The following is a 57,671-nucleotide window of genomic DNA, read 5'->3' on the forward strand; positions in this document are numbered from 1 at the left end:
TCCCCAGCGCTCTTTGAGCAGCTATATTATCAGCGGGTGGCTTAACTTAGTGACGTCTACTTTCTTGACAGAAGAGCATTCATACAGTTATTATTGCGACTTTTGGCCAATTGGTAGGAATTCAGCAAAATTAGCTACATATAATCCATCTAATACGAATTAAAGGCTAGATACTGCTAAATTAACACCAGAAAATCCATCTAATTTGTTTAAGGTCCGCCGTCTAGCTCAATCAATGGGGGATTGTTGGGTTGGGTGCGCTATCGTTTTGACATTTGTATTCGCTTTGATTACAAGGAGGTCGTTTATGAACGTATCGAAAAAAAGAATTAAACTCGGGAGCAAGCGATCGTCCTTGTGAAACGAAGCTTTGACGCGTTTAAGTAAGCGCTGCTTCGCCTGCGTACCAGAACAAAGCCAGCTCCGTCATAACCGAGGCACAGCCCATTTGGCGGAGCATGGTGGTGATATTTCCACGATGATACGTCGCATGATTTACGACCTGCAGCACCATCTCAGCGAGACTTGTCTAAATACCTCTATTGGTAACTCTTTCAACCGATTTATCAAGGTTTGGTCCCCCTGCCAGTTATACCCTTATTGTAAAGCAAATACCCCGACAACAGGGTGTCAGGGTATTTCGATTTCGCTTATTATTTAGTAAAACTGGCGGAGTGCCACAAGTTCACGTTGATAACGTTCTTCTTCGGTTTCACGCTTCTCTCGCGTTACTTGATACCATGACCAGACGCATACGACAACAATGCCAGCAAAAAGTAGACAACCTAGCACTTTCCACCATACACTGTCTGCTACCGAAGGGTTAGCTCCCATGATCAGGATGAGAACTGGGATAAACCAAATCATATTTCCCACATAAATTCGAATTGCTTTTCGTTTTAACAAGCTGCTCTATCCCCTATTTATATATGAAATGGTTTCACACTCCGTATAGCTTTCGCATCACTATTTGGCTTTAGGACCGTCTAATCCATCTCAGGAATCTTCCAATTTGTGGAAGTCGTCAAGCTACCCTCATACGGTTGTATTCGGCGTATCGACGATGTCAGGATCAACGGTATTCGTGCTGCCGTTAATGACACTTTGTAGACTTCCAAAGCTATCGCCCGGTGAAAAAGAGTTAGCTCCCGCAAAGATTTTGGAAGAGCTGGTTAGGTTGATTGCGAAGGTGTCGCCAATCTGGACGTTGGAGCCCTGTGCGACATTGAGGATTTTGATTCCACCATTGATAATTGCAGGCATGGCCCTGACACTCCCTTCCAACTCTAACCATTGTATGTACTCCTGTGCCTATTGGTCACTTGATGAATGGCGGTGTCAGAGGGAACGCAAAGAGGCATGCAGACTAAGCTGCATACCTCGGGTGAAAGATGAACTTAATTCGTCGCCTGCGTGATCGACCAGTGCTGGTTGGTTGCGTTTAAATCGGTCCATTGCAGGAGCTGCGCACTATTCGCCGTAGAAGCACCATTCACATCTATGATTTGCAGGCTATTCACATTCACAATACCAAAGTGGCCGCTGCCAACAAGCTGAAGTGTCCACAATTGGGAGTTGCTTGAGCTGCTCGCTTGTTGAATAATATTCAACCCAGGCGTGAGCGTTCCACCGCTGACATCTAAATACAAGCCGCTGTTGCGATTTTTAATTTTGTAATACCCATTCGATTGCAGAACAAATTGCCATTCCTGATTGTAGCCATTATTTAACGTGTACTGTTTAATAAGTGCCCCTGCAGCGGTCGAACTGCTGGTGACATCCATCACCTTTCCACTGTTCACGTTACTTATATAGTACCAATTGGACGTGTTAGGCACCTCGGTGGAAGGGACGAAGAACGTGCCAGCTGCCGCATCTATTTTCCATGAAGCGAAACTGTCATAAGACATGGTCGTTCCACTGATAACCATCGGCATCCAGATGTACGTGGACGTACTTAAGCTACTGGAATTCCAACGATCAGCCATATAGAGATAGGTAGTGCCTGCGCTTCCTTGGATTGGCATGATAAATGTTGTTTGTGAGCTGTAGTTCGTGCTGCCGCCGATATTCGTCCAGCTGCTCCAGCCGCTGCTCAGCGATGTGGAGGTCGTATATTGCTGTTGGGCCGGGCTCCAACCATTCTGCTTAGAGGTTAGCAAGAAATACACACCATTTTGCTTAACCATCGCTGGCGCTTCATAGTGAACACTGCTCCATGTCTGAACAAGGCTAGCTGCACTCAGATAGTCAGCGGAAAGCTTAAAGATCGATAAATTGAGATTACCATCCACCGAGCTAATCAGATACGCTGACCCGTCTGTGTCTTGATAAACCCCCATATCACGGCTATCATGACCGAGCGGTTGATAGCTTCCTTGATACGTATATGGTCCTGTAACGGTAGAGCTTGTGGCCACGCCAACGTGGGCATAAGCATAGGAAGAGTCATCCAGATGGAAATACATGACATACTTCTGCGTGGAGCTGTTATACATCACTTTCGGTCTTTCCACCACACTGGCTGAAGTTAAATCACCGCTCGATAAAGGTACCAAAGCATGTGCTTGGAACGTCCAAGTGGCCAAATCCGTCGACGAATACACATCAACGTCCGGTGCATTAGCTCCTTTGCTCTCACCGAACCAATAATAGGTGCTCCCTACTTTAATCATCCCGCCGCCATGTGCCTGTATGGAATTCCCCGATGTATCGTTCCACGTTGTTCCTGAAGTAATCGTGACACTCGTGGCAAAGGCAGATGCGGCAAAACCCAAACTAACAAACAGCATACACAGGATCATCATCAGATATTTTGGCGTTTTATTCGTTCGCCACATAACAATCGCCTCCTCATGGGATCGTACAACAAACAGGACATGTAAACGGATTCACTACTACCTTCCCTTACAAAGCCACCCCCACGCCTCAAGATATTTCCATCTTATCTCGTCTCCCCTAGAGGCAGTACTGCACTTTTACAACATTCCTTCAATTTATGGATCCGATCGACTGGAAATTCAAGCTATACATCAACTTTTGATCAAGATAAGCTTATACATAACAAAAGAGACGGATTCGCACTCCGCCTCCTAGACAATTTTCTATGATGGGGATCCCTCTCATCTGATGAAACGGACCAAATAACCCACTCCTTCGCGATCAACTCAGAGGTGGGTTATTTTCTTTTTTCTATTTTATTCGAAATCGTAACGTTCCTCAGCCCATGGATTGCCGTACATATGGTAGCCATTCCGCTCCCAAAATCCCGGCTTATCCTTTGCCATAAACTCGATACCCCGCAGCCATTTGGCGCTTTTCCAGAAATAGAGATGCGGCACAACCATCCGCACTGGCGCCCCATGATCAGGCGTAAGTAGCACGCCATTATGCCGGATGCCCAGAAATGATGTCTCCAGCAGGAAATCTTCCAACGGAAGATTCGTAGTCCACCCATGCTCTGCGTGCAGCATCACATGAGTCGCTTCTGGTTTCAGCTTCACCTTCTGCATAAGCTCAGACACCGCAATGCCTTCCCACACGTTGTCCAGCTTGGACCAAGTGGTGACGCAGTGAATGTCGTTCGCAAACTCCTTGCGTGGCAGCGCCATAAATTCCTTATACGAGATGGTGAACTCATCTTCTACCAGTCCGAACAAGCGCAAATTCCATTTGCTCATGTCGTTATAATAGGGCACGGACCCATAGTGCAGCACAGGCCAGCCTTGTGTCAGCGTCTGTCCAGGAGGAACACGATCGTTCGGCTCCTGCGGCAGCTTTTGCCCAAATTGCATGGAATAACCTCCATCCGTTCTACCCTCGAACAACCCTAGTCGTTACCGATATACGATCCGTATTCCGCAGCACTTAATAAGCCTTCCAAGGCTTCTGGTCCTGAGATTTCAACCTCAACCATCCATCCCTCACCAAAAGAGGCACTGTTCACAAGCTCCGGTGAGCCTTCCAATGTGCTATTCACAGCCGTCACCTTGCCGGAAACCGGGCAGAAAATATCCGAAACCGTTTTGACCGATTCCACACTGCCAATGCTCTCATTCGCTGTTACAGAGGCGCCGACCTTTGGCAGCTCCACGAATACAATATCTCCCAATTGATCTTGTGCAAAATCGGTAATTCCTATACGAACCACCGTATCCGATAGCTTCTCTACCCACTCATGTTCCTTGGTGTATAACAAATTGGCTTGTACATTACTCATTCGTCCACGCCTCGCTTACTTACAAATTTTGCTTTTAGCTTAATCTACTGTGAACATCAAGTCAAGAAGGACGTCCTCGAAGATGAAAATCCTGTTTCCGAAGAAAAAGCACTTCCTCATGCCCAAAAGTAACTGTTGACAATAGACACTGATTTAGGCGCATAATGAATATAATAAGCTAATTAAATATTGGCGAATGAGGATACAGGGAGAGACTGCCGAGCACGTTGGCAGCGCCGAAGGAGTAAGCCCACAGTGGTGAATCTCTCAGGCAAAAGGACCTGTATCGGACGCGACTCTGGAGAGCTTCGAGACTCGTTCACACGGGAGTTCGAACACCCAAGGGGAAACTAAACGGCAGATCGTATATTTCTTACCGTTATAGGCAACTCTCAGGTACAAGGGACAGGGGCAAAAGGTATGTTTGTGTTGCATACCTTTTGCTCTTTTTTGCATGTTCGGAATATGACCAACGGATAATAAAAGAATGGAAAGTGAGGTTACACACATGCTGAAACGAACACCGCTCTTCCCTATTTACGCGGAGCATGGGGCGCGCATCATTGATTTTGGCGGCTGGGAACTGCCTGTGCAGTTCACGGGCATTCAAAAAGAGCATGATGCCGTCAGGGGGCAGGCAGGGCTTTTTGATGTATCGCATATGGGCGAGGTACGTGTCCAAGGGGCAGGCGCTTTTGCATGTTTACAACGTCTTACTACGAATGATGTCGCCAAGCTGGCGCCAGGTCAATGCCAGTACAGCCTCTTGTGCTATCCACATGGCGGCGTCGTTGATGATCTGCTCGTTTACAAGCTGACTGATCAGGATTATATGCTAGTCATCAATGCTTCTAACATAGACAAAGACATCGCTTGGCTGCAGCAGCACCTTACGGGTGAGGTTCAACTCACCAATATTTCCGATGACACTGCCCTATTGGCGCTGCAAGGCCCACGGGCGGTGGATATTTTAGCTAAATTGACAGATGCACCGATTCAGACGTTGAAAACATTCCACTTTCTCCCTGAGGCGAACATCGCTGGCGTAACAACCTTGCTTTCCCGCACGGGCTACACGGGTGAAGATGGCTTCGAGCTTTACGTTAATAATAAGGATGCAATCGCTCTATGGCAAAAGCTGCTAGAAGCAGGCGAGGAGCATGGACTCATTCCCACGGGACTTGGTGCGCGGGATACGCTGCGTTTTGAGGCTAGACTCCCGCTGTATGGGCAGGAGCTATCCGCTGAGATAACGCCGCTTGAGGCGGGTTTAACGTATTTTGTGAAGCTCGATAAAGGTGATTTCATTGGGCGGGATGCCCTTTTGGAGCAAAAGGCAAACGGTGTACCGCGCAAGCTCGTCGGCATTGAAATGCAAGAGCGCGGCATTCCTCGTCCGCATTACGCCGTATACGTTGAGGGGAAAAAGATCGGTGAAATTACAACAGGCACGCAGTCTCCCACGTACAAAACGAATGTAGGCTTGGCTTTGATCGATACTGCCTACAGTGCTTTGGGCACGGATGTGTATGTTGAAATCAGAGGCGCTCAAGTGAAAGCATCGGTCGTTGCTACCCCTTTTCATAAAAGAAAGAGCTAGTTCAACCTTTCAAAATGAGTGCGAACATAAGAAATCAACCCCTATCCGGGTCGGAAGGAGCCTCCCTTGTTATGAAACATCGTTATTTACCAATTACGGAGCAGGATCAAAAGGAAATGCTGGAAACGATCGGTATCTCCTCCATGGAAGAGATGTTTAGTGATATCCCGCAGAAGGTGCGGTTTCAGGGGGAACTGAACGTAGGGCATGCGCTCAGTGAGCAAGGGTTATTGAGATATATGCGCGAACTAGCGGGACGCAATACGGACTTTCAGCGCTACGCTAGTTTCCTCGGCGCTGGCATCTATGATCATCACCTTCCGGTGGTGATCAATCATGTCATCTCGCGGTCCGAATTCTACACTGCGTACACGCCTTATCAACCGGAAATTAGCCAAGGGGAATTGCAGGCGATTTTTGAATTTCAGTCGTACATCTGTGAGCTTACCGGCATGGCCGTAGCGAACGCCTCGATGTACGACGGGGCAACGGCGCTGGCCGAAGCCGGCGCCTTGGCGAGCGGTGCGACGAAGCGCAGCCGTCTGCTCGTTTCCCGCGCGGTGCACCCGGAGGCGCGCGCTGTCCTTCGTACGTCCGCCCGCGGGCTGAACTTGGAGGTCATCGAGATCGCAGTTACACCCGAAGGTGTAACTGATTTTGATGATCTCGCGTCCAAGCTCGAAGGCGACGCGGCCGCCGTCATCCTCCAATCGCCGAACTTCTTCGGCTGCTTGGAGGATATCCCGGCCGTGGAGCCGCTCGCGCACGGCGCGGGCGCACTGCTCGTCGTGAGCGCGAATCCGCTCACGCTCGGGCTGCTCGAAGCGCCGGGCAAGCTCGGCGCTGACATCGTCGTCGGCGATTGCCAGCCGCTCGGCATCCCAGCTGCGCTGGGCGGGCCGAGCTGCGGCTACTTCGCCGTCGCGGAGAGCTGGATGCGCCGCATGCCGGGGCGCATCGTGGGTCAGACCGTAGACCGCGATGGCAAGCGCGGTTTCGTGCTTACGCTGCAAGCGCGGGAGCAGCACATACGACGTGAGAAAGCCACGTCGAACATCTGCTCCAACCAAGCGCTTCTCGCGCTTTGCGCATCCGTGTACTTGTCCACGATGGGCAAGCAAGGCATTCAGGACGTGGGCACGCTGAACGTCCGCAAAGCCCACTACGCGGCGAATCGCCTCGCCGCGTCATCCAAGCTCGCGCTGCCATTCACCGGCAGCTACTTCAATGAATTTGCCGTCAAGCTGCCGGACGGCACCGACATTGCGGAGCTGAATCGTCAGCTCCTACAGCAAGGCATCATCGGCGGCTACGATCTCGGCCGCGACTATCCCGAGCTTTCCGGCCATATGCTGATCGCCGTTACCGAGCAACGAACACGCGAAGATATCGACAGCTTCGCAGCTGCATTGGAGGAACTTGTATGAGCAATGATAAAGCACTCATTTTCGAAATGAGCCATCCCGGCCGTGTCGCCTATTCTTTGCCAGAATCCGACGTTCCCGAAGTGAACCTAGATGAGCTTCTGCCCGCCAAATTCCGCCGTCAAACCGAGCCGGATCTGCCCGAAGTGTATGAAGTCGATGTCATCCGCCACTATACTGCACTTTCTCGCCGTAACTTTGGCGTGGATAATGGCTTCTATCCGCTCGGATCTTGCACCATGAAATATAATCCCAAAATCAACGAAGACGTCGCCCGCTTCCCTGGCTTCGCCCATATTCATCCGTATCAACCGGAAGAATCGATACAAGGCGCGATGGAGCTGCTGTACAATCTCCAGCATGACCTCGAAGCGATCACAGGGATGGACCGCGTCACCTTACAACCTGCGGCTGGTGCCCACGGGGAGTGGACCGGACTCATGATGATCCGCGCCTATCACGAAAGCCGCGGCGAGCACCGGACCAAGGTCATTTGCCCGGATTCAGCGCATGGCACTAACCCAGCCAGTGCAACCGTTGCCGGTTTCCAAACCGTTACGATCAAATCCGATGAACGCGGCCTTGTGAACCTCGATGAGCTGCGCCGTGCTGTCGGTTCCGATACTGCTGCGCTCATGCTCACGAACCCAAACACCCTCGGCTTGTTCGAAGAACAAATCGTCGAGATTGCCGAGATCGTCCATGCCGCAGGCGGACTTCTCTATTATGACGGCGCGAACGCGAATGCCATTATGGGCATCACGCGACCAGGCGATATGGGCTTCGATGTAGTTCATCTCAACCTGCACAAAACAATGAGCACCCCGCACGGCGGCGGCGGCCCTGGCGCAGGTCCCGTCGGCGTCAAAGAGCGGCTGATTCCGTTCCTGCCGACGCCACTCGTGGCTAAACGGGCGGATAACAGCTTCTATTTCGACTATAATTATCCAAGGTCTATTGGCCGCGTCAAAGGCTACTACGGCAACTTTGGCATTCTCGTTCGCGCCTACACGTACATCCGTACACTTGGGCCGGAAGGCTTGCGCAAGGTATCCGAGTATGCCGTACTGAATGCCAACTATATGCTTGCTCGGCTAACCCCCTATTTCGACGTGCCGCATCCCCGCTTCTGTAAGCATGAGTTCGTGCTCTCTGGTAATCGCCAGAAGAAACTGGGTGTTCGTACGCTCGATATTGCCAAAAGATTGCTCGACTTCGGCTATCATCCGCCTACCATTTATTTCCCGCTCAGCGTGGAAGAGTGCATCATGATCGAGCCGACCGAAACGGAGAGCAAGCAGACGCTCGACAGCTTCATCGACACGATGATTGCGATCGCGAAGGAAGCGGAAGAGAATCCCGAGTTGGTTAAAAATGCGCCCTACACGACGGTCGTCAGTCGTATGGATGAAGCGTTGGCCGCGAGGAAACCGGTTTTGAATTGTACCTGCGGGTAACACGTCCCACCTAACTAGTGCGGATCTAGGGCGCATGGCGGCGATCCCACAAAAGAAAAGGCTGATCCCTGAAGTAGCGTGCTACTTGGAGATCAGCCTTTCTTTCACTGTAACGTCCTACCTGTATGAACTCTCTGTTCCGAGCATTCAAAACTGCCCGTTCCTAACGGAACGAGGATCCGCTATTTCTTGAATTTCTCACATTTTGACCGAGTTGCGGAACGTGAGTGCGCTATTCTTTGCTTTCGGGTGATTTTGCGATGAAAAAGCTAAAATAACGTCCCTACGTTCCGTAACATGCCGATATCAGGCAAATTTGGCCAAATAGCGCACTGAGGTTCCCTTTCGTATGGCCGAGGCCAGGAAGGGGCTAGTTTGCTATGCCAGTGTTGGTGTTGGTGCCAATCTCAGTACCGGTACAGATGCGGTCGGCTCGAGTTCGAGTTCAGATCTCGATCCCCGATCCCCTCTCACCTTACACCGACAGCTTCTCCACCAACTGATGCGAAGCCAACACCAAATCCCCCCGAATGCCGCAGGCATTCGGATCATCCAGCGAGTTCAAGAAATGCTGAACGACTCCGGCGAAGCCGCGACGCTCCAGCACCGTGTCCCAGCTGCCGAAGGTGCGCAGGCGCGGGGCGGCATTTTTATCATAGAAGACAGCCGACTCCAAATTCGTCACCTCGACGGATCTTCCGCTGCCATGCAGCTCCACTTTTTCCAAATCTACGCCAGCTTGTCTCACCATACTGTATGAGCCCATCGCTGAACCAAATCCCAGCATCCCTGAGGCATGGAGCAGTTTGCCGTTGGCATCCACTTGTTGATGGGACGTCTGCACTTCATAAGGACCCTCGCCCAACCACAGCAGTGTGTCCAGCATGTGGATCAAATCGTCATACAGTGTTTCCTTAGCGCTATGCCCTTGCAGTTTTGTCCGATGTTTAACCGCCGAGGCTGCATCAAAACCGCCCGCTTCCTGCAGCCATTGCTTCGCCTCGATATACAACGGCGCATAGCGGCGGTTAAAGCCTGCTGCAAGCAGCACCCCTTTGCGCTCCGCATAAGAAGCCATTTCGACTGATTCTTCCCACACATACGACAGCGGTTTATCCACATATACAGCGACGCCCTGCGCCAAGCACTTCATTGTAATTTCGTAATGTGTGGCTGTTGGGCTATGTACAAAAACCGCATCTAATTCCAGCGCTAACAGCTCCTCAAGCTGCGTAGTTCCGAACGGAATCCGGTATTTCATTTGCATTCTTTCGACTGTCGCTGGCGTAGAACTCATAATCCCCACAAGCTCCACTTGCTCATTAACAGACAGCAGCGGTAAATACACTTTTTGTGCAATATCGCCTAAGCCGATAAGGCCAATTCTTTTTCTAGACATGTTAAACGCCACTCCTTATTTGTGTCCGTAATACGTAACGCCCTACCCACAACCCTAATATGAGCAAAATCGCGCCAACAACCGTGGATACGCCATAAACCTGCACCCACATCGGCTGATCTGCAAGAATTGCGTAGATCTTCCCGCCTGCGACAGGGCCCAAGAAAGCAGCGAAACCTGTAATCGCCGAGTACGTCGCAATATACATCGGGCGCTCACTTTTCGGCGTATCCCCGATCGTAAAAGCAAAGACCATCTGATTGAAGCCGCCCAAGCCTACGCCCAGCACAACATGAACCGCATACAACACAACAACGGCCGGAATGAAGGCGATTGCGCCCCATAATAGACAGGCCAAGGCGATGATCGGTAAAGACCATAATAGCAAAGTTTGCGCCGAAAAGCGCGCGTTCAAATTCCCCCACACATAGTAACTAGCCATCATGACGAGAGTATGGACGACTGTTATATATGAAACAGTTCCATAGGAAATGTTCATCAGCTTGAGCATGACATAAGAGAATAGCGGTACGGTCAGCCCTTGTACGAATAAGAAACCCGCTAGAAAAATAATCGCTTTTAGAAAAGCGCGATCCATCAATGGTTTCCGGATCATGCCTACGGGATTCGACGCTGTCGATGGCTCGAAGGGCGGATTTGGATACATAAAATAGGCAAATACATTCAAAACCACACATACACTAACGATCATAAAAATATACGTAAAACCCTGGCCACCTGGGTACTTATCTAAGATTTGTCCGCCTATAAAAAGTGCAAGTGAACTCACCCCACCCAAAATGGTGTTGCGTAGTCCAAAATACCGTCCCCGAATCGGTCCTGGCACCGCATCACTGATTAATGAGGTCCACACAATCCCTCCAGCAGCATTGCCCAAATGAGCAGCCGTGTACAATATCATATAAGTGATCACCCAAAACTCTTGCGGTAAGACAAATGGAATTAATCCTACACAGGCCCATAAAATCCGATGCGACGATCCAAAGATGATAAGCATGCGTTTCCGATTTCGAAATTTCTGCATGATAACAGCCATAGCAATTTGAACAATGTTCACGACCGTCGTAATCGCGAGAATAAAGCCGATCTCTGTAGAGGTCGCACCCAAGTAAATCAAGTAACCGGTTAAGAACGGCCCGCCCAAAAGCTGAAAAATAACAACAGCTGGAAAGCCCTCAAATGTCGCGACAAATAGGCTTCTACGGTACGTGGACATTTTCTTCTTTGGTTTACGCACGATCGCATCCGATAATTTCATAGGCATAAAGCTCCTTTTGTCTGTCTAGCAAGGTTGGTAAGATCTAATAGTTTACAACCTATGGGTCGCTTATGGTAAAATAGGAGGGATTACCTAATCTATCATGTCAGGCGGGATCATCGTAAACTTATGAAACCTAAAATTTGGGGACTACTCGCAACCTTGTTGCTCTTTTTGACTTTCATTGTACTCTCTCTTTCGTCTCAGTCAACTACTTATTTGTATATCGCTAGTGTATGTCCGTTGCTTGTTGTACCGTTTCTACCTGATATACGCTCTCATCAATATATTAAGCCTAAAGGGACAGGTTCCGTACGTCTCATCTCTATGGAAAATAAGGACACTGGCGAATCCGATTTTCTCGTCATCTTATTCCAGCCAGGGTATGTCAAATGGAATGGCGGTATGCTTTACTTCAATCTGGAAGACAAGATGAAAGATGTCTATGTGAAGCCAGATCCTTACGCAGCAACGCTTACCGTACTCAAATATGATCTGAAAACACACCGTCGCAAGAAGAACTGGATCGGCATTTCCTTAGATCAGCTGCAACAGCGCACGGAACAACTCTCCTATACGACGAATGAAGTGAACCGTCTGATTATTCGTATGTCTGATATTCAAGAAATACAACAAACCAACTTGAAGCACCCAGCTTCCATGGGCCAACAAGTTGGCGCGTAAGTCATGTTATTCATCCTAAAAAAGCAAAAAATCACCCAACGCTCTAGTTTCCAGCCTACACGTATTTGGTAGGTCATCGGAAGCTCAGTCGTGGGTGATTTTTTTTGTAAAGAATCAGGGAGAATCGTATTAGGAACGCCTCAACAAGGAGGTTAAGCCCGACGTTTTTACGGAAATTTTAATAAAAACATTAATTTAGCTGCTCTCCGCACAAATATGCAGCTAGCGTACGTACCATAACGCCCGTTGCCCCTTTGGGTTCAATGCCTTTAGCAGACCAGAGCCAAGCGGTACCGCCTGTATCCAGATGGATCCATGGCGTTTCCTCGGCAAAGTAGCCGATGAAGAGCCCCGCCGTTATCGCTCCTGCCCAACGGTCGGAGGAAGTCGCGTTTTTGATATCAGCTACATCACTCTTCAGCATAGCTCGGTATTCAGGATAGTTAGGCAGCTGCCACACTTTCTCGCCGGCAGCACCAGCCGCCTGAAGAAATGGCTTAAGGAACTCATCATCATTCGTCACGGCCCCAGTCGCGATATCTGCAAAAGAAATCAGAATCGCTCCCGTTAGCGTTGCAACATCAATGAGACGATTCGCGCCTTGCGCTTTGGCATATGTAATTCCCTCGGCCAAAATGATACGACCTTCCGCATCGGTGTTCAGCACCTCTACAGAATGACCGCTGAGCATCGTGACGACATCCCCAGGACGGTATGCCGTACCGGATGTCATATTCTCCGCGGATGGAATCACGACAACGAGATTCACCTTCGGCTTCAACTGGCCAACGACATGCAGCGCTCCGAGCAGTGTGGCGGCTCCGCCCATATCACTGATCATCTCTTCCATGCCATCGGGTCTTTTCATCGAAATGCCGCCGGTATCGAAGGTCACGCCCTTGCCGACGAGGCCCAGCACGTCGGCATTCTCAGGATCACCCGTGTACCGCACGGTGATCATCCGTGGCGGGTGGACGCTGCCTGCGCCCACCGCGGTGAGGCCGCCCATCCCGCGGGCGGCAATCTCGTGCTCATCCAGCACTTCGCAGGCGAAGCCATAGTGCTGGGCAAGGCGTACGGCTTCCTCTGCGAGGGAAGCCGGAACAAGCTTGTTGCCCGGGAGGTTCGTGAGATCCCGGGCATAGTTCGTGCCCTCCGCAACCGCCTCGGCGGCTGCGATCGCACTTGCCAGAAGCGCTGCATCCGCAGCGGCTTCGGTGAGCAACACTGCCTGGCGCAGCTCCGCGCGCGCCGGCTCATTCTTGCGGTACGCCGCGATGCGGTACGTACCGAGGAGCAGCCCTTCGGTCAGCGCCGAGGCAGCTGACCGGCTGTCGATACCGCTTGGCAGCTTCAGCGCCAAGCGTTCGAACTGCAGCGCGAGCATCTTGCGCGCTGCATGGACCGCGGCTGCGCGCAGCGTATCGCGTGAGGCTGCGGGGCCGAGCCCCGCAACGAGGACGTACGCGTACGGCAGCAGCCCGTGGGTTGGCAGCGCCTCGAGCTCACCTGAGGCGCCTGTGAAGAGGCCCTTTGCGCGCATGCGCTCAAGGGCCTGATCGAGCTGCGGCAGGCCAAGGACGCCGTCCTGGCGCAGCTCCACTTCCGTGAGGCAGACGAGAATCACGTCTGCCCCTGTGTTGTTATCCGTAGGCGAGGTATACACACTCGTTGTGATGTCTGTTATTTTGGTAAACATAGGAAGTTACCCTACTCTCATCCGAATTTCATTTCCAATCCTTTTATACCCCTAATTAATAAAACGACGCTGCCTTCTGCACCACGGACTGCATGGGAAGCTGATACGGACACTTCGCCTCACAAAGGGGTACCACCTTGCACGGATCGTGGTCTGCACAGCTTAATATTTTTTCCTTTTGTCGTTGAAAAAATCCGTCGCCCTTCGGCAACAATCCAAATTTCTCTCTAAACTTGCTTGCAATCATCACATCAGGAATCGCAATTTCCACTGGACATGAGCAATAATTGCAGCGTCTGCAATCATGTTCACCTAGTTCTCGCGCCAACTGCTCCAGTTCCAGCCGTTCCTCAGTGCCTACTTCTTTTTCTTGGGCCGCCAAGTTTTCTTGCACTTCCTTGACACTGACCATTCCCGATATCGTCACATGCACGTCTTGGCTATAGGGATAACGGATCGCCCGATCCACCGGTTGGATGAACCCGCCGGACAGAGGCTTCATCGCTACTTTCATCAAGCCCATCTCGGACGCTTTAGGAATTAATTCATCTAGTGCAAAAGGCTGTGCCAGATTTAAATGAAATAGGATTTGTGAAAACTGTTCTTTAGCAATCCATTTGACGAGTAAATCCGGCCGATGTCCGGAAATACCGATGAACCGTACCTTACCTTCACGCTGAGCCTCTAGTGCCGCCTCATACGCACCTCCGACTTCCATCGCTTTCTTGTATTCCGTCACATTGTTCACATAGTGGATCTGTAATAAGTCCACATGGTCTGTTTTCATTCGTACTAAGCTGCGTTCAATTTCGGCCTTGGCTGTTGCATAATCCCGTGCGCCGGTTTTCGTTGCCAAGAAATATTCCTGCCTGCGATGAGAGATACACTCCCCGATGATCTCTTCGCTATTCCTGTAGGCTGCTGCCGTATCTATGTAGTTAATACCGTGATCTAAGGCATAATTAAGCGCTTCTCTTGCTTGTTCTAATGGAACACTAGGCAGATTCATCGCTCCGAATCCTAGTGACGATACTTTGTATCCCGACTTTCCAAACGTCGAATATCTCAAGCCCGATTTCCCCCTTATGTTTGCTGTTCGTACAACAACAGCTTCACCTGCGCTCCCACACACATGGATGCTTCATTTAACGCTAAAAATGTTCTAGCTTTTACACTTGCGCTTGCAACTATTGTAATACAACTCCGCTTCACTTTCCATGCTGCAGCCAACATCCCATGCCACACAAGCAAAAACACCCAAGGCATTCGCCTCAGGTGCTCTGTCACATGCTAAAAAGGAATTTGATATTGACAATCCCCTGCTAGGATAAGGAATGACTATCGTCTTCCATTATCACTATCATCCCGATCCCTGTTTCCAAAGTCCCATGAAAACCCAGGAAACCTGCCAGCATCACCATTGGATTGCTGAGACGGTTTAGCCGTCGACTTACTCGTGCTTGTCGGCTTCACGGTTGCTTTGGGGGTCGGCGTTGGCTTCTTCGTTACGGACGGCTTCTTACCATCGTTGCTCTTATCATCGTTGTTGTCGTCGTCCTTACGATCAGACTTTGGGGTGGATTTATGATCATCCTTATTGCTATCCTTATTGTCATTATTGTTTTTGTCATTGCCATTTTTATCATTGTTGTTCCTATCATTATTCGTTTTACCATTGTTATTGTTTCTATCATCACTATTGTTGCGATCGTTGTTCCCATTTCGGTTACTCAAATCTGGCTTAGTGTTCTTCGGAGTAGGGGTAGGCTTACTGCTAGCTTTACCGCTTCCTGTGTTAGTCCCTTTACCATTGTTGTTTTTGTTATCATTCGATTTGTTAGGTGAGCTATCCCCATCGGAGTTCTCATTCTGCAGCTGTTGTGCACGTTCTGACAACTTCCCTGACTTCTCGTCTGCTAACAGTCTTTGCAGGGAGGACTTATCTATTGGCTTATCCGGCTTAACCAACGTTTCGATACCGCCATTTTTCTTAGCAATCGTATGAACGGAATCATTTTTGAGATCATCGATGGAAACCTTTACCCCATTATCAATGGCATTCAGATAGATCGCATATTTCCCAGCGGATATACCGCTTGCTTGTGCTTCCTTACGTACTTCTTGTGGGGCAGCGAATGCTTGCACCTCATAATTCTTTACTTGATCCGGATGGCTGTCCTCGATATGCTTATCGACTTGTGCCTTCATTTTCGTCGCAATCGCTTCATCACTGATCGTTGTCTTGGTCCCTACTACGGTTGAAGAAATAATAATATCGCCTTCACCCTTAGCAAGTGCGCCTTGCTCGGCTTTGTCTAAGATATCCGAAGTAACAGCTGTTAACGATTTATTCTTAAAAGCGACAGATTGAATCAAATTCACACCATCTGTATTGAGCCCATGCAGGTCACGAACAACCTCATTATTATCAATCCCAATTTCAACACTAGGATTAATATCTATCGTCACGTAGGCAACGACGCCATTGCCTGACACGTTTCCTGTCAATGTCGAGACCAATACAAAACAAACAACAATCGCAGCAGCTAATCCCGAAACGATGGCCATCTGCGGAACTCGCAAACGCCGTTTCACGGGTGTATAGAGAATCTCTTCGCCTAACTCACAGCTGCGCGTCCCCCTTGGTAACTTATCGAATCGCCCCTCTGGATTCATAACAATAATGGAGTTCTCGCTTAATTCCATTACAATTCCCTTGTTCATGCGCTGTTCTTCCTTTCATCAGGCTTTCTTCATTCACGAATATGTAAGTAATCCCGTAAGTACGGATAAGGACCGTTATAAATAAGTGCAATAGCAATAATGTACTTACGATTTCGTTCCAGCGTTTTTCTGGATACCTGAACTTGCTCAAGCAGCTCTTTAATCGGCAGCTGCCGTTTCGTCAACAGAGTGCGCATAAGCTCTGCATCCTGCGCAAGTGTACGGCCAATGCCGAACAACATTTGTCTTGAATCGTCATGCTTGGGAGAGGCATCCGTTAACTCTGAGAAATTAATTTCAAAATCACTTAAGCAGCGATTAAAATCGATAATCTCACTTCGTCTTTCTTCCAGACCTTTCTGTTTCTCATAAGCTTCAATCGCTTGGTGAACCTCAATGGGGTTCATGAGGTTTTCTTCATCATCTTCCTGATCAAAAGAGCTGTAAGGGATCTGCCCTTTGAAGCGTTGCTCCTTACGTATGAAATCGATTAACCTCCGTCTAATCACGGTTTCGGCAAAACCAAGGAAAGACCTTCCCATAACCGAAGAGTATTGATTAATCGCCTCATTAAATGCAGCCAATGCTATGCTAAACTCATCGTCCCTAGCGGGATCAATAAATCGCTTGCAGAACCTGCTCGTTACTTTTGCAACATAAGGCTGGTAGTCTGCAATAAATTGATTCCTTAGTCGTAGGTCTCCTGATTGAATCTGATGTATGGTGACCTCAAGGGAAGAGGCCTGTGGTTCATCTTTTCCGTGGGTCTCGTTCTTTCCCAGAAACTTTTTGAATAGTACCAGTAGCACCTTTCCACCTCACAGTATAGTAGTTTCGTCCCTATGTATAACGATTCGGGGGGTACATATGAATAAAATTACAAATAAATAGCTGATTCATTATAACATAGATCTCTAAATGAGCACCTACTGGCAAATAAACCCTTGAGTACGGTTTCAATTACTTTATGAATCCTTTATAATATTAAGATAACCTCAATAACGAACTGCGATTTGAGAAAGAGCAACCGCGTGTAGATGTAGGTTTTATTCCCACTAAGATAGGAAGACGTTTTCGAGTCGCGAGAACTTCACCTGTTTAATGTGGAAAGATAGGGGGTGTTTCCGTTGGAATCAAGCAACCACTTCGGCAAGTTTTTGGAAACTTTACGAGGCAAAGCATCATTGCGTAAAGCAGCTATTCAAAGCGGCTTATCTCACGCCTATATCAGGGACCTCGAGCTAGGGCGAAATCGAACGACCAACGATGTCATTAAACCTTCCCCTGAGACCTTGAGAAAGCTGGCACAAGCCTACCATTATCCTTATACGGAATTACTGAAGAAAGCCGGATATTTAGAAGAAGCATCTGGTTGGGCGAAGCCTCAAATTAATTTGGATGCCATCTGGTATGTAGAGTTCGGGATTCAAACCATTCTCTTTGTGTCCGAAGACGGCATGAAAGAAGAGCAGGTCGAATCACTTGTCGCTTTCACACACTTCATTGAAACATTAACCGAGCACAACTTTATTAAATTGGATATGCACCTGTTCGTAAATCTGAACAAAATAAAAAAGTATGCCCCCTCTGAAGGCAAACTTTATTTTGATACATATGAATTGGCACCGTATGTCGTTGCCGCTGCAATTCCACAGAAAAAATATCACCAAACGATTCTCGACTATGTGGCTATGAATAATGGACTTACGGCAGACTCACTATCAACCACGTGTGCTTCTACAATGCAAACCAAATTCTTTACTTAGCATGACATACAGAAAGAGAACAATTGCCATACTTAACATTTGAATGGGCATAACGGCACTGAACACATGATCTCGAAAAGCGTTTCGATAAACCATCCCGATGACAGCCACGATTATGTATAGGTAGATTCCGACATTCTCTTTGCCAAGTGGTATTTTGGTGTAATTTGATATAAACGTAAAACCTAATCTTAACTTGTAGAGTGCCAAAAGGAAGCCGCATTTGGCTGCCAATATTAAGCATCGCGTTACAATTGAAATGAGCAAATCATCTTTAATATCTATGTAAGCTTCAGCTTGTGTGAAATTCACGCAAACGATGACCAATGTAGACACTAGAGCGGCCATGATATACCCCGAGATAGCAATGAATAGAGCGGGTACGAATTGATATTTCCAAACGAACATAAGTAAGATGCAGATCGTGCAAACTAAAATGATCGGTGTATCCATGTACAAAGTCAGCATCGAGCTTGCCAGCACAGCCAACGAAATTTGCTTCCAGTATGGTTTTACTCGAATTCGAAATAACACCAAAGATATTAAAAGCATGGGAACAAAATGAATAAAGCTAAGTATTAATTTCCCCCATGTTAACAAATGCTCTTTCCCTCATTTCTAACGCACGACGTCCCTGTCCGAGCAGCCTAACGATTGGTAACCACACCTATAATTATACAGGATTACCTTCCAGTTTCCTTTCATGTGGACTAAGTTGGCTGTTTCTGCGTACAAGTTGACAGTGTTTAGGATTGGGGCTGGAAAGGATTGGAGTGAGATTACCGTATGGGTCACCGCTTCACAGTCGCCATCGTAGAAGATAACTACTGGATAGGCCAATTACTTGATAGCTTTTGTCAGCAATGCGGCTTGAAGGTCGTCTCCATCCTAGCCGATGGTGAGCAATTCTTGCGAGAATATGACCAGCTTCGGCCAGATATTCTTCTTATGGATATCGGACTTGAAGGCAAGTTGGACGGGATCAGTGTTGTTCAATCCTTACGCCTGTCCGGTTACCAGCAGAAAGTCATTATGGTTAGCGGAACAACCAATATGGATCATATCCTAACCGCATTTCACGAATTAGACTCGGTCTACTTTCTCTCCAAGCCGGTGATGCTTCCGAAATTCCAGATTGCCATTGAGAAAGCCATAGCTTGTATCCAATTAGATCGCAGTCGTGTGATGGAAGAGCCTAAACCAAACCCATCCACTTGGATTACGGTTAAAAATCAGAAATCACAGCTCCCCATCTCCGAGGATGCGATTCTGTTCGTAGAGAAAGAAGATAAACGTGTATCGCGTATTCACCTGGTCAATGGCGCTCAGATGGCATCCAGCACGAATTTATCGGAAATTCTGGCTCAAGGCACATCGCATTTATTCAGCCCATTCAAAGGATTTCTCGTTAACTTGCGGCATGTCGTCTCCTTCGCCAAAGAAAGTGGCTTCCCCACTTCGCGGCGCTTCATGATTCATTTGAAGCATACTTCTGTCAAAGTTCCGTTGAGCCGGGATTTGCAGAAGGATTTTGCAAGGTTGTTGCAGGAAATGAAATGAGTGGAATGAAAAAAACAGAAAAACCTCCTACGAATCTCAGGCTTGTTCTGCAAAGCAGCAGAAACCAGAGAATAAACGGGAGGTTTTTATCTGTATATATGTGCACCTCTAAGAATTCTTAGAGGTCCTTTTATTTTTCAACTTGTCGCGGCGCGCGCTTAGCATCTTCAACCGTTTCTTGAGCTGCTCTTCCCACTCCGCATCTTCAATCGTTTTGGCGAAGCCCAGGAGATCCAAAGCCATGTCAATTTGACAGCGGACAATGTCCATCGGCTCTTCACCTTCGTGGTTGACACAATTATCGTGCAATAGATGATCTTTACCATCGACATACTCGATAAAATCAACTTCTGCAGCCCCATCGCCATGGGCATATTCGGCAAGGATTTCATATTCATTTTCTACCAAGTAATGAACCTCAATATGGTGACATACCGGGCAGAAGAGAATCGGCACATTGTGAATTTGTGTACGTATGTGCTTCAAGGTACCTTTCGTTCCAATCATACTGGCTCCACAGCAAAAACTCATGGAATTCCCTCCTTAAAGTTTTGCCTTGGCAAAACTCTCTTCGTAAGCCTAGGCTTCGTAAACCCTGATTCTTTTAATATATTCGTCACAATTGTGTGAAATTCCTTTTTCATAAGATCGCTAGCTAATGTCAAAACATTCTAAATGTGTTTGAATAAGCATAATTATAGTAGTGATCGATCCATTACGTGTTTTCCGAATTCTTAAGATGAAGGGGAGAGCGGCGTGAACATGATTCCGAGCGTTTCCAGACAGATTGCTTTTGTACAGTATGACGATCAATCCTCCAGCATGACAGTCCAGTATCATACCGGATTCAAAGCCTCTTACACCAATGTCAAACAAGATGAATATCTCTTGGTGTTCACATCCGCGAATCGGTACGATTCCTTAATGAGGCTCACCGAAAGCAGGTACATGGAGGGAAACATCCCGACCACGTAACGCTATGAGGAAAAAGGATCTCCCCCCTTTTGAAAAGGGTGGAGATTTTTGGTTTATATGGCGCATATGCTACAATTGAACTTAGGATTTGCATGAATAGTCCTCCTTAAACTTTGAGAAAAGGTGAGTCTGATCCCAACTTCACGACGTTCGGATTCAATCGATTACGATACACTTCATTTCCTTTTACAGACCCCATCTGTCCAATTTATCTATTGGCAGCTCTCCACCAGCAAGCAAAGGCTCCTACGCGAGCATTTTGAGAAGGACTGGCGTTCGTTAACTCCCACCTTACGGTTTCATGAAATGAACGATCATCCCAGCGCTAAGCAAGCTCCAGAGCGTGTCTTAGAGATGCTGCTGCCATCTGGTGAATCCTGCTTTCTAACCGGGTTGAACACCGGACAGAGGTATCGTGCAAGTCTAGGTATTCGGAATGAACAGGGACAATTTATCCCGCTCCTGCGTTCCAATACCATTCAGATTCCAGCACAAGCTTTGTCTGATCTCCCACAACATCAACCATCGGAATCCGATCCACACTTTGTTTATCAGCCAACGCCAATTGGTTTGCCGCAAGTAACGCCTGATGCACATGAGCATTTCTCGGCCTATTCGGTGTATGTGCCGAAGAACACTTACTCTGTAGATATGGAATCCGGAGGCGATACTGATTGAGCTCAAACGTACAAGGTTATGTTGCTTTGCTCTTGCATGCCCATATTCCTTATGTTCGCCATAATGGTGCTGACGTAACACTGGAAGAGCGTTGGTTTTTTGAAGCGGTTGTCGATACGTACTTGCCTCTGATTGATATGATGGATCGGCTTATCGATGAAGCGGTTCCGTTTCGCCTTACATTGTCCCTGTCTCCACCTCTTCTCGCCATGCTGGAAGATTCACGCCTGCATCTGAGACTTCGTAAGCACCTATCCAAGCTTTGTGAACTGGGGCAGCGTGAAGTCATTCGACTGTGGGGGGATGAAGCCTTCGGCCCGTTAGCCAAGCTCTATGCCGATCATTACCATCGCATCAGTCTCCTGTACGATCGTCTTCACGGTGATCTCATTGCGAAGTTCCGTAGCCTTCATAGCACAGGCTGTTTAGAATTAATAACCACTGCAGCTACACATGCGTTCTTACCTCTGGTAAAGAACGACGTTGTCGTCCGCGCACAGCTCGAGGCGGCGGTGCAGGAATTCCGCCGGCATTTCGGTGTTGCCCCTGCTGGCATCTGGCTGCCTGAGTGCGGCTACTCACCCGCACTCGAGCCCCACCTGCAAGCACTTGGCTTGCGCTTCTTCGTCGTCGACACGCATGCGCACGACCTCGCACGTGGCGGCGGCAAAGACAACAGCGCGGGACTGCCGCTGCGCACCGCCGGCGGCGCCTGTGCCTTCGCCCGGGATCCCGAGGCGGGATCCCAGGTCTGGAGCGCCGAGGCTGGATACCCCGGCGACCCCGACTATCGCGAATATTATCGCGATATTGGCCACGACCTCGGCCGCCACGGCGGGGCCGAGTGGGCTTACTTGAAGCCCTATGTGCTGCCGGACGGCGCACGCATCAACACGGGCTTCAAGTACTACAGCGTCACCGGCGAGGGTGACGCCAAAGTGCCCTACAACCCGGCGCGCGCCGCTCAGAAAGCTCAGCAGCATGCTGAGCATTTCATCGCTAGCCGGGTGGCGCAAGTACGCCGCCTCGCGGAGCGGCGCATGCTGGCAGGCGCAGGTGCTTCGCCTGCGCCAGAAGAGCCCTTCAGCATCGTATGTCCCTACGATGCTGAATTGTTCGGGCACTGGTGGTACGAAGGCCACCAGTGGCTCGAGGCCGTGCTGCGCGGCCTTGCCGCGCGCAGTGATGAAAGCGTAGTCGTGCAGACGACTACGCTTGGCGGCTACGCCGCCGCCCATGCGCCGACCACGGAAGCCACGCTTCCGGTGTCGAGCTGGGGCCGCGGCGGCTATGCCGAGGTCTGGCTGCAGCCGCGCAGCCAGTGGGTCACGCCGCGGCTGCACGCGGCGGAGGATCGCATGGTGCAGGCTGCGCAGCGGCACCGCGATCCTGCAGCGCTCAGCAGCCTGCAGCTGCGGGCGCTGAATCAAGCCGCGCGGGAGCTGATGCTCGCGCAGAGCAGCGACTGGACGTTCATTTTAGATGCGGATACCGTGACCTCTTATGCCACCAAACGCATAGAGACTCATCTGTCCAATTTCCATACACTATTGAACAGTTTAACGAAAGGCGCTGCGGACAAAGAGCTATCCACGCTCGTCCCTTCCCTAGAACGAAACGCTCCTTTTTTACCAGAGCTACATTATCAACTTTTCCAATCTTCAAATTATTCAGACATGCCGGTCAACGAAGTAGCCGTCACTTCCATGGAAATAGGCGACATGGTTCCTCCTGCGTCCAAACTGCGTATTCTCATGCTCGCTTGGGAATATCCGCCGCACGTGATTGGAGGCCTCGCTAGGGCGGTCTATGACTTATCGAAGCAACTCGCTTCAGACGGGCATACCGTTCATGTACTAACTTGCCAGGCAGGGGATTGTCTTCCTTATGAATGGTCTGAGGGGGTTCATATCCATCGTGCGGAGGCCCTTCCCACAACAGATTCACTTCACTTTCTGGATCGCGTATTTCAAATGAATATGGCCTTCACTGATCTCCTATTAGACCTTGCGCGGCAAGGACTCGTTGTCGATGTGGTGCATGCCCATGACTGGCTCGTCTATTATGCGGCCCATGCCGCGAAGCAAGAGCTGGGACTCCCGCTCCTCGCGACGATTCACGCCACCGAGACGGGACGCAATCAAGGAAAGTTAGAATCACCTTTACAGAAGCGCATTCATACCCTAGAAGCGAAATTAACAGAAGCGGCCGACCATCTGATTGTATGCAGTCTATCCATGCAGCAAGAGATCAAGACCCTCTTTCATATGCCAATGCATCAAATAACAACCATTCCCAACGGGGTTGCTCCTTTTCGCAAACCCGATGCGTCGCTGTCATCGACGAATGCCATACTTGCTGAGGCGATTACCGCCTCAACCACGGGCAACAACAAGCCGTACCGCCTTCTTGCCTTCTTAGGAAGACTCGTCTATGAAAAAGGCGTACACACGCTTCTAGCAGCCATGCCACACGTGTTCGCAAGATTTCCTGAAACGATGGTTGTGATCGCTGGTGAAGGACCCGAGCGTGAAGCGTTGGAAGAGCTCGCTGCGAAGTGGGGAAATCGGATTCGGTTCACGGGGTTTCTAGGTGAAGCAGACAAAAGCTTGCTTTTGCACAAAGCCGACCTCTGTCTAGTTCCAAGCCTCTATGAACCTTTCGGTTTAGTCGCCTTGGAAGCCATGGCTTGCGGTACACCGCTTATCGCTTCGGAAATCGGAGGTCTAGCCGAAATCGTTACCCACGGGATCAACGGCTGCTTATTTCCACCAGGCGACAGCGAGGCTTTGGCCGCGCATATCATTGAACTTTTAGAACAACCCGCCTATGCATCTACGCTTGCAGCAACTGCGCTAAGCAACGTTCATGCTTTATATGACTGGGCTCAAATCGGATCTTTAACAACACAGGTTTACGAGACTGTCATTTCGGGTATTGCTTCACATAACGATTTAACGCCATTTCAAAAGGAAATAATCAAATAATATGGATATCCGTACCAAATGAAAGCGCGACCAGTAAGAATTTTCAGAATTTTTTCAAAGAATCATTGATTCCTTTGTCAGAATTAGGTAACCTATTGGCAAGACTTGTGCTCCATAGCTCAGACCTCTAGGGCTGATCTGAATCGCGCGATCAAACAAACGAGTGGGGAAGTGATTGTATTGCCAAGACATCTGGTCATCGGAAATGGAAAATTCCTTATTAACCTCGATCAGCATTCCTACATGCGAGATCTGTACTATCCTTTCGTAGGCCAGCTTAACCATATTGGCGGTTATCAGTGCCGTGTTGGTGTATGGGTAGATGGTGACTTCGCATGGCTGAATGCCCCTGAGTGGCAATTCAAGCTCGCCTATGTGGAGGATTCCCTTGTCACGGAAGTGACAGCTACACATCCCGGCCTCGGTATTACTCTGCTTATGAATGACGGCGTTCACCAGCGTGAAGATATTTATTTGAAACGGATTCACATTACGAATCACACGAATACGGTTCGTGAAGTACGGATGTTCTTCAATCAGGACTTGTTAATCAATGAAACTGAGGTTGGAGATACCGCCGCTTACTATCCTGCAACGAATACCGTTTTTCATTATAAGAAAGACCGCTATTTTATGTTTAACGGCAGCACAGGCACAGAGGGGATTTATCAATACTCTACAGGGGTCAAACGCTTCTATAACGCCGAGGGTACTTGGCGCGATGCCGAGGATGGGCATCTCATGGGGAATGCCATTGCACAAGGCTCCGTTGATAGTACGATCTCGTTCCGACTCTTCGTCCCGCCTAACGGCAACCAAACGCTTTACTATTGGATGGGCGCAGGCAAGAACTTGGAAGAAGTTAAAAAACTCGATACCTATGTCAAAGACAGCCATCCAGGTAAGCTGCTTGACCGCGTGACTGTGTATTGGCAGCGCTGGGCTAACAAAATCGATCGTGATTACTACGATCTCACACCGGAAGTGCAACGGCTTTTCAAACAAAGCTTACTGCTGGTCCGCACGCAAACCGATGTGAACGGTGCTATTATCGCGGCGAACGATTCTGACATCATGCAGAGCAACCGCGATCATTACAGCTACATGTGGCCTCGCGATGGCGCGTTAATCGCTTACTCGATGTCCATGGCCGGCTACCAAGGTATGATCATTCCTTTCTTTAACTTCTGTGCGAACGTGTTGTCGCCCGAAGGTTACTTGCATCATAAATACAATCCGGATGGCACCGTAGGCTCCAGCTGGCATCCCTACATCCATTCCGGCCGCGTGCAGCTGCCAATCCAGGAGGATGAAACTGCTCTTGTCTTATTCGCCCTGTGGCAGGATTTCCAGAAAAATGGAAGCCTTGAATTTGCTCAATCCCTGTATCGCAATCTGATCCGCAGAGCGGCTAGATTCATGTCCACCTACATTGACCAGGAACTGAACCTGCCGAAGCCGAGCTACGACTTATGGGAAGAACGCTACGGGATCTATACCTTCACTGCCTCAGCAGTTTACGGCGGTTTAATCGCGGCTTCGAACTTCAGCAACTTGTTTGGGGATGAAGAGAGAAGCAATCGCTATAAGCATACGGCGGAGAAAATTAAATCCGGTATCCTGAAGCATCTGTGGGATGAAGGTGAACAACGATTCGTTCGCGGCTTATATATGGAAGACGGCGAATGGGTCAAGGATATGACGCTGGAAAGCTCTGTTTATGGGATTTTCGAGTTTGGTGTTCTGCCTGCCGATGACCCGCGCGTCGTAAGCACCATGCGAGCGAACAAAGCGGGTCTCATGATCAAAACCGAAGTTGGCGGCTCCGCCCGTTATCATCACGATTATTACTTCCAACGTTCTACAGACATTGAGAAAGTGCCAGGTAATCCTTGGATTATCTGTACACTCTGGATTGCTGAATGGGAAATTGAGTATGCCAAAACCGTTGAAGATCTCGAAGCTCCGCGCCAAACGCTGGAGTGGGTCGTCAAACACGCCATGGAAAGCGGCGTCTTATCCGAGCAATTGGATCCATTCTCCGGTGAGCCGGTTTCCGTCGCACCTCTTACTTGGTCACATGCGACATACGTGCTCACGGTGGTCAAATACTTGAACAAGTACAAACAGCTTACTAAATAACTTCGTACCTCTACGGAATTGAACACTTGTTCATTCCGGGAGGTTTTTTCTTGTAAGTAAACCTACTTACGCTTGTGTTGACTCTTATTTTACCAATATGTTACACTGTTATTGTACTGACCAGTCAGTTTATTAGAAAGTTAATGGCGAAAGGAGGATCCTCGTTGAGCAAAGAGAAAATTATTCTTGCAGCAGTTGATGTATTTTCTGAAAATGGCTATCATCGGGCAAGCATGGATGAAATCGCCCTGAGGGCCAATGTCGCCAAAGGAACTCTCTATTATCATTTTCCAGGTAAGGCCCAATTGTTTAAAACGCTTGTTGCGGAGGGTTTCCAAGAAATTATCGATAAAATTCGTGCCGATCTTCAAGCTAATCTAACCCTAGAAGAACAAATCAGAAAAATTATCAGGCACAATCTCGATCTCTTTTTGGAATCCAGCGGTTTAGCGCATATTGTTTTCAATGAATTATCCAACAGCATCGACCAGGACGTGCTGGAAGAACTAAAAATATTAAGAATACAATACATTCATTTTCTTGCTGAGGTCTTGGAAGAAGGGAAGCAAGAAGGGGTGCTTCGTGATATTAACTGCAAGTTAGCCGCAGCAGGAATTGTCGGGATGCTCGACAGTGCCTGTAATTATTTTATGAACAACACCAATGAATTGTCTCGTGATCATATTGAACGATTCTTTTACACCATTATTACTTCCGGTTTGTTTATGACTTCAGGTGAGTAATCGCCTTTTTTTGATTTTATTGAACTGACCAGTCAGTTTATGTGTTGAAAATCGAATGAAAGCTGGTGAAGCGAATGAATTGGAGAAACCTTAACGAACTGATACCTTTGACTTATTTTGAAAAAATGCGTAATTCCTTCCCTGTGTCATTAAATGAATCAACAGGTTCTTGGGACGTTTTTAAATACGAAGACGTCAAAACGATTTTTACCCAACATGAGCATTTTTCATCGCAAGGTATTGAAACCATGAAAGATCCCATTGAAGCAAGTATTCTGAGGCAGGATCCACCTAAACATCGGCAATTGCGGATGCTTGTTTCTCAGGCCTTTACTCCTCGGGTCATCGAAGGAATGGCAGCAAAGATTGAAGCCATTGCGCATGAGTTATGCGACCAGATGGAAACGAGCGAAAGAATCGACGTCCTGCATGATTTTGCTAGCCCTTTGCCGATTACCATCATTGCCGAAATGCTAGGCATTCCACCGGAAGATCGTGAACATTTCAAACGATGGTCGGATGCCCTTGTCGGGAATGATCCTGAACGATATTATCAATGCCAACAAGAGATGAGTGTCTATTTTTCTGAAATAGCGGATAGGCGACGCCTAGAACCACAGGATGATCTGATTAGTAATCTCGTACGCGCGAAGGGAGATGGATCACAATTAAGTGATCTGGAAATCATCGGTTTCTGTATCCTTTTGCTTGTAGCGGGAAATGAGACCACGACCAACTTGATCACCTCGGCCATGCTTATGTTCGACAGCCATCCTGATGTAAGAGAACAGCTTATAGCTGACAGCTCTTTGGTCCCGCAGGCTCTTGAGGAGGTTCTTCGATTTTGTTCACCTGTACAAACGATGATTAGAACGGTAACTAAGACCACAGTTCTACGCGATCAAACACTAAATCCCGGTCAAATGGTCAACCTCTGGATCGGATCTGCCAACCATGACGAAGACATATTTGAGCATCCGGAAATCTTCAATATCCACCGGATTCCTAATCCCAATCTTGCATTTGGTCACGGTATTCACTACTGTTTGGGAGCACAGTTAGCTCGTTTGGAAAGTAAAATTGCCATGCAAACACTGCTTAAGCGGTTCCCTGAATGCCAACTAGATCGCTCACATCCTTTGGAGCGGATCGACAGCTGGATTATGTTCGGTGTCAAACAAATGCCTATTGTTTTGGCCCATAGGCTATAGCCAACGGCCCCGGGCAAGGGCAAGCGCGACACGATGTAAGGGCCCTTAGTGGTCCTTACACAATGAATGAGCTGCACTTCAATTGTTAGACACAACTAACAATTGAAGTGCAGCTCACTTTTAAGACAGCATCTTGTACAAACCCACAGCACCTAAGCTGTAGAGGCATCTTTCTTTCCTATTCCATTCGGGACTTTTCTGCCTTCCGGCTGATGCTCCAGCTGCTCGGCCACCACTGTTCCGTCTTTCTCTCTGATCCACGTATCGAACTGGCGCGTACCTTCCTTCAAGCGAATCACTCTCGCCCCCGTTGGCATCAGATCATGGCGCACACCATCCACGTAGCTGACATATCTCGTCGAACGTCCGTAGCAAAGACGAATACCATGCAGCGTTCCCCAGAAATCGTTGCCATGGTCGTGCCCGACAAACGTCCCCATCACATCGCCCAACTCTACCATCGCCGCAAACAGACCAGAATTAATACGAGGAGAAGAGCAGCAATCCTCATATCGATGTCCGTAGCATATGTGGAAATCCCATACGTCATTGTACTCCGGCAGTGGAATGTGGAAAAAAGCGAGTGCAGGAAGCGGTTGATTCTCGTTATGCCTTCTCAGTTCAAGCGATTTGCCCACATACCACTCAATTCGATCTCTGTGTATCCAATCATATCCGCTTACCCGATCGGAGATTGGTGAGTAATCTCCGCTATCCATGAAATATAACGCCGCAGCCGTATTTTCAGAGTTTCCCGACACTGTTACTACAAAGTTCCCGGATCCGCTAATGCCTTCTGGATCTGGTTCCGCCACACAATAGTCATGCTGCAATTGCAGCTCATGCATCATGTTCCTGGGCACGTCGCCCTCTGAGTCGTGATTGCCAAACACCGCTGCCCATGGAATATGGCTCTGTTCGGCTACATCAACGGCTTGACGAAATGAGTGAATCGGGTCCTTCGCCCGATTACTCGCGATCACATCACCGGCAAACACGATGAGATCGGGCTTTTCCGCTTCAATGATTCGTTCCATAAGCGCTCTTGTCTCTGAATCATACTTGGGTGTCTCTGTGTCGTAATCAAATTGATCGGCAAATTCCACATCGGAAAACTGTACAATGATGAATGTACCATCATCTCGAAATTTCAGCCGTTTTTTCACCATCAGCATCCCCTAATACTCCGGAGTCGTTTCCAAAAACTCCCTCATATTTACCACTCTTCGATCTAATCTCGATTGTTCCGCCGCAAATGCCATTAGGTGGCTCTGCACCGAGTGATCTGCAGAAGTTAACCCATTCCCCTTACCGTCCAGCTGAACCTGCTTGATGAAATCGCGGATCAGACCGAAATCCCCGCCACCGTGTCCAATGTGCCCACCAGGTGTTTCAAGGGAAATTTGCTTGGTTAAGCCTGTTTCAAAATCAATCAGTTCAATCTCATTTTTCTCCATGGCAGCGCGAATTTCGCCTTTTGTTCCCATCAGCTTGAGAGTTCGACTGCAATCAAGCGTGAATGCGCTCATTGTAAACGCAGCCGTCACTTCGTTCGCAAACTCCAAATTGACAATTTGATGGTCAACAACATCATTGTCGCAGTGGTACACGCATTTCCCATAAGGTCCCTCTTGCAGCGCTTTCGTGCGAGCTTCCAAGCTCAGATTATCACTGATCGCAGACGTAGGCCACTCTATATTGTCCGTAAGATACACTTTAGGCGCATAGTATGGACATTGATCTGAAACAGGGCATCCGTCCAAACATCGCAGTGGTGCTCCTTCCGGGGCATTCTCCTTTTTAAAATGAGACAACGATCCAAATGAAGAAACATGGGTGCATTCCGCCCCCGCTAACCATAGGATAATATCCAGGTCATGGCATGATTTGGCCAAAATCATTGGACTCGATTCGGCAGCTTTGCGCCAATTACCTCTGACAAAGCTATGGGCCTGATGCCAGTGTGCTACATTCTCATTGTGCTGAATCGACATGAGCCGTCCAATAACTCCCTCGTTCAGTAACGATTTAATCGTTTGGAAAAAATTCGTATAGCGAAGAACATGACAAATGGAAAAGACACGCCCATATTGTTGGGACCGCTCCCCCATACGGATACATTCCATCTTATCCGGGGACATCGGTTTTTCGAGCAGAACATGATATCCCGCTTCCAAAGCTTTTATCGTCGGTTCATAGTGCATGTTGTCCTGCGTACAAATAAGCACGGCATCAGCCAGTTTAGGTTTGGCCAATAAATCCTCCCAACTGTCAAAACACATCTCATCCGATATTCCATGCATCCTTTTGAACTTGTGACTTCGCTGCCTGTTGGGTTCCGCAACAGCAACTACCTGCAGCTCATCCGGATGTTCAAGCGCATATCCTGTATAGTTTACTCCTCTTAGTCCAGCTCCGATTAATGCGATTGTTACCATTTGTTCATCCCGCCTTCATTTTATTCCTTCACACTGCCTACCGTCATTCCTTTGATAAAATACCTTTGAACGAACGGGTAAACCAATAGAATCGGCAGCGCCCCCATGAAAATCTGTGCAGTCCGGAGCGTTTTTTCACTAAGATTCTCCAACTGCTTAAGCTGCTCGACATTAACGGACTGCATTTGCGCGTTCATCGCGGTTATTAAGGTGGAAAGGTACGTTTGCAGCGGATATTTGTCCGGTGAATTCAAATAAAGAATGCCGTCAAACCATGAATTCCAATGTCCGATGATGGTAAAAAGCCCAATGGTTGCGATCGCTGGCAACGATACTGGCAAATATATTTTCCAGAGCAACGTCCAATGACTTGCCCCGTCGATCGTAGCTGCTTCTTCCATTTCCTTCGGAATGCCTCTGAAGAAGTTCAGCATCATAATCATATTCCATACATTCAGTGCTCCAGGTAAAATAAGCGCCCAAATTGTATTAATCAGTCCGGTCGATTTTACAACCATATACGTCGGAATGAGTCCTCCGCCCAAAAAGATCGTAACCGCAAAAAACCACACATACACAGTTCGGGAGCGAAACTTTTCCGTTTCTTTGGCAAGCGGATACGCTGTTATGAAAATCAAAAACATGTTGATCGCGGTTCCAAGTACGACCCTTTCCAGTGAAACACGGAGAGATCGAATAAATTCCACCTTGTGCCCGAGATAAACGTAGGCATCCAGTGTAAATCCGATCGGTACCAGCTTAACTTCGCCTGCCATCGCCGCCGTATTGGAGCTTAACGAAACAGCCAAAAGATGAATGAAAGGCACGATGCCTATAATCGTAATCAGTGTCAGTACGGAGGCATTCATCACGATAAATAACTTTCTGCTCAACGTTGGTTTATAAACCATATGAAATCCCCCAGCCGTCTAAAATATTCGGTAATTGCTGAATTTGTATGCAAGGTAGTACGATAACGACACCAATCCGACGGATATGCCTGATTTAAACAGCCCCACTGCCGCTGCCGGCGCAAACTGTTGGCTGAATAGACCTAATCTGTACGTGAAGGTGTCAATAATATCAGCACCCTGATAAACGGTTGGATTATACATGATCAAGATTTGATCAAACCCTGCATTTAATATATTGCCCAGACTTAATGTGCTCATTAGAATAATGATTGGCATCATTCCCGGCAATGAGATATGGATCATTTGTTTCCATTTGCCAGCGCCGTCTACTTCGGCCGCCTCGTATAGACTGCCGTTAATGCCAGTAATGGCAGCGAGAAAAATGATCAAATTATAGCCCATGCCTTTCCAAACATCCGAACCGACCATAATGGCTCGAAACCAATTGTTGCTTCCCATGAACATAATCGGTTCAAAACCAATGCTTGAAATCAAGCCATTCACAGGTCCCCTTAATGAAAACAACTCAAGAATGACTCCGCCAAGTACGGTCCATGCGAGAAAAAAAGGTAAAAAAATGCTCGTCTGAATCATTCGCTGAAACCATTTTTTCGTTATTTCATTTAGCAGAAGCGCTAAAATGAGCGGAACGGCTAAGGAAAACACAATTTTCAAAGATGCGATGAGTACGGTATTCCACAGAACCTGATGAAAGTCAGGCAGATTGAATACGTATTTAAAGTTTTTCAGCCCGACCCATTTCGATTTAAAAAAACCAAGCACCGGTTCATATTTTTGAAATGCCATTACGACGCCTAATATCGGGCCATAAGCATATACAAGCGTGATTAAAACGCCAGGCAGCAACATCAGATGCAGTGGCATATCTGTTTTTATTCTCACTGTGAAGCCTCCAATCGCACACAATTTCAAACGCTCCATTTTAATAAAAGGGGGAGAGATTGTCAGAAACTTCTCTCTCCCCACATGATGGCTCACCTTATTTTACTGCATTCTTCGTGTACCACTCGTTGACTTCCTTCGTAATATCATTTCCGCCAAGCTTCTTCCAGCTCTCGACATACTTATCGAATTCGCTTACAGGAGCACCCATAATGATTTTGGTATACGTTTCGTCGAGAAGCTTATCAAGCTGAGATCCCTTCTCAATTTGTGTCGCCGTCGGAACACCATAGAACTCGTTGAAAAACACTTGCTTATTGTCACGAATTTGTCGCGTCATGCCCCAACCGCCATTTTTGGCTGCACGGCTGTCGTACTGCCCCCAATTTGAACCTTTGGTGGCGTTCGTTGTATCGCCTGCAAAGTACTCCTTGGTTGCCTTAAATACGTCTGCGACATTCTTATAATTTTCATCATCCAGCGTAATTGCGTCTTGTTTGGCATCCAAAGCCTTGTTAACCTCTGTGTAGATCGTTTCGATTTGCGCAGGATTATAGATTCTTGGCGCGAACCAGTTATACACATACCCGTTTTCAGCTTTGTTTTTCTCCAGATACTGCTTTTTGCCCATTTCGATGTAGAAGTTAATCATCTTAATCGCAGCTTCCGGATTTTTCGCTTTTTTATTCACTGCAATAATGTGGCTCATCCGCACCTTGCCCACCATTGACTTCCCTGGCTGACCATCCAGCGATGGTATTGGATAGGCTTCCCATTCAGCATTCGGATCTTTATCCTTGTTAATATTAAGCGGCCAGTTCGGATACCACCATTCTCCATACGAAATACCGACTCTGCCGGCAACAATATCTTCAACCACTTTGTTCTCGTCTTTCAGCGCAAATTCCTTATCTAGGAGACCTTTCTGATACCAGGACTGCAGCTTGGCAAGCGCGGTTTTCGTTTCTGGCTGGATTTCACCAGCTGCAAGCTTGCCGTCTTTCCCCAAAAGCCAAGCTTTAGGAGCTGTGCCATAGCCGTTAAAAACACCTCTCGCATCAAATCCCCATCCAATAAGAGTTTTCTGCATCGCGATGCCATACCGATCATTTTTACCCGTTTTACCAGGATCATTTTTGACAAAGGCTTCTGCTATTTTCTCCAAATCGTCAATGGTCTTCGGGGGCTGCAGGTTCAGATTGTTCAGCCAATCCTTTCGAATCCACAATAGCTGTGTTGACAAATACGGATCCTCGAAACCTGGAATACCTAACAGCTTGCCATCTGTCGTCGTGGTTTTCATGGCAAACCCGCCGTCGACCTGCATATATTTCTTTAAAGCGGGGGAAGCATACTTATTATAAGCATCTGTCAGATCTGCCAGCATTCCCTGACTTTTCAATTTCTCATATTGCAAGGTATCCAAATCCAAGATGTCAGGTAAATCTGCGGAAGCCAGAGCCAGAGAAAACTTTTGTTCGAACTGTTCTGTCGGTACGCTCCACAAGTATTTCAGATCAATATTGAGCATCTCTTTCAGATCTTTAATATAGGCATTCTGATCAGGCGTAATTCCCTTTGGCGTCTTCGGATCTTCCGGTGGGCGGAAGCCTAACACTTCGGTAACAGTGACCGGTTGAGCGTATTTACCCAACGGATCTAAGTTTTCATTTTTGGAAGTACTCGAATTCGTCGTTTGTGGCGATGTGCTCGCAGGACTTGAAGCGCTTTCATTATTGTTGCTGCATGCTACTAGTGAAGTAGCCATCAGTGAAGTAAGTAGGACAGAACTAACAAGCTTTTTTTTCATGTTTTACCCCCCACATTTTTTCGAATTGAGAAACTAGAACTATCGGTATGAATCATTGTGGTAAAGGCTCGAGCTTTACACTTCTAATTGTAAGGCGGTGGGATAAGCAACCGCTATACTAAACTATTTACATGGTTGCGTTTTGTTTACTTCCTCGTTTTATGGATAACAGTTTCCCTAAACTCTTGAGGCGAAACCTGTTTCATTTTCCGAAAAAACGCCGTGAAATAGGAAGGAGATTCAAAACCCAGCTTCAAAGCAATTTCATTTATCTTCATTTGCATGTCCCCTAGCATGCCCACCGCCGCTTCCGCCTTGGTTGCATTGATATAATCGGAAAGATTGCGCCCTGTAAGCTGCTTATAGAAACGGGACAGATAGGAAGGATTAAAGTAGACCACTTCCGCAATTCTGGCAAGGGAAAGATCTCCGCCCAAGTTTTCGTTAATAAACCTATGAATTCGCTCAACCAATAAATGTTCTCCATTTTCAACTTGCTCTTTTTTCTCTATGCAAATTTGTTTACCGAGTCCGATATAGTAGGTTTCCACAGTTGTCCAATCCTCGGGAATGTCCATCATGGCAAAACTTTCGATACGCATATGATCCTTGGTTCTGTCAGAAATGCTTTGACTATTCATATAGGCCAGAAAGACAAGCACAAACGCATAATACCTTTCTAAACCGACAAGGTAATTTTGCGTGGTTTCATTTCTCAAGCTGATTATCAGGTCCTTGCATATCGTTTCTGCTTGCCCTTCATCTCCTTCATCCAGCTTTTTTTCCAACAATCGCAACCTTTTGTTAAAATCATCGGAATTAGCAGAAGTTTTCGAAGGTTCATCTTTAAAAAGCCCATTTGCCATACCTAGGTCCATGATGGTCATGTTTTGAACGGAAACCCATCTCTTCTTGATCATTGCTTTCACAAGCTCAAATTCCTTATGGATGCTGTCCCATTCGACGGCTCCTCTTGAAATGACAAAAGAAACATCCGTTTGAAGCAAATCGCGGCACGCATTTTGAACCGATTCCAGATTACCTTTTAAATAGGTGATGAGGCCCTTCCAATCGATGACCTCGTCTTCACTTTGGAATCTGCCTGCATTGGAATCCAGCTGAATAAACGAAACAGTCATCGAATTTTCGTATACCATATCTTCACTTGTTATCACAGAAGGCCAGTATTGCTCTACTAAGTTACGGATGGAATAAAGCGCGTTTCGTTTATTGGCATACGACATACCACTCTCCCAACTGTCGATCTTGCCAACTAGGAGTAAAACAGGCGCATCCCTATTCAATTTTATGGCTTGTCCAGCAAATAGTTCTTCAGATAACAGGTCGTTTACACTTTCGCCTAATAATAAAGCCTCAAACAATTCTTTTTTCAATAATGGCGCCATGACTAGCATTTGCTCACGAGCCTTATCAATCATGTCCTTGTTCTTAAGCTCATCCTCGATTTTGGCTAACGCATTTGTGACCGCGCCGATGACAACCTTATCTTCTTCGGTTTTCAGAATATAACTTTCCACATTTTTTTGAATGGCCGTGTAGACATAATCAAACTCGTTATGCCCCGTCAAAAAAATAATTTTGCAGGAAGGCCAATAAAATAAAATCTCATCCATGAGCTGTAAGCCATTTTTCTCCGGCATGCGAATATCACTGAGAACAACATCAATCTTTGTTTTTTTGATAATGTCAATCGCCTCAAACGCCGAATAGGCCTTGCATATGTCTAGCTCAAGCTCTTCCCTTTCCTGAAACATCTGTACCAGCCCTTCGACAATTGCCGGTTCGTCGTCAACAATTAAGAGTCTATACATCACTGCCGCCCCCATAATTAAAATGAATGATTACTTCTGCTTTAAGCCCGCCGTGTAGGCTTCTAGAAACAAACACGCCGCTGTTTGGGCCGTACTCCAACTGGATTCGCCTGCAAACATTGATTATGCCTGTCTTTTCAAGAACATGCGAGGAGTGAAGCAGCTTCTCTTGAAGGGAATGAAGGGAATCATCTGTCAGCTTATTTCCGTCGTCTTCCACACAAATGCACAAACTGTTTTTCTCGCAGGTAACCGTGATATGAATATTACCACCATGTCGTTCGTTCTCGAAAGCATGTTCAAATGTATTTTCGATAATGGGCTGCAGAATCAGACGCGGCACCATGAGATGCTTACAGGCATCCGGAATTTCATTGGCTACGACTTGAATACGATTCGAAAACCTTATATGCTGGATCTCCACATAATCCATCGCATGTCGATATTCCATCGCAAACGGCACTTCATCGACTCCGCTTCTTGTAACAAATTGATAATAACTACCCAGCTTCTGAGCTAAGGTTGCAACCCTTTCGTAATCCTTTGCTTTACACATCATATAAATATTGAAAAATCCATTGTATAAAAAGTGAGGTTTGATCTGCGACTGCAACTGCTTTAATTCGGAATGCTGCAGCGCTAGCTTTTGTTCAAAATTTTGCTGGATGGATTGCTTCAGCTTTTCGATCATCCTGTCGAAGCTCCTATACAGATAACCGAACTCAATGTCATTCTTCGGCCTTATCAAAATATCCAGGTTATCCGTTTCCAACGTTTTGAACGCCGCAATTAACTCCTTCAAAGGATTGTGAATCATCAGTTTAACTGAAAATGAAAAAACAAGAATAATTGCCATCGAGATTATGGACATAATGAGAAGCCAAACATTGAATTTCTTGAGAGACCCTGTGAGTTCATCTTGACTGACATAGGAGAAAAGTGTTAATCCAAGCGTGCTTATTTGGTTGTAGGTGATCCTGTAGCTTTGATCTCCAAATTTCAAGATTCTACTATCAAAATTTTTGAGGTTCTGCTCCTTTGAAAAGTTATCATGTATACGATTCACAATCGCGTCTTCCTGCTTGGCCGATACATAATAACTAAAGTCTTCATTGGTAATAAACGCCCCTGAATAACCATAATTCCCCACAAGTTGATCTAGCGTCTTTTCAAGTTTCTTAACGGATAGCTCCAAATAGACAATGACACTAGAATTGTTGCCGGATTCAATAAAAAACAATCTCCCATCCTGATAATAAATGGAAGATTCCTTACTATTTGAATATAATTTACTAATTGTTTCATATTCCTGATTCGGCAGCTTATTGATCCCGTTTTGTGTAGAGATCGTTCTTCCAAATGATTTCATATATACCCCAGTATTCAGCAAATACTCACTCGAGTTCTGTATGGTGGATAAACGTTCCTTCACTCTGTTAACGAGTTGGATCTCTTCAAATACATCCAGTGTACCTGATAAAAAGTTTAGCTTCTGAAGATCGGAATCATTGACAGCCTGCAGCTGCTGATTTCGAATGAAAGAGATTTGATCATCTAACTGGTTTGAATAAAATTGCACCTTTGACAAGATTGAATTCGTATACTCCTGTTTAATAAATGATTGCCCCATCATATTCATCAACAGATTTACGAAATAGACGGGAATGATCAAAGCAGTAAAAACGATAATCACTTTTTGATACACGTACAATTTGGACAGCCTTGTTGGATTTTTCACATTTCCTCCTGTTAGACAGTTCATGGTTCCATCACCTCCCATCATACCAAAAATTCTTGTGGAGGCATCTAATTTGCTTCTATGCTAAAAAAAAGAATGCAAGACCCTAATAAAAAGGCCTTGCATTCTTTACTCTTAAAGCTGAGAACTCAGTCTTCCAGCGAAAACTCACGTTCATACGTTTCCTCTTCCAATAACTGCTCCAGCTCAGATTCTTGACTCCACTGAATCATGAATAACCAGCCCTTATCATAGGGAGATTCGTGAATCAACACCGCGGCTCTTTCCAGCAGCCGATTGACTGCTATGATTTTGCCGGTTAAAGGAGCTAGCAGATCGTGCTCGTCGTCCGCCATAGTCTCAACCGAGCCAATGAATTCTCCTTGTCTCACATGAGCGTCCTGATCTGGGAGATCGATAAACACAATCAAGCCCAGCTCGTTAATGGCGTACTCCGTTAACCCGACAACAGCTTTATCTCCGTCTAACCGTATCCAGTAGTGATTTCTTGTATATTTGATTTGCACCGGCACTGACACGCCAATTCCTCCAGACTTACGAAAAAGCTCCTCCACCCGCATTCGCATGAGGGCAAGAGGAGCTTCGTCATCTTGATATCAAACTTATTTAACAACCAAGTTTTTGTCGCCTGGTTTCCAGTTCATTGGGCACAATCCGCCGGATTGTAGCGCTTGAAGCACACGAAGTGTTTCTTCTACGCTGCGGCCTACGTCGTTGTGGTTAACAACTTCGTATTTCAATTCGCCTTCTGGATCGATAATGAAAAGTCCGCGAAGTGCGATACCTTCTTCTTCGATTAGAACGCCATAGTCACGAGCAACGGATTTCGTAATGTCAGCAGCAAGTGGGAACGCCAATTTGCCAAGACCATTATCGTTAACCGGTGTGTTGATCCATGCTTTGTGCGTGTGGATACTATCGATGGAAACACCAAGAATTTCAGTGTCCAATGCTTTGAATTGATCAGCTGCATAGCTAAGTGCAGTGATTTCAGTCGGACATACGAATGTGAAGTCCAATGGGTAGAAGAAAAGAACTAACCATTTTCCTTTGTAATCAGACAAAGATGCTTTACCAAATGCTGTACCGTCTCCTGTTGCTGTTTCCATTGTGAAATCAGGAGCTTGTTTACCTACTAAACGTTCTGCCATGGGTATAATTCCTCCTCAAATCTATCTTAAAATCTATCTTATCCGTATAAAATGGTACCATCCACCTACGCGAAAGTCAATAATTAGATCGTATACTAGATAATAATTATTTTAATTCATGAAGGTGTTCCTACGAGAGGACCTGCCGCGTGATTTGAAAAAAAGCTCACACCGCCAAAGCATCTCTGCCTCGAAAGTGCGAGCTTATTTATGATGACTATTTACGCATTGCGTCTACAATCAATTGACCCATAGCAAGCGTACCAATCGCTGTGCTCTTATCTACCGCGATGTCGCCTGTACGGTGACCTGCATCCAATACTTCTTTCACGGCACGCTCGATGGAATCCGCTGCTTCGTGGTAGCCGAAAGTCAAACGGAACATCAAAGCTACGGAAAGGATCGTTGCGATTGGGTTGGAGATGCCTTGACCTGCGATATCAGGTGCGGAGCCGTGTACCGGCTCGTACAAGCCGAATGCGCCTTCGCCAAGGGAAGCAGATGCTAGCATACCAATTGATCCAGTAAGCATAGCTGCTTCGTCGCTCAAGATGTCGCCGAACATGTTCTCTGTTACGATAACATCGAAGCTGGACGGACGGCGAAGCAATTGCATCGCACAGTTATCAACCAATACGTGCTCAAGCTCAACATCTGGGTAGTCAGCCGCGATGCGGTTAACCGTTTCGCGCCATAGGCGGGAAGTTTCAAGTACGTTTGCTTTATCAACAGAAGCAAGCTTCTTGCGACGCGTTTGTGCAATTTCAAACGCTTGACGCGCAATACGCTCGATTTCAGTTACATTGTATGCACATGTATCAACCGCTTCTTGACCGTTCGCTGTTTCACGACGGAATTTCTCTCCGAAGTAGATACCGCCAGTCAACTCACGAACGACGATCAAATCCGTGCCTTCAAGAACTTCTGGTTTCAATGTGGAAGCTTCTTTCAAGCAATCAAAGATGAACGCAGGACGGATGTTGGAGAACAAGCCAAGCGCTTTACGAATGCCGAGAAGACCTGTTTCTGGGCGAAGCTCTTTGGAATTGTTGTCCCATTTCGGGCCGCCAACAGCTCCTAGAAGTACCGCATCCGCGGATTGGCAAACTTTTAACGTTTCTTCCGGAAGCGGTGTACCTTTCTCATCGATCGCGATACCGCCGAAAAGAGCGTGTTCTGTTTCAAATTGATACCCGAATAATTCTTCGGTACGTTTCAATACTTTTTCTGCTTCTGCAACGACTTCTGGACCAATACCGTCCCCAGCGATTACAGCAATTTTTTTCACATCAGCCATGACAATCATTCACTCCTTATTTTAGCAAACCTAGTTCGTTTGTGTGTCAATCCATATATCCTGACCTCATTGTACCATAAGTTAACATCTTACTTTAGATATAAAAGCTATCGCTTTTATAGGTAACACCTATCAATGTGAAGCCTTACCTATTCAGAGACTCCTATATTTTTCATCTCCACTTGTGTCGATACATGCACGGTTGCTTCAGAGAATGCTTTCCCCCAATTATCCGCTGCCTTTTTCCAGTCTTTATAGTGATGAGCGCGTACTTCAACACCAAATTGAAAAGGGTCTATTTGATATTTTTGAGCTTTTTTAATTAAATCCTCGCACTCTTTTTGCAACTGTTTCGCAATGACCTGTTCCAGTTTTGTTTTCTGTGCTTCTATATCTAAATCAAATAAGATCTCCGTCAACTCGATCGAAACCTTGATTCCCATATCGAAGGTCATATGATCATCTGTAAATGTCACCTTCAACTTGTTTTTTGCTTTTTTAATATTAAAGCTCACAAAGGACATCTTTTCCGTCGTATCAAACAGCTCAGGCGCAAAGTGAAAGGATAACGGTATGATGTTTTTGGTATCGCTCTGTAATAAGAGGAGTAGAGCACTTTCTTGATTATTCAAAGATGTCGCATAGGTACCATCTTTATGAAGCAGTGCCGTACCCGAAATGACAAGTTCATTCTTCTCTGGTTTCATGGCAGTTATGGCGGGTGTCATTCCCTTATCTTTCATTTGTTGATGAAATTGCTGTAAGGATGTTTGGACAGCCACTCTATTCTGATAAGCGCTATCTACCAAATCTCTAATTACGCTGGCGATCCGGCCTTTATCACTCATGTTCGTATACATGACATCTTTTACGTTACCATCAATCATAATCACATTCGCATTGATTTCATTGCGCGAGTCGCGAAAGAGAACATCTAAATAGGGAAAAGCATCCCTATTCTGAAGAAGTCGTTTTCCTATAAGAACATTCTGCGACTTGCCGTAAGCAAGGCTACCACTCGTCTTACTGTTAATCACTTCTTTGGAAATGCGCATTGAATTTGCCCTTGCGAATGTAATTTTATATTTATCCTTGGCAATACCGTTGAAAACAGGTGTTGACGTATAGACGACAAATTTATTATTCTCATCGAAATCAATAGCTTCCGTAAGAACAAATTGTTGATTCTCTATATACACAGCTTTCGTACACCCTGTTATACAGAATAAAATGGCCATGACTAAACAAAGGGACTTAACATTCTTCATTGTTTTGCTTCCTTTCTAACGAAATGAAACAACCATCCGTATATCCATAGGAAAATCGGAAACACAACGGAGATAATAATACCCACAGCGACCCAAGATTTGACCATTTGCATGATTTGAAAAGCACTAGGGATATAAAAGAATGAAGCTATGACCCACAGGAATAGGAGGATACGCAAAGGATTTCGATGATCCTGCTTACCGAGTAATTGACTTATGCCTAACATGGATACATAGAGGCTAGGTATAACCGACATGATAATCAAGGCCAAATAAAAGGATAAACTGACAATTTCTAGACGTTCCATAAACGGTAAGTGAATAACCTTCAACAAATTAAGCACGGGGAATAAATAATCTGTGATCTCCAGGGGAGAGAATCGAATAAAACTGACTAAGGTCGTCGTTAAATAGACGAGCATCGTTAAGGAATTAGCAATTACAATTCCCTTCGCAGCTGATTTCTTGTCCTTTAGAAATGGATACAGGATAAAAGCCAGTTCAAATCCAAGGAAAGAAAGGACGGTTGATTTGGCTGAATCAAGGATAGGCAATATGCCCTCCTTCCCAATTGGGAAGAGATACATCCACTCGGTATCCTTTAATGCAAACAGCAATAACAACGGCATCCACATCGTGAACACACATACGAGTTCAGCATACATTCCGATCATCCTTATTCCATGCTTGGTAACCATGTAAATTGGAATAATGAGTAGGATCATTAAAATGTAGTTGGATACATTCTGTAATATCCAAATTTTAATAATGTGAATGGTCGAAAACAAGATGGTACTAGCAATATATGCTTCTGCAACACTCCAAAGGAGGGTGATTCCTTTCCCGCCCCACTTACCAAAATATTTAGAAACAATCTCAAATATGGTGTATCCAGGATTTTTCTCCATAACACGGATGATGATAAGGCTCAACAACATAGCCAACATCCATCCAATAATTATGCCCATCCATCCGTCAGTCCCAGCCTTTTTAGCTAAATCGCGGGGAAGGGACAGCACTCCAATCCCGACTTGTGCTTCACATATAATAAGAATGAATTGAATCAAGGAGATTTGATTAAACGAATACTTGTTCATGGTCAAACTCCCCTTTCTGCCTATTGACCTAGTGTTAATTGGCGACTCCAGTATTTTGGATAGTAACCTGTGGAGAAATAGTAACTGTTGCTTCCGACAGAGCTCCTCCCCAGTTTCCTTCTATTTTTTTCCAGTCTTTATATTCCTTCGCCCGCATAATAATCCCAAAACCGAAAGGGTCAATTTGATTTTTTTGAGCTTTCGTAATTAGGTCCTGGCACTCTCTTTGAAGTTCTTGTTCAATCGCGAGTTCCAACTGTTTTGTCTGTTTCTTCAAATCGATATGAAACATCATTTCCAACAATCCGATCTGTACGTTCATCCGGATACGAAGGGTAAGATGGTTATTTTCATATTCAGGGTCGATAGATAACTTTGCCCTTTTGATTTCTAAACTCACATAGGACATCTCATCATCGGTATGAAAAAGCTCCGGAGACAGATGAAACGAAAGCGGTATTGGATTATTCGTATCGCGTTGTAACAACAGCAGCAAAGAGCTTTCTTGAGTACCCAAAGAAGTAGCGTACGTACCGTCTTCATGTAATAGTGCAGCCCCTGCGATGACAAGGTCGTTCTTTTCTACTCTCATTTCAGGAATGCTTGGGGTTATGGCAGTATCCATCATTTGTTGATGATATTTCTGTAAGGTAGCTCGCGGTGAAATACCTCCCTTATATGTACTTTCTACTAATTGTTTGATCACATTGCCTACCCGGCCTTTATCATCCATTTTTGTATGCAGGACTTCTTCAAGTGTCCCATCGACTACAATCACATTGGCATTAATTTCATTTTTCGGATCGCGAAAGAATACATCCAGATAAGGGAATACACTCTTTTGCTTCAGTAATTTTTTCCCTATAAGAATACTCTGTAATTTACCAGGCGCCACATTACCATTTAATCTCGACTCTAGTTTCATCTTCGCTTGACGAATGGTATCTACAGTTACCGTGGTTAGTTTATTTTTAACTGTTGCTTCTCTACTGAAAACAGGAATTGAAGAATAAAGAACGAGTCTATTCTCTTCATTTAGATCAATGCCCTCAGCAATAAAAAATCGTTGCGTATCGATATATACCGCTTTGCCGCATCCCGAAATCATGAATAATGCCGTACCGGTCAGTAATAAATGCCGCCATTTCTTCATTGTTTCTGTTCCTTTCTACGCCGATGAAACATCCATCCATACATCCACAGGAAAATGGGAAACACATATGCCAAATAGGTACCCGCCATCCCCCACGACTTACTCATTTGCATAACTTGTGTAGAAGATGGGATGAAAACAAACGACAAGAGAAGCCACAAGATTAGAACGATTCGTAACACGTTTCGATGATCCTGCTTGCCAAATAATTGAACAGTGCCTAGCACCGCCGTGTACAGATAGGGAATAATCGTCATAAACAACAGCAATAAATAGACCGATAGAGATAAAATTTCCAATCGTTCTAAAAACGGCAACTGGATAAGCTTCAATAAGTTAAGCGTAGGATAGGGATAATCGCTGATCTCGTCCGGAGAAAACTTAATAAAACTAATGACGGTCACCGTTAAAAAAATAAGCATGGAAATGGAATTGGCAATAATGATTCCTTTGGACGCGTTTTTCTTATCCTTTAGGAAAGGGTATAGAATGAAAGCCAATTCAAACCCTAGAAACGAAAGGATGGTTGATTTGACAGTTGATAGGATGGGCATTATTCCTTCCTTACCGATAGGAAGAAGAAACAGCCATTGCGTGTTCTTGAATGTGAAAAAGATCAACAATGCGATCCAGATAGAGACTACAAAAACAAGTTCAGCAAAGTAGCCAATTACCCTTAATCCGTGCTTTGTGATCATATAGATCGGGATGATAAACAGAATCATCAATATAACGTCCTGCATATTCGGTACAATCCATAGCTTGATAATATACACCGTCGAAAACATAACCACGCTTGCTGCATACACCGTATAGGAAATCCAAACGACAGTTACACCTTTACCTATCCATTTACCAAAGTAGTGAGACACAAGTTCGACAAGCGTAAAACCGGGATTTCTCTCCATGATCTGCACGATAACTAAACTTACTAATACGGATAGCACCCAACCCAGTAGAATGGATATCCAGCCATCCGTACCTGCAGTTTCAGCTATATCTCGTGGAAGGGAAAGGACACCGATCCCAATCTGGGCTTCAAATATAATGAAAATATATTGTTTTAAGGAAATTTGATTCATTACATATTTGCTCATGCTTCATCTTCACCTTCTCTGTTTGCACCTTGTCTGATAAGTTGCGCTGGATCGGCTGAGAGCGGGCGTTTTTTCATTTTCCACATCGGAAGTCGAAGCCATACATCTTTCCAATCCGAGAAGCGCATGGGTGCAAGTGGGCTGCCATAGGATATGCCGAATGATTCCATGGAAATCAGGTGAGCCCCAAGGATCATCAGCCCAACCATAATGCCAACCATACCGAACACAGCGGCCAGAAACATCATGGGAAAGCGCAGCAACCGCAGCGAGGAGGACATGTCATAATCGGGGATAATAAACGAGGAAATTGCCGTGATGGCCACGATAATCACCATAATATTACTTACCACCCCAGCTTGCACCGCCGCCTGACCGATGACAATACCTCCTACGACCCCTATCGTTTGCCCAATTGGACCGGGTAGACGCAAACCCGCTTCCCTTAGCATTTCTAGGGATATCTCCATGAGCAGTGCCTCAACAATCGGTGGAAATGGCACCCTTTCTCTGGATTCTCCAATGGATATCAATAAATCCAAAGGAAGTACTTCATAGTGAAACGAAACAATCGATATATAGATGGCTGATAAAGAAATTGTCGTAATTAAAGCCAGATAGCGTAATAAACGCAGAAAAGTGGCAATGACCCAGCGATTGCTGTAATCATCCACACTCTGGAAGAAGGCCGAAAAGGTAACGGGAGCAACGATCACACTAGGTGAATGATCTACAACGACGACAATTCTTCCTTGCAAAATATGAGCTGCTGCAGAATCTGGGCGTTCCGTCATAATTAACTGAGGAAATAGGCTAATCGGATGATCTTCTATGTATTCCGCTAATTCTCCCGTATTTAAAATGGCGTCCACATTAATCTGCAGCAATCGATCTTCCATTTCAACTACAAAATCAGGGTTTACAACATCTTCAAGATACATAATAGAAACACTTGTATGTCCCCTGGCACCAATACTATATTCTTTTATTCTCAGTTCGCGATTTGGAATATAGCGCCGAATCATGGCAATATTCTGCCCCGACGTCTCAACGAATCCCTGATGGGATCCTTTTAACGTCGATTCGATTTGCGGTTCTTTAATGGCTCTCTGCGGCCATCCTTGCGTATGTAAAACAAGTGCTTTCAGCTGTCCCTCTATAAACAAAATACTCTTTCCATCAAAAATGCAACCTTCAAGATACGACCATTGCGTTGCAACTTCTGTTTTCGCTATCGTCGTGGAAGATTCCCAAATATCGTTCAGCGTTTCAATTTCATAAATGAGCGGTTTGAGAATGTTATTATTTATCGCTGATTTATCGATAAGCCCATCCAAATAAACAAGGACAGCCTGGTCCCCTGTTTTCAACTGGAGCTTACGAATAACAAGATCTGGAGCATGGCTAAATAAGGTATGCAGGGTAAGTAAGTTTTCTTCCAGATTTCCTGAAAGCGGTTGGTTAGTCGGATCAGCTGCTTTCTTGATTGGAGTTGATCTTAAGCCATTTAACCATTTCCTGATCGTCCCCATCTGTGCACCACCGTTCCTAATTCATGTACACAAAATTTTCCCACTTTTAGGTAAAATTATTCACCGATGGTTAGACATCATTAGAAGGGCACGAGGAACATGATACATGTGCCTAAACGCAAAAAAACACCCAAAGCCCGAAAGCTTTAGGTGTTTCTCATCTTTATGCGTTTTGCAAATACGATTCCATCGCTTTCGCGAGCTTCTTCATACCGAGAACCGTTGTCTCACGATCTGTGTGCGTGTAGTTCAAGCGCATAGTGTTGTAGCGCGGTTTTTCAGAGAAGAACGGTGAACCTGGAACGAAGGCAACGCCTTCTTGCACGGCGATTTTCAAAAGATCCTCCGCACGAATTTGCTCAGGAAGCTCCACCCAGATGAACATGCCACCCTTCGGTTCTTCCCATTTCAAACCAGGCCAGTTCAGCTCAGCGAGCAGCCCTGACATGAACTTCATCCGGTCCAAATACTGTTCACGGATTAAGGAAATATGCGCGTCCAGGTCAAAATGCTCAAGCAAATGATAAAGCGTTTGCTGATCAATCGTACTGGAGTGCAAATCCGCAGATTGCTTAAAGCGCGCTACCTGACGAATGATTTCTTGGTCTCCCATGACCCAGCCTGTACGGAATGCAGGAGCGACTGTTTTGGAGAACGTGCTCGTGTAGACAACGTTCCCTCCTTCAGCCTTCCCACCTAGCGAGTAAACGGTTGGGTAGGTTTCGTTCTCATCAAACTGGATTTCCCCGTATGGATCATCTTCCAAAATAAGAACATCAGCACCGCGGCAAATATCCAGCAAGCCTTGACGACGTTCCAAGCTCCATGCACGACCGGCAGGGTTCGAGAACGTTGGAATGACATAGACCATCTTCGGATTATGCTGTGCAACTTTCGCTGCTAAATCGTCCAACAGCATGCCATCGCTGTCACTGTCGACGGAATAAACCTTCGCGCCTTTGGCTTGAAACACTTGGATAGCCGACAAGTAAGTCGGGCTCTCAACAAGAATGACATCGCCTGCATCAATGTAGACGCGCGTCAAAAGATCGATCGCTTGCTGTGAACCTGTCGTTAGCAGCATCTCATCTGGCGTCACGATCATGTTCTTCGCCGCCATACGCTTGCATAAGGATTCACGCAAAGGCTTGTAACCTTCAGTCAAACCATATTGCAGCGCAGACTTGCCGCCTTCAATCACTCGTTTGAACGCTTCGCTAACGGCGTCTAACGGGAAAAACTCTTCAGCAGGCAGTCCGCCAGCAAAAGAAATAATCGAGCTCCCTTGTGTCAGCTTAAGAATTTCTCTTACAGCTGACGATGAGAAGCCTTCCAACGATTTAGAAAATCGATATTTCATAGAGGGACGCATCCTTTCGCATTTGTAGAAAGCACCCCTCCTCGAGTCGTGGAGGTGAGGTGCTAATCCGGGTAGCCTTATCGCTAAGAGAATTATATTAACGTAACGTTGCTTCTGTTACTTGTTGGATTTTTGCGCTTATCGATCAGTCTGTTCACAGCATCCAGATACGCTTTCGCGCTTGCTTCTAGAATATCTGTGGATATGCCGCGTCCTTGAACAGAAATGTTCTCCTGTTTCAGGACCACGTGTACTTCACCAAGCGCATCTTTTCCGTGCGAAACGGATTTGATGGAATAGTCGTCAAGCTCCACGTTTTCTTGCGTCGCTTTATCAATCGCGTTATAAATCGCGTCAACGGATCCATTACCAACTGCGCTTTCAGCCACTTCGCTGCCATCTTGGAAGCGAACATGAACGGTAGCGGTTGGTGTCATTTGGTTGCCGTAAGCAACTTGAAGCGTGCCAAGCGCGAAAATTTCCGGCGTCTCGATCAATTTTTCTTCGATCAGCGCGCGAATATCTTCGTCTTCGACTTGCTTCTTGCGATCTGCCAAATCTTTAAACTTAGCAAAAGCCGCATTGACTTGCTCATCGCTGAGCTCGTAGCCGAGATCAATTAATTTCTCACGGAATGCGTGGCGTCCGGAGTGTTTGCCCATGACGAGCTTACTTTCCTTCACACCGATTGTTTCCGGGGACATAATCTCGTAAGTCGTTTTCTCTTTGAGCATGCCATCCTGATGGATGCCGGACTCATGCGCGAAGGCGTTAGCGCCAACGATCGCCTTGTTGCCTGGAACCACCATGCCTGTCAGCTTGCTGACCAGACGGCTGGTGCGGTAGATCTCGTTCAACACAAGTGAAGTCTTCGCTTGGTAGAAGTCCTGGCGTGTTTCCAGCGCCATAACAACTTCCTCGATCGAGGTGTTCCCTGCGCGCTCGCCAATTCCGTTAATGGTGCCTTCGATTTGATCGGCACCATTCAGAACCGCTGCGAGCGCGTTCGCCGTAGCCATGCCTAAGTCGTCATGACAGTGCGCGCTCAACTGAATTTTCTCAATGCCGGGAACGGTTTCCTTCAGCATTTTGAAAATATTACCGTAGTCATACGGCGTCATGTAGCCAACGGTATCCGGAATATTCACGACAGAAGCGCCAGCACGAATCGCCATGCTTGTCACTTCAGCAATGAAGTCTAGCTCCGTACGACCCGCATCCTCAAGTGAAAACTCGATTTTGCTGAAATATTTCTTCGCATATTTAATCGCTGCTTCTGCTGCCTCCAGCACTTGATGCTTCTCCATCCGCAGCTTATGCTGACGGTGAATAGGCGACGTAGCAAGGAATAGATGGATACACGGATCCTGTGCACCCTGAAGTGCTTCACGCACAGCCTCGATATCATTCTCTCTTGCACGGGACAAGCCGATAACAGAAGCGTTCTTAATCGCTTTAGCGACCGCATTCACACCTGCTAAGTCCCCTGGAGATGCCGCAGGAAAACCAGCCTCCATGCGATCTACACCCAGCTTCTCTAGCTGTAAGGCGATTTCAACCTTCTCCTGTGTATTCAGGTTCACACCTGGGGATTGCTCACCATCGCGAAGGGTTGTATCAAAAATATAAATTTTACGCACCATGTCACCTCCCAAAAGGATTTGATAAAAATTACTTTGAAAGCATTTGCTGCTTTACGATTTCCATGTCGTTATAGTATTCACAGGGAGCAATTGGGAAATTCTCCTCAATCACTCCCTGTGGAATGTACAGCTATAAAATTCAATAATGGCGTTACGTTATTATTTTTTGATCCAGTGCATCATTTCGCGCAATTGGGAACCAACAACCTCGATTGGGTGTTGAGCTTCGTTACGACGCGTTGCGTTCATGAATGCAAAGTTGGATTGGTTTTCCAAGATGAAGTCGCGAGCGAATTTACCTTGTTGGATATCGGAAAGAACTTCTTTCATTGCTTTTTTCGTTTCAGCTGTGATGATACGAGGTCCAGTTACATAGTCACCGTACTCAGCTGTGTTGGAGATGGAACTACGCATGGAAGCAAGTCCGCCTTCATACATCATATCAACGATCAATTTCAATTCGTGCAGACACTCGAAGTAAGCCATTTCTGGTGCATAGCCTGCTTCAACCAATGTTTCGAAACCAGCTTTAACTAGTTCAGAAGCACCGCCACAAAGAACTGCTTGCTCACCGAACAAATCAGTTTCTGTTTCTTCACGGAAAGAAGTTTCGATAACGCCTGCACGTGTACAGCCGATACCTTTTGCATAAGCAAGACCGATTGCTTTTGCATTGCCAGTCGCATCTTTCTCGATTGCGATCAAGCCAGGTACACCAAAGCCTTCAACGTACGTACGACGTACCATGTGACCAGGGGATTTAGGAGCTACCAAGAATACATCTGTACCTTCAGGAGCAACGATTTGTCCGAAATGGATGTTAAATCCGTGGGAGAACATGATAGCTGCGCCTTTTTTCATGTTCGGTTGAATGGACTCTTTGTAAACGCGAGCTTGTGTCTCATCCGGCATCAAAATTTGGATAACGTCAGCGCGACGTGCCGCTTCTTCTACAGATACAACTTCGAAACCATCGTTTTTAGCTGCGTTCCATGAACGGCCTTCACGAAGTCCGATAATAACGTTCAACCCACTGTCACGCAAGTTTTGTGCTTGTGCATGCCCTTGGGAACCATAACCTACAACCGCAATCGTTTTACCTTTAAGTACCGCTAAGTCTGCATCTTTTTCATAGTAAGTAGTAACTGCCATTCGAATAAATCCTCCTTTGATATAATGAATCCGTTTTGTCTACCCCTTGAGTGGGTGTTTCAACGATTTACCGTGGTACTCCGCTGAAACCCCCACTCAAGGAGAGGTATTGCTGGTAGAACTCGTGGTATTTCTTTACAAAAAATTTATTTAACGGTACCGCGAATCATCGCAGTAACGCCCGTACGGGAAAGTTCACGAATGCCATATGGACGAAGCAATTCAACCATAGCATCTATTTTATCTGAATCTCCAACAACTTGCACGATCAATGAAGCAGGACCGATATCAACAACGGCTGCGCGGAACGTTTCAACGATACCCAGGATTTCTGGGCGCATGATCGGCTCAGCATTTACTTTGATAAGTGCAAGCTCTCTCGCTACCATTGGGTTGGAGCTCAAGTCCACAACCTTGATAACGTCGATCAACTTGTACAATTGCTTGGAGATTTGTTCCAGCGTATTATCATCACCCGTAGTTACAATAACCATCCGGGAAAGTCCGTTTTCCTCGGACTCTCCTACGGTGATGCTTTCAATGTTAAAGCCTCTGCGTCCGAACAAACCAGATACACGCTGCAGGACACCAGGCTGATTATTTACGAGTACGGAAACTGTATGTTTAGTTGTCATTCCGAATCCCCCATTAACATGTCACTAATTGTATCGCCTGCTTTAACCATTGGGAACACGTTCTCGCCCTTCGGTACGACGAAATCAATAACGACAGGCCCCGGAGTATCCAGCGCTTCCTGCCATACTCTTCTTGCTTCTTCTTTCGTCGTCGCGCGCAAGCCTTTCACGCCGTAAGCTTCTGCCAGCTTAACGAAGTCAGGGCTTCCTGCCAAATCGATGTGGCTATAACGGTTCTCATAAATGATTTCTTGCCATTGACGAACCATACCAAGCACTTGGTTGTTGATAATAACAATCTTAACTGGAATGTTATTGATCGCACAGATCGCAAGTTCTTGTGCACACATCTGAACGCCGCCGTCACCGTTGATGGAAACAACCAGTTTATCCGGGTTCCCCATTTGAGCGCCGATCGCCGATGGGAATCCGAAGCCCATTGTGCCAAGTCCACCTGACGTTACAAGGGAGCGTGGGTTTTTGAACTTATAGAACTGCGCGGCCCACATTTGATGCTGACCAACGTCAGTTGTAACGATCGCTTCACCTTTAGTCGTTTCGCTGATCATCTCAATCACGTATTGCGGTTTAAGCTCAGTTTCGGTATCGCCGTATTTCAACGGGAACTTCTCTTTACTCTCTTGCAATTCAGTGATCCAAGCTGCGCTTTTCGCAGGCTTCGCTTTCGTATTGGCATATTCGAGAACGGCCTTCACATCGCCTACGCAAGGAATATCCGTTTTCACGTTTTTGCCGATTTCCGCTGGATCTACATCGATATGCGCGATTAGTTTCACTTTTGGAGCAAAACCATTCAAATTCATCGTTACACGATCATCAAATCGGGATCCGATGGAGATCAGAAGATCTGCGTTCTGGATCGCTGTGTTCGCTGTAAACGTTCCGTGCATCCCTGGCATTCCGAGCCATAGCTCGTGTGCACTTGGGAAGCCGCTTAAGCCCAGCAACGTCGTTGCAACAGGGATCCGTGTTTTGTTAACAAACTCGATCAATTCCTTGGAAGCATCCGCATAGACAACGCCGCCGCCTGCAATGATAACCGGACGTTCAGCTTCTTCAATCGCCTTGATCAGTTTATCAACTTGCAGCTTATTCGGTTGAACCGTAGGATTGTAACCACGAATGCTTACATCCTTAGCTGGCTTAAATATCGTTTTATGAGCGGAGACATCCTTTGGTATGTCAATGAGAACCGGGCCCTTACGTCCTGAGTTCGCAATATGGAAAGCTTCATGAATGATACGCGGCAGGTCATTTACGTCTCTAACTAGGTAGCTGTGCTTCGTAATCGGCATCGTAATCCCTGTGATGTCCGCTTCTTGGAAAGCATCGGTACCGATGAAGTTCGTTGCAACGTTACCTGTAATAACAACCAGAGGAACAGAATCCATATATGCTGTAGCAATCCCTGTGACGAGGTTCGTAGCCCCCGGTCCGGAAGTTGCGATACATACACCAACTTTACCAGTCGAACGAGCATAGCCGTCGGCTGCGTGAATTGCGCCTTGTTCATGTCTAGTCAACAAGTGATTGAAATCATCAAATCCATGCATCGCATCATAGATGTACAGTACAGCGCCGCCTGGGTATCCAAAGACGCAGTCCACACCCTCCAGCAACAAGCTTCTTAGCAAAATTTCGGAACCTGTAATCAGGTCTGGCTGCGTCAGCTTCTCAATTAGTTCTTCTTTAGAGCGTTTTGGTTCAGTTTGAACATTCATTGTGATCCTCCTCTCAAAAAGTCAATACATGTCATCGTCAATCTTCCATGAAAATAAGAAAAACCCCTATCATCCCGCGCACGCACAAAGCGTGTCAACGGGACGAAAGGGGTTTAAGCTTCCGTGGTACCACCCAAATTTGCTATATGCCTCACAGCACATAACCTTAGCAGGTATGTTCATGAATGAACATTACCTTCAGCACGATAACGTGTGCTCTTCCGGTTCTCCCTAATATGTGCAGGCAACCTGCTCATTTCAGGAAAACAGCTCCGAGGTGACTTCGTACGTAAGGGATTAAGGCGATGGTTTCAGCAAGTCCAACGCTCTCTGCGCATAAGTGCCCTTATTACTTCTTCCTCTTCATAGCGATTCATTCGTATGCTTCACCATATCGAATATGATTAAAGATTATTATATGCATCTGACGACCAATAGTCAATAGGGAAATCGAATAAAAGAATGGAAAGTGAGAGAAGATAATACCAATTCTATGGAAAGTTCTGAGGAGGCCAACCATGAAACCGTCTCTGCAAGTCCCTTTCCCCATGTCTACATCCCTGCAAGACAACGTCAAATGGCTTCATCATAAATTAGGTCAAAGCTCCGATGTGTATTATCGTCAATTAGAAATTGGCGCTTATCCTGACACGAACAGCGTAGCTTTATTTTACATCGATGGCCTCGTCCAGTATGACATTTTGAATGAACATGTATCCAAGCCACTCCTCTCTGCACATGAGAACGAAGACTACTGGGGGCAAGATATCTGCTTCCACGATTTGCTGTGTCAGGCGATCACGATCAGCGAATTATCCTTCAGTAAGGAAGGAACGGACGTCGTAGCTGCCCTCCTGGGAGGCAGTACGATCCTCATTGCGGACGGTTATGACGAGGTCATCATTGCTGGCACGGCAGGCTGGGACAAGCGGGCCATTGAAGAACCGCAGACACAAACTGTCGTACGGGGTCCGAAAGAAAGCTTCACCGAAGATATCAGAACAAATACCTCCTTACTTCGCAGGAAAATTAGATCACCTGATCTTCGCTTTATCTCGCTGCGCATCGGTCGTTATACCCAGACTGAGGTCATTATCTCGTATTTGGATGGCCTTGCCGATGAAAGGGTTGTCGAGGAGGCTAAATCGCGGTTAGAGCGGATTGATACAGATAGTATTTTGGAAAGCGGCTATATCGAAGAGTACATTGAGGATGTAACCTACTCGCCATTCCCCACCATCATGAATTCCGAGCGGCCTGATGCCGTTGCCGCAGGTCTTCTTGAAGGTCAGATCGCGATTCTCGTGGACGGTACGCCCTTCGTCTTACAGGCGCCAGTTACCTTCTTCAGCTTTATGAAATCAAGTGAAGATTACTATCAGCGGTTTGACATCGCAACGTTCATACGTGCCATTCGTTACATTTCCTTCTTCGTTTCGATGCTGCTCCCATCGCTATACATCGCCGTCACGACGTTTCATCAGGAAATGCTTCCGACGACCCTGCTCATCTCATTGGCTGCCCAACGCGAAAGCGTTCCCTTCCCAGCTCTTTTAGAAGCTCTTCTTATGGAAGTTACATTCGAGGTTCTTCGTGAAGCTGGTGTCCGGATGCCGCGTGTGATCGGATCAGCCATCTCCATTGTCGGGGCACTTGTACTTGGACAAGCGTCTGTTCAAGCTGGTTTAGTGTCAGCCGCGATGGTGATTATCGTTTCCTTCACGGCGATTTCGAATTTCGTTACACCAGCTCTGAATATGGCCGTTGCTGCCCGGTTAATTCGCTTCGGGCTGATGCTTCTCGCTGGCTCTTTCGGCTTATTCGGTATCTTGACGGGCTGCATGGCCATCTTGATTCACTTAGCTTCACTTCGTTCCTTTGGTGTGCCTTATCTGACACCTATCTCTCCATTGGTTGTAAGCTCTCTGAAAGATACCTTGATCCGGGTGCCGCGATGGTTAGTCGGCTTGCGCCCTTTCACTCGTACCAACAAAACAAGACAAACCCCTTATGATAAGCCTTCTCCACCTAGAAAAGATCGTTCATGATACAACATTTATCTAGCCCTTTTAAGGAGGAGCGAACGCGTGTAAGAGACCCTCTGGGAGGTTATCGTCATGAATCTAAACGTGATACGTTCCATGCTGAGTCTGATGATCCTCAGTTCGTGCTGCCTGCTGCTGACAGGCTGTTGGGATCGCAAAGAATTAAACCAGCTAGCCATCACCTCGGCAACCTCCATCGATTGGGACGGGAAAGTATGGACCGTTTCCTACCAGGTGGTTATTCCCCAATCCATCGCCAACCCCAATACAGGGGGAAGTCCTGGGCAACAAGCGCCTGTTATGGTCTTCTCCACGAGCGGGGGTTCGATTCGGGGAGCTGTCCAGCAATCCAGCTTAGAAATGCCGCGCTCTTTATTTTTTGCCCATAATCGTATTGTTGTTATCGGGGAAAATGCCGCTAAAGAAGGGATTTCTCAACTATTGGACGTGTACCTGCGCAACTCCGACTCACGTGAGACAGTAAGCATATTAGTCACACACGGAGAAGGAAGAAAAATTCTAGAACAGATCATTCCTCTGGAAAAAGTACCCGGAGCCGCGATTAAAAACATGATCAAAAATGAGGAGAAAAATGGCTCTAACTTCAAACAGATTATGATGTACCAATTCATGATGGGGATTTCTGGTGACTCCCCTTTCACACTTGTCCCTGAAATTATCATCTCGGGTGAAGGGGAAAACGACACCATCGCCTCGCTCAAAAAAACCTTCTTCACAAACAAGCTTAAGCTAGGAAAAATGGCTGTCTTCAATAAAGATAAATTAATTGGCTGGATTACACCTCATGATAGCTATGGTATCAGTTGGATTCGGGATACGATTCAGCATACGACCTTATTCTTTGGCTGTTCAAAGGACAACAAAGATGTTAAAGCAGCACTTCGCGTCGATCGCAGCAAAAGCAGCATGAAGCCCATCCTATCCCGTGATGGCAGCCTAATTATGCATGTTGATGTAAAAGCAGTGGGCACTCTCAACGAAAGCGCCTGCCCCAATGACCCAACGCAACCCATGGATCTACAGGCCATTGAGCAAAATGCCAGTGCTGAAATTGCCAACCTCATGTCCGACGGGTTCCGTTCCGCAGTTCAAGAAAAGGCAGATGTTTTTCACTTTGCAGATTTGATCCATAAACATCATCCAAAACTATGGAAACAATTGAAGCCTAATTGGGAAGAACAATTCGCCAATCTGCAATTAGAAACGAACGTACAGGTAAAAATCTCAAGAATCGGTATGAGTGGTAAATCATTTATGGAAATGACGAAAGACACTGGTGACTAATCATTTAATGGGGGAAGGAGGCACAGACTAATGGGCGATCGCATTACGAACTATCAGTTGGTTGTTATGATTATTCTATTCCAAATCGGAAGCACACCGCTGTTCGCTTTAGGCAGTAGTGCCAAACAGGACTCCTGGCTCGCTATGCTCGCTGCAGCCATGGCAGGGTTTCTTTTACTGCTCATGTTTCTTGCCATTCAACGCAGGGCACCCGATCAGAATTTGCTGGGCCTCTTTCGCTTGTCTTTTGGTAAAATCGGCGGCAGTTGCCTAGGCGTCGTCTTTGCCATTTATTTTGCCTACGAATCCATGAGAAATGTCCGAGATTTCGGTGAAATCTCGAATCTAACTTTGCTGAGTACGACTCCTAAATACATCACCATGTTCATCATTTTACTACTCGCGTCATATGCAATTCTGATGGGCGTCGATACGCTGTTCCGTGTTACAGAGACTTTGCTCCCTCTTGTTACCTTGAGCTATGGTTTTCTTATTCTCCTGATCTGTATAGCCGGGTTAATCCAATTCGACAATGTCCTTCCTATCTTGGAAAATGGCTTAACACCCGTACTCAAAGCCGCTTTCCCTGATATCGTCTCCTTCCCCTTCGGTCAGATGGTTATTTTCTTCATGATTTGGCACATGCTGCCCGATAAACAGAAGGTAAAGAAGCTCAGCCTTGTCGCTTACACGATTGTTGCCCTCTTCTTGGTTGCCATGAATATCCTAAACGTCACCATATTGGGTACCACGCTTGTTGCAAACAGCACACTACCGTTTTTAGAGATCGTGCAGCTTATCGAGGTTGGTGATATTTTGGAACGGTTGGATGTCCTGGTTACATTGCTCCTTTTTCTTGGCTTATTCGTTAAAATGACGGCGTTTTACTGGGGATCCGTGTATGCATGTGCCTACTTATTCCCCTTCTGGCGGAAACACACTTGGGTAATCATCGTCGGCAGCCTGATCTTCTTTACCTCCTTTCTTGAGC

48 protein-coding genes, 2 pseudogenes and 2 riboswitches (1 of these 52 running past the window's edge) are annotated in these 57,671 nt (G+C 46.5%); of the genes and pseudogenes, 16 read left to right on the plus strand and 34 right to left on the minus strand.

The genetic code is table 11. The features are described 5' to 3' along the window. Positions 1 to 379: 379 nt before the first annotated feature. The 6 genes and pseudogenes from A8709_RS33855 to gcvH all read right to left on the minus strand — a co-directional run. Positions 380 to 529 (minus strand): annotated as a pseudogene (locus tag A8709_RS33855) (DinB family protein); the annotation flags it as partial. 128 nt (positions 530 to 657) lie between these two features. Beyond that, positions 658 to 906 (minus strand): hypothetical protein, encoded by a 249-nt coding sequence (locus tag A8709_RS27855; protein ID WP_065857446.1) that lies wholly within the window; start codon positions 904 to 906, stop codon positions 658 to 660. 129 nt (positions 907 to 1,035) lie between these two features. After that, positions 1,036 to 1,263, minus strand: a complete 228-nt coding sequence (locus tag A8709_RS27860; RefSeq protein WP_065857448.1) for a spore germination protein — start codon at positions 1,261 to 1,263, stop codon at positions 1,036 to 1,038. 134 nt (positions 1,264 to 1,397) lie between these two features. Continuing rightward, positions 1,398 to 2,840 (minus strand): RICIN domain-containing protein, encoded by a 1,443-nt coding sequence (locus tag A8709_RS27865; RefSeq protein ID WP_065857450.1) that lies wholly within the window; start codon positions 2,838 to 2,840, stop codon positions 1,398 to 1,400. A 357-nt stretch (positions 2,841 to 3,197) separates the two neighbouring features. Continuing rightward, positions 3,198 to 3,794: a sulfite oxidase-like oxidoreductase gene (locus A8709_RS27870; protein WP_065857452.1), complete on the minus strand. Its 597-nt coding sequence runs from the start codon at positions 3,792 to 3,794 to the stop codon at positions 3,198 to 3,200. A 35-nt stretch (positions 3,795 to 3,829) separates the two neighbouring features. Continuing rightward, on the minus strand, positions 3,830 to 4,219 hold the full coding sequence (gene gcvH, locus A8709_RS27875) for a glycine cleavage system protein GcvH (protein ID WP_065857454.1): 390 nt from the start codon (positions 4,217 to 4,219) through the stop codon (positions 3,830 to 3,832). Positions 4,220 to 4,415: 196 nt separating this feature from the next. Next, a riboswitch (glycine riboswitch) is annotated at positions 4,416 to 4,512 on the plus strand. Between the two features lies 1 nt (position 4,513). Beyond that, positions 4,514 to 4,632: riboswitch (glycine riboswitch) on the plus strand. A gap of 95 nt (positions 4,633 to 4,727) precedes the next feature. Here gcvH and gcvT point away from each other — a divergent pair. From gcvT to gcvPB, 3 genes are all read left to right on the plus strand, one after another. After that, positions 4,728 to 5,819 carry a glycine cleavage system aminomethyltransferase GcvT gene (gene gcvT, locus A8709_RS27880; RefSeq protein ID WP_065857456.1) on the plus strand — a complete coding sequence of 364 codons (1,092 nt, stop codon included), beginning with the start codon at positions 4,728 to 4,730 and terminating at the stop codon, positions 5,817 to 5,819. 71 nt (positions 5,820 to 5,890) lie between these two features. Then, entirely contained in the window at positions 5,891 to 7,246 is a 1,356-nt protein-coding gene (gene gcvPA, locus A8709_RS27885) for an aminomethyl-transferring glycine dehydrogenase subunit GcvPA (RefSeq protein WP_065857458.1), read from the plus strand. Beyond that, positions 7,243 to 8,700, plus strand: coding sequence for an aminomethyl-transferring glycine dehydrogenase subunit GcvPB (gene gcvPB / locus A8709_RS27890; protein WP_065857460.1), 1,458 nt, complete (start codon positions 7,243 to 7,245; stop codon positions 8,698 to 8,700). Before gcvPA ends, gcvPB begins: the two co-directional genes overlap by 4 nt. Before the next feature lie 475 nt (positions 8,701 to 9,175). Here the strand turns inward: gcvPB and A8709_RS27895 are convergent, their stop codons facing one another. Then, positions 9,176 to 10,099, minus strand: a complete 924-nt coding sequence (locus tag A8709_RS27895; protein ID WP_065857462.1) for a Gfo/Idh/MocA family protein — start codon at positions 10,097 to 10,099, stop codon at positions 9,176 to 9,178. A 1-nt stretch (position 10,100) separates the two neighbouring features. After that, entirely contained in the window at positions 10,101 to 11,378 is a 1,278-nt protein-coding gene (locus A8709_RS27900; RefSeq protein WP_208607760.1) for an MFS transporter, read from the minus strand. Positions 11,379 to 11,705: 327 nt separating this feature from the next. Here A8709_RS27900 and A8709_RS35000 point away from each other — a divergent pair, with 327 nt between their 5' ends. Next, positions 11,706 to 12,062 (plus strand): hypothetical protein, encoded by a 357-nt coding sequence (locus A8709_RS35000; RefSeq protein ID WP_065857466.1) that lies wholly within the window; start codon positions 11,706 to 11,708, stop codon positions 12,060 to 12,062. Positions 12,063 to 12,252: 190 nt separating this feature from the next. Here the strand turns inward: A8709_RS35000 and A8709_RS27910 are convergent, their stop codons facing one another. The 4 genes from A8709_RS27910 to sigI all read right to left on the minus strand — a co-directional run bounded on the left by A8709_RS27910 (position 12,253) and on the right by sigI (position 17,294). Further along, entirely contained in the window at positions 12,253 to 13,761 is a 1,509-nt protein-coding gene (locus A8709_RS27910) for a leucyl aminopeptidase (RefSeq protein ID WP_065857468.1), read from the minus strand. Positions 13,762 to 13,816: 55 nt separating this feature from the next. Further along, positions 13,817 to 14,830 (minus strand): aldo/keto reductase, encoded by a 1,014-nt coding sequence (locus A8709_RS27915; protein WP_065857470.1) that lies wholly within the window; start codon positions 14,828 to 14,830, stop codon positions 13,817 to 13,819. A 269-nt stretch (positions 14,831 to 15,099) separates the two neighbouring features. Continuing rightward, complete coding sequence (locus A8709_RS27920; protein WP_065857472.1) at positions 15,100 to 16,485, minus strand: anti-sigma factor domain-containing protein; 1,386 nt, start codon at positions 16,483 to 16,485, stop codon at positions 15,100 to 15,102. Positions 16,486 to 16,514: 29 nt separating this feature from the next. Beyond that, positions 16,515 to 17,294 (minus strand): RNA polymerase sigma factor SigI, encoded by a 780-nt coding sequence (gene sigI, locus A8709_RS27925; protein ID WP_065857474.1) that lies wholly within the window; start codon positions 17,292 to 17,294, stop codon positions 16,515 to 16,517. 318 nt (positions 17,295 to 17,612) lie between these two features. Here sigI and A8709_RS27930 point away from each other — a divergent pair, with 318 nt between their 5' ends. Next, the gene (locus A8709_RS27930) at positions 17,613 to 18,251 is read left to right on the plus strand and encodes a helix-turn-helix domain-containing protein (RefSeq protein WP_065857476.1); all 639 of its coding nucleotides are present in this window, start codon (positions 17,613 to 17,615) and stop codon (positions 18,249 to 18,251) included. On the opposite strand, the gene A8709_RS34260 is transcribed toward A8709_RS27930, so the two are convergent. After that, positions 18,207 to 18,803 (minus strand): hypothetical protein, encoded by a 597-nt coding sequence (locus A8709_RS34260; RefSeq protein ID WP_141692689.1) that lies wholly within the window; start codon positions 18,801 to 18,803, stop codon positions 18,207 to 18,209. The two genes, A8709_RS27930 and A8709_RS34260, sit on opposite strands and share 45 nt — an antisense overlap. Before the next feature lie 234 nt (positions 18,804 to 19,037). On the opposite strand from A8709_RS34260, the gene A8709_RS27935 reads away from it, so the two are divergent. Then, positions 19,038 to 19,811 (plus strand): LytR/AlgR family response regulator transcription factor, encoded by a 774-nt coding sequence (locus A8709_RS27935; protein ID WP_065857478.1) that lies wholly within the window; start codon positions 19,038 to 19,040, stop codon positions 19,809 to 19,811. Between the two features lie 108 nt (positions 19,812 to 19,919). Here the strand turns inward: A8709_RS27935 and A8709_RS27940 are convergent, their stop codons facing one another. After that, positions 19,920 to 20,342 carry a hypothetical protein gene (locus tag A8709_RS27940; RefSeq protein WP_065857480.1) on the minus strand — a complete coding sequence of 141 codons (423 nt, stop codon included), beginning with the start codon at positions 20,340 to 20,342 and terminating at the stop codon, positions 19,920 to 19,922. A gap of 231 nt (positions 20,343 to 20,573) precedes the next feature. Here A8709_RS27940 and A8709_RS27945 point away from each other — a divergent pair, with 231 nt between their 5' ends. The 7 genes and pseudogenes from A8709_RS27945 to A8709_RS27970 all read left to right on the plus strand — a co-directional run bounded on the left by A8709_RS27945 (position 20,574) and on the right by A8709_RS27970 (position 28,547). Then, positions 20,574 to 20,786 carry a hypothetical protein gene (locus A8709_RS27945; RefSeq protein WP_244163358.1) on the plus strand — a complete coding sequence of 71 codons (213 nt, stop codon included), beginning with the start codon at positions 20,574 to 20,576 and terminating at the stop codon, positions 20,784 to 20,786. Positions 20,787 to 20,909: 123 nt separating this feature from the next. After that, positions 20,910 to 21,464, plus strand: coding sequence for a DUF4912 domain-containing protein (locus A8709_RS27950; RefSeq protein WP_065857483.1), 555 nt, complete (start codon positions 20,910 to 20,912; stop codon positions 21,462 to 21,464). A gap of 32 nt (positions 21,465 to 21,496) precedes the next feature. Then, positions 21,497 to 22,195, plus strand: a pseudogene (locus A8709_RS35730) (1,4-alpha-glucan branching protein domain-containing protein); the annotation flags it as partial. 123 nt (positions 22,196 to 22,318) lie between these two features. Next, complete coding sequence (locus tag A8709_RS27955) at positions 22,319 to 24,451, plus strand: 1,4-alpha-glucan branching protein domain-containing protein (protein WP_244163338.1); 2,133 nt, start codon at positions 22,319 to 22,321, stop codon at positions 24,449 to 24,451. A 180-nt stretch (positions 24,452 to 24,631) separates the two neighbouring features. After that, the gene (locus A8709_RS27960; RefSeq protein ID WP_065857487.1) at positions 24,632 to 26,593 is read left to right on the plus strand and encodes a glycoside hydrolase family 15 protein; all 1,962 of its coding nucleotides are present in this window, start codon (positions 24,632 to 24,634) and stop codon (positions 26,591 to 26,593) included. A 164-nt stretch (positions 26,594 to 26,757) separates the two neighbouring features. Then, a complete protein-coding gene (locus A8709_RS27965) occupies positions 26,758 to 27,336 on the plus strand; it encodes a TetR/AcrR family transcriptional regulator (protein ID WP_065857489.1) in 579 nt (192 codons plus the stop codon). Positions 27,337 to 27,410: 74 nt separating this feature from the next. Beyond that, complete coding sequence (locus tag A8709_RS27970; RefSeq protein WP_065857491.1) at positions 27,411 to 28,547, plus strand: cytochrome P450; 1,137 nt, start codon at positions 27,411 to 27,413, stop codon at positions 28,545 to 28,547. 152 nt (positions 28,548 to 28,699) lie between these two features. Here the strand turns inward: A8709_RS27970 and A8709_RS27975 are convergent, their stop codons facing one another. The 20 genes from A8709_RS27975 to ilvB all read right to left on the minus strand — a co-directional run bounded on the left by A8709_RS27975 (position 28,700) and on the right by ilvB (position 53,330). Next, positions 28,700 to 29,713: a metallophosphoesterase family protein gene (locus A8709_RS27975; protein ID WP_065858664.1), complete on the minus strand. Its 1,014-nt coding sequence runs from the start codon at positions 29,711 to 29,713 to the stop codon at positions 28,700 to 28,702. A 12-nt stretch (positions 29,714 to 29,725) separates the two neighbouring features. Beyond that, positions 29,726 to 30,985, minus strand: coding sequence for a Gfo/Idh/MocA family protein (locus tag A8709_RS27980; protein ID WP_065857493.1), 1,260 nt, complete (start codon positions 30,983 to 30,985; stop codon positions 29,726 to 29,728). A gap of 20 nt (positions 30,986 to 31,005) precedes the next feature. Then, positions 31,006 to 31,896, minus strand: a complete 891-nt coding sequence (locus A8709_RS27985; RefSeq protein WP_065857494.1) for a carbohydrate ABC transporter permease — start codon at positions 31,894 to 31,896, stop codon at positions 31,006 to 31,008. 18 nt (positions 31,897 to 31,914) lie between these two features. Then, positions 31,915 to 32,784 carry an ABC transporter permease gene (locus A8709_RS27990; protein ID WP_244163359.1) on the minus strand — a complete coding sequence of 290 codons (870 nt, stop codon included), beginning with the start codon at positions 32,782 to 32,784 and terminating at the stop codon, positions 31,915 to 31,917. Positions 32,785 to 32,899: 115 nt separating this feature from the next. After that, complete coding sequence (locus tag A8709_RS27995; RefSeq protein ID WP_065857496.1) at positions 32,900 to 34,612, minus strand: extracellular solute-binding protein; 1,713 nt, start codon at positions 34,610 to 34,612, stop codon at positions 32,900 to 32,902. A 146-nt stretch (positions 34,613 to 34,758) separates the two neighbouring features. Then, on the minus strand, positions 34,759 to 36,444 hold the full coding sequence (locus A8709_RS28000) for a response regulator transcription factor (protein WP_065857498.1): 1,686 nt from the start codon (positions 36,442 to 36,444) through the stop codon (positions 34,759 to 34,761). Beyond that, entirely contained in the window at positions 36,437 to 38,206 is a 1,770-nt protein-coding gene (locus tag A8709_RS28005) for a sensor histidine kinase (protein WP_065857500.1), read from the minus strand. Before A8709_RS28005 ends, A8709_RS28000 begins: the two co-directional genes overlap by 8 nt. Positions 38,207 to 38,331: 125 nt before the next feature. Next, positions 38,332 to 38,721: a glycine cleavage system protein H gene (locus A8709_RS28010; RefSeq protein WP_065857502.1), complete on the minus strand. Its 390-nt coding sequence runs from the start codon at positions 38,719 to 38,721 to the stop codon at positions 38,332 to 38,334. 84 nt (positions 38,722 to 38,805) lie between these two features. After that, the gene (locus A8709_RS28015) at positions 38,806 to 39,354 is read right to left on the minus strand and encodes a peroxiredoxin (protein ID WP_028554012.1); all 549 of its coding nucleotides are present in this window, start codon (positions 39,352 to 39,354) and stop codon (positions 38,806 to 38,808) included. 217 nt (positions 39,355 to 39,571) lie between these two features. Then, positions 39,572 to 40,651, minus strand: coding sequence for a 3-isopropylmalate dehydrogenase (gene leuB, locus A8709_RS28020; protein WP_028554011.1), 1,080 nt, complete (start codon positions 40,649 to 40,651; stop codon positions 39,572 to 39,574). A 149-nt stretch (positions 40,652 to 40,800) separates the two neighbouring features. Beyond that, complete coding sequence (locus A8709_RS28025) at positions 40,801 to 41,919, minus strand: Ger(x)C family spore germination protein (protein WP_065857505.1); 1,119 nt, start codon at positions 41,917 to 41,919, stop codon at positions 40,801 to 40,803. Then, a complete protein-coding gene (locus tag A8709_RS28030; RefSeq protein WP_065857507.1) occupies positions 41,916 to 43,016 on the minus strand; it encodes a GerAB/ArcD/ProY family transporter in 1,101 nt (366 codons plus the stop codon). Before A8709_RS28030 ends, A8709_RS28025 begins: the two co-directional genes overlap by 4 nt. A gap of 34 nt (positions 43,017 to 43,050) precedes the next feature. Then, positions 43,051 to 44,169, minus strand: coding sequence for a Ger(x)C family spore germination protein (locus A8709_RS28035; protein ID WP_065857509.1), 1,119 nt, complete (start codon positions 44,167 to 44,169; stop codon positions 43,051 to 43,053). Continuing rightward, positions 44,166 to 45,266 carry a GerAB/ArcD/ProY family transporter gene (locus A8709_RS28040; RefSeq protein WP_065857511.1) on the minus strand — a complete coding sequence of 367 codons (1,101 nt, stop codon included), beginning with the start codon at positions 45,264 to 45,266 and terminating at the stop codon, positions 44,166 to 44,168. Before A8709_RS28040 ends, A8709_RS28035 begins: the two co-directional genes overlap by 4 nt. After that, positions 45,263 to 46,798: a spore germination protein gene (locus tag A8709_RS28045; RefSeq protein WP_065857513.1), complete on the minus strand. Its 1,536-nt coding sequence runs from the start codon at positions 46,796 to 46,798 to the stop codon at positions 45,263 to 45,265. Before A8709_RS28045 ends, A8709_RS28040 begins: the two co-directional genes overlap by 4 nt. A gap of 163 nt (positions 46,799 to 46,961) precedes the next feature. After that, positions 46,962 to 48,158 (minus strand): aminotransferase-like domain-containing protein, encoded by a 1,197-nt coding sequence (locus tag A8709_RS28050; RefSeq protein WP_065857516.1) that lies wholly within the window; start codon positions 48,156 to 48,158, stop codon positions 46,962 to 46,964. 92 nt (positions 48,159 to 48,250) lie between these two features. Next, positions 48,251 to 49,798 (minus strand): 2-isopropylmalate synthase, encoded by a 1,548-nt coding sequence (locus A8709_RS28055; RefSeq protein ID WP_065858668.1) that lies wholly within the window; start codon positions 49,796 to 49,798, stop codon positions 48,251 to 48,253. Between the two features lie 162 nt (positions 49,799 to 49,960). Then, positions 49,961 to 50,953 (minus strand): ketol-acid reductoisomerase, encoded by a 993-nt coding sequence (gene ilvC, locus A8709_RS28060; RefSeq protein ID WP_028554004.1) that lies wholly within the window; start codon positions 50,951 to 50,953, stop codon positions 49,961 to 49,963. Between the two features lie 146 nt (positions 50,954 to 51,099). After that, positions 51,100 to 51,588: an acetolactate synthase small subunit gene (ilvN, locus tag A8709_RS28065; RefSeq protein ID WP_065857518.1), complete on the minus strand. Its 489-nt coding sequence runs from the start codon at positions 51,586 to 51,588 to the stop codon at positions 51,100 to 51,102. After that, positions 51,585 to 53,330: a biosynthetic-type acetolactate synthase large subunit gene (gene ilvB, locus A8709_RS28070; protein ID WP_065857520.1), complete on the minus strand. Its 1,746-nt coding sequence runs from the start codon at positions 53,328 to 53,330 to the stop codon at positions 51,585 to 51,587. Before ilvB ends, ilvN begins: the two co-directional genes overlap by 4 nt. 518 nt (positions 53,331 to 53,848) lie before the next feature. Here ilvB and A8709_RS28075 point away from each other — a divergent pair. From A8709_RS28075 to A8709_RS28085, 3 genes are all read left to right on the plus strand, one after another. After that, positions 53,849 to 55,378 carry a spore germination protein gene (locus A8709_RS28075; protein WP_065857522.1) on the plus strand — a complete coding sequence of 510 codons (1,530 nt, stop codon included), beginning with the start codon at positions 53,849 to 53,851 and terminating at the stop codon, positions 55,376 to 55,378. Positions 55,379 to 55,447: 69 nt separating this feature from the next. After that, positions 55,448 to 56,680, plus strand: a complete 1,233-nt coding sequence (locus A8709_RS28080) for a Ger(x)C family spore germination protein (RefSeq protein WP_244163339.1) — start codon at positions 55,448 to 55,450, stop codon at positions 56,678 to 56,680. 30 nt (positions 56,681 to 56,710) lie between these two features. Then, positions 56,711 to 57,671: the 5' portion of a GerAB/ArcD/ProY family transporter gene (locus A8709_RS28085; RefSeq protein WP_065857524.1), read on the plus strand. 134 nt of this gene lie beyond the right edge of the window; the window shows 961 of its 1,095 coding nt (coding positions 1-961); the start codon lies at positions 56,711 to 56,713; the stop codon falls past the right edge of the window.

The sequence above is a fragment of the Paenibacillus pectinilyticus genome, assembly GCF_001700435.1.
Lineage (GTDB): Bacteria > Bacillota > Bacilli > Paenibacillales > NBRC-103111 > Paenibacillus_E > Paenibacillus_E pectinilyticus.

Bases quoted from the DNA above. Each gene is read 5' to 3' on its own strand.
- ilvB (WP_065857520.1), bottom strand. From the start codon at position 53,330: ATGAATGTTCAAACTGAACCAAAACGCTCTAAAGAAGAACTAATTGAG.
- A8709_RS28040 (WP_065857511.1), bottom strand. From the start codon at position 45,266: ATGAGCAAATATGTAATGAATCAAATTTCCTTAAAACAATATATTTTC.
- A8709_RS34260 (WP_141692689.1), bottom strand. From the start codon at position 18,803: ATGCTTTTAATATCTTTGGTGTTATTTCGAATTCGAGTAAAACCATAC.
- A8709_RS27935 (WP_065857478.1), top strand. From the start codon at position 19,038: ATGGGTCACCGCTTCACAGTCGCCATCGTAGAAGATAACTACTGGATA.
- gcvH (WP_065857454.1), bottom strand. From the start codon at position 4,219: ATGAGTAATGTACAAGCCAATTTGTTATACACCAAGGAACATGAGTGG.
- A8709_RS28050 (WP_065857516.1), bottom strand. From the start codon at position 48,158: ATGAAATATCGATTTTCTAAATCGTTGGAAGGCTTCTCATCGTCAGCT.
- A8709_RS28000 (WP_065857498.1), bottom strand. From the start codon at position 36,444: ATGTATAGACTCTTAATTGTTGACGACGAACCGGCAATTGTCGAAGGG.
- A8709_RS28025 (WP_065857505.1), bottom strand. From the start codon at position 41,919: ATGAAGAATGTTAAGTCCCTTTGTTTAGTCATGGCCATTTTATTCTGT.
- A8709_RS27860 (WP_065857448.1), bottom strand. From the start codon at position 1,263: ATGCCTGCAATTATCAATGGTGGAATCAAAATCCTCAATGTCGCACAG.
- A8709_RS27920 (WP_065857472.1), bottom strand. From the start codon at position 16,485: ATGAACAAGGGAATTGTAATGGAATTAAGCGAGAACTCCATTATTGTT.
- A8709_RS27910 (WP_065857468.1), bottom strand. From the start codon at position 13,761: ATGTTTACCAAAATAACAGACATCACAACGAGTGTGTATACCTCGCCT.
- A8709_RS27940 (WP_065857480.1), bottom strand. From the start codon at position 20,342: ATGAGTTTTTGCTGTGGAGCCAGTATGATTGGAACGAAAGGTACCTTG.
- A8709_RS27865 (WP_065857450.1), bottom strand. From the start codon at position 2,840: ATGTGGCGAACGAATAAAACGCCAAAATATCTGATGATGATCCTGTGT.
- A8709_RS28030 (WP_065857507.1), bottom strand. From the start codon at position 43,016: ATGAACAAGTATTCGTTTAATCAAATCTCCTTGATTCAATTCATTCTT.
- A8709_RS27870 (WP_065857452.1), bottom strand. From the start codon at position 3,794: ATGCAATTTGGGCAAAAGCTGCCGCAGGAGCCGAACGATCGTGTTCCT.
- A8709_RS28045 (WP_065857513.1), bottom strand. From the start codon at position 46,798: ATGGGGACGATCAGGAAATGGTTAAATGGCTTAAGATCAACTCCAATC.
- A8709_RS35000 (WP_065857466.1), top strand. From the start codon at position 11,706: ATGGAAAATAAGGACACTGGCGAATCCGATTTTCTCGTCATCTTATTC.
- gcvPB (WP_065857460.1), top strand. From the start codon at position 7,243: ATGAGCAATGATAAAGCACTCATTTTCGAAATGAGCCATCCCGGCCGT.
- leuB (WP_028554011.1), bottom strand. From the start codon at position 40,651: ATGGCTGATGTGAAAAAAATTGCTGTAATCGCTGGGGACGGTATTGGT.
- A8709_RS27945 (WP_244163358.1), top strand. From the start codon at position 20,574: ATGATTCCGAGCGTTTCCAGACAGATTGCTTTTGTACAGTATGACGAT.
- A8709_RS27995 (WP_065857496.1), bottom strand. From the start codon at position 34,612: ATGAAAAAAAAGCTTGTTAGTTCTGTCCTACTTACTTCACTGATGGCT.
- gcvPA (WP_065857458.1), top strand. From the start codon at position 5,891: ATGAAACATCGTTATTTACCAATTACGGAGCAGGATCAAAAGGAAATG.
- A8709_RS27895 (WP_065857462.1), bottom strand. From the start codon at position 10,099: ATGTCTAGAAAAAGAATTGGCCTTATCGGCTTAGGCGATATTGCACAA.
- A8709_RS28080 (WP_244163339.1), top strand. From the start codon at position 55,448: ATGAATCTAAACGTGATACGTTCCATGCTGAGTCTGATGATCCTCAGT.
- ilvC (WP_028554004.1), bottom strand. From the start codon at position 50,953: ATGGCAGTTACTACTTACTATGAAAAAGATGCAGACTTAGCGGTACTT.
- A8709_RS28015 (WP_028554012.1), bottom strand. From the start codon at position 39,354: ATGGCAGAACGTTTAGTAGGTAAACAAGCTCCTGATTTCACAATGGAA.
- A8709_RS28005 (WP_065857500.1), bottom strand. From the start codon at position 38,206: ATGAACTGTCTAACAGGAGGAAATGTGAAAAATCCAACAAGGCTGTCC.
- ilvN (WP_065857518.1), bottom strand. From the start codon at position 51,588: ATGACAACTAAACATACAGTTTCCGTACTCGTAAATAATCAGCCTGGT.
- A8709_RS27970 (WP_065857491.1), top strand. From the start codon at position 27,411: ATGAATTGGAGAAACCTTAACGAACTGATACCTTTGACTTATTTTGAA.
- A8709_RS27900 (WP_208607760.1), bottom strand. From the start codon at position 11,378: ATGAAATTATCGGATGCGATCGTGCGTAAACCAAAGAAGAAAATGTCC.
- gcvT (WP_065857456.1), top strand. From the start codon at position 4,728: ATGCTGAAACGAACACCGCTCTTCCCTATTTACGCGGAGCATGGGGCG.
- A8709_RS28035 (WP_065857509.1), bottom strand. From the start codon at position 44,169: ATGAAGAAATGGCGGCATTTATTACTGACCGGTACGGCATTATTCATG.
- A8709_RS27990 (WP_244163359.1), bottom strand. From the start codon at position 32,784: ATGCCACTGCATCTGATGTTGCTGCCTGGCGTTTTAATCACGCTTGTA.
- A8709_RS27985 (WP_065857494.1), bottom strand. From the start codon at position 31,896: ATGGTTTATAAACCAACGTTGAGCAGAAAGTTATTTATCGTGATGAAT.
- A8709_RS27980 (WP_065857493.1), bottom strand. From the start codon at position 30,985: ATGGTAACAATCGCATTAATCGGAGCTGGACTAAGAGGAGTAAACTAT.
- A8709_RS28075 (WP_065857522.1), top strand. From the start codon at position 53,849: ATGAAACCGTCTCTGCAAGTCCCTTTCCCCATGTCTACATCCCTGCAA.